The organism is Actinomadura craniellae (assembly GCF_003289645.1).
GTDB lineage: Bacteria > Actinomycetota > Actinomycetes > Streptosporangiales > Streptosporangiaceae > Actinomadura_D > Actinomadura_D craniellae.
Genome location: NZ_QLYX01000001.1, coordinates 287,561 through 342,880 on the forward strand (window position 1 = coordinate 287,561; position 55,320 = coordinate 342,880).

Below are 55,320 nucleotides of genomic sequence, written 5' to 3' on the forward strand. Positions count from 1 at the left end.
CCCTCGAGACCTGGGGCGTGAACGCCGAGCGGTACGGGGCGGTGCTCCCGGACAACAACGTCTCGCTGGTGCCCAACGTCGGCAAGCCGCGAAGCCGCGGCCGGGTCTGGATCACCTCGCCCGATCCGGAGGCGCCGCCGTCGATCGACTACCGCTACTTCACCGACCCGGACGGGCACGACGAGCGGATGCTCGTCGCCGGCGCCCGGCTGGCGCGGCGGGTCGCGGAGCAGGAGCCGTTCGCCTCGCATCTCGTCCGCGAGGTGTTCCCGGGACCCGACGTCCAGACCGACGCCGAGCTCTCGGCGGTGCTGCGGGCGACCCACCAGACCGTCTACCACGTGTCGTGCACCTGCAAGATGGGAGCCGACGACGACCCGATGGCCGTCCTGGACCCGCACCTGCGAGTTCGAGGGATCGACGGCCTGCGCGTCGTCGACGCGTCCGTGTTCCCCACCATCCCGGCGCTGAACCCGGTCGGTCTGGTCATGACCGTCGCGGAGCGGGCCGCCGATCTGATCCGCGGCGAGAACGGTGCCGGCTCCTCGCCGGCCGGTGGCTGACCAGGCGTGGAAACGATCGGCCCGCCCTATCGCCCGTCCTGCCGGTAGCGGCCGGGCGGGACGCCCTTCCAGCGGCGGAACGCGTGGATGAACGCGGCGGGTTCGGAGTAACCGAGCCGCCGGGCGATGTCCTGCGCGGGCAGGCCTTCCCCGAGCAACCGCTCGGCGAGGCCGGCCCGCACGTCGTCCAGCAGCTCGCGGTAGCCGGTGCCCTCGGCGGCGAGCCTGCGGCGCACGGTGCGCGGGCTGACCGCCAGCCGGGCGGCGACGCCGTCGAGACCGAGGGCGGGGTCGCGCACCAGCATGGCGCGGACCCGCACGGCGAAGCTCCGGCCGGCGTCGGCCCGGCCGTTACCGGCCAGCCGGGCCAGGGCCTTTTCGGACCGTCGCACGATGTGGTGGTCGGCCATCGGTAGCGGCCGGTCCAGTAACGCGGCGTCCAGCGCGATGAGGTTGCGGGCGGCCGAGAAGACGGGGTCGATCCCGAAGAACCCGCGGTAGTGGTCGGCGTGCGCCGGGGCCGGATAGGTGAAATGGAGCCGGCGCGGCGTCACGGACGTGAACATCATCTCCTGGTGCAAGGTCATCGCCATGGCCATGTCCCGCTCCAGGAAGAAGGTCCGCGTTTTCGCCGGAAGCCCGCCGGCGTCCAGCAGGATCCGGTACTCGACCTGGTCGATCTCCATCCGCGCTTCCGTCATGGCGAAGGTGTGGTCGGCATGGCGGAGCCAGAAGCCGGCCGCCTCCCGCGCGGTGGGACAGCTCATCATCCCGATCGCCCAGACGCCGTACGCGGTGAAATGCATCCGGGATCCGGCGATCAAGCCGAGTCCCGGCTCGTCGCAGGCGTCCAGCAGGTTGGCCACGGCGTCGAGTTCCTGGCCGGCGTCGATCTCATGCTCGGGGTCGGTCAGATCCTCGTCGGACAGGCCGGTGCCGGCCAGGCAGCGCTCCGCGGTCACTCCGTGCTCGGCCGCCAGCCCTACGATCACCGCCAGGCCGGCCGTGGCCCGCCGCGTGGTGCCCATGCGCGCCTCCCGGGACGGGTCGTGCCCTGACCGGAATTATCAACCCGGCTGGCCGCCGCGCGCATGGTCAGGAGCGAACAGGACGCCTACCGTCATCTCGTAGCGGGCGCTGTCCGGCTGCGCCGTTCGAGTGGAGAGCGTGATCATCATGACCTCGACCCGACCCCCGTTCGACGAGATCGACATATCCAGCGAGGAGTTCTGGGCACAGTCGCCCGACCACCGCGACAAGGCGTTCGCCGTGCTGCGCCAGGAACGGCCGGTGTCGTGGCACCGGCCGCTGGCGGGCGGCATGGTGGAGCCGACCTGCACGGGTTTCTGGGCGGTGGTGCGGCACGAGGACATCGTCACGGTGAGCCGTAACCCCCGGGTGTTCTCGTCGGCGGCCGAGAACGGCGGGGTCGGCCTGGCCGACGTCCCGCCCGACACGCTCAAGGCCATGGTGTCGATCCTGGTGATGGACGACCCCGAGCATCTCCGCCAGCGCAAGTTGATCAGCTCGGTGTTCACCCCCCGCCGGGTGGCCATGATCGAGGGGCAGATCAGGGCCCAGGCGCGGCGGATCGTGGCCGACCTGGCGAGCGACCGTACCGGCGCGGCGGACTTCGTCGATGCGGTGTCCAAACGGCTGCCGATGTGGACGATCTCCGAGATGCTCGGGGTGCCCGAGCAACTGCGCGAGGTGGTCGCGGAGAACGGCAACACCATCGCCGGCTGCGCCGACGACGAGTACCAGGACGGCCGCAGCCCGATGGAGGTGATCTTCGACGCCATTCTCGTCCAGCGCGAGCTCATGACGGAGCTGATGGCCGCCCGCCGGGCCGAGCCGCGCGACGACCTGATCACCGAGCTGGTGCACGCGGAGATCGAGGGGGAGCGGCTCACCGACGACGAGTTGCACGCCTTCCTGCTGCTGCTGTGCCTGGCCGGCAACGACACCACCCGGCACACGACCAGCCTCACGATGAAGGCGCTCACCGACTTCCCCGACCAGCGCGCGCTGCTGCTCGCGGACCTGCCCGGCCGGCTGCCCGCGGCCGTCGACGAGTTCCTGCGCTGGTCCAGCACCGTCCAGATGTTCTCCCGGACCGTGCTGGAGGACGTCGAGCTGAACGGCCGGCCGATCGCGGCGGGCGACAGGGTCGTGGTCTTCTACCCTTCGGGCAACCGGGACGAGGAGGTCTTCACCGACCCGCACCGTTTCGACGTGACCCGCACGCCCAACCCGCACATCGCGTTCGGCGGCGGGGGACCGCACTACTGTCTCGGCAGCCACCTGGCCCGGACCCAGCTGCACGCGATCTTCACCGAGTTGCTGACCCGGCTGCCGGACCTGCGGGCGGGAGAGCCGGAGTTCGTGGTCGGCAACGCCATCCGCGGGGTCAAGAGGATGCCCTGCACCTTCACCCCGACCGGCTGACGCCTCCGGGCCGCAGGGGTCAGTGCGCCGCCTCGGTTTCGACGAAGCAGCGGACGCCGGGGCGCAGCAACATGCCCGGCAGGGGGCGGACGAGGCCCTCCCGGACCGCGACCCCGGACGCCTCGGCGCGTGACCGCACGTCGATCCTGTCCAGGACGTGCCCGACATGGCTATGCACCGTCCGCGGCGACACCATGAGTTCGGCGGCGATCGCCTGGTCGGTCATGCCCATGGCGAGGCGGGTGAGCACGTCCAGCTCCCGCTCGGTGAGCCCGTACGGCGGGGCGCAGGGCCGCTCCTGCACGAGCGTTCCCAGCCCGGTCTGCCGGGCGAGGAGCAGCCGCACCCATGCGCCGCCGGCGGGCCAGAGCATCCGCAGCCGGTGGCCGGCCGAGGCGGCGAAGTCGTCGACGACCTGCCGCAGCCGGGCGTCGGCCAGCGCGGCGGGGCGCGTCCGGTCGGGGACGTCCAGGACCTGGCCGTCGCGGACCACGGCGGCCCGCGCCGGGCGAGCGTGCGGGGCGCCGGCCGACAGCGACCGGTGCGCTTCCGCGAACGGGTCGGCGATCGCGGCGAAGACGGGCAGGACCGCCTGCAGCGTCTCCTGCGCCGCATCGTCGAATCGGCGGGCACGGGAACTGGAGATGTGCACCAGGCCGACATAGCGCCCGTTGCGCCGCAGCGCCCCGGTCATACCGTCGCGGAAACCGGCGGGCGCGAGGTGGTGCTCGTAGATCCAACCGTGGCGGAAGGACTGTCCCGGCTCGGTCGAGATCGACGGGGGCAACGGTCCGGCGAGCACGGCCTCGAACCACCGGCTCCGCACGAAGTCGCCGCTCAGCACGTCGAGCACTCCGCCCGGATAGGCGTGCGAGGCCATACCGCGATGCGCGCCGCCGACCGGGTCCCGGCACACCACCGCGCACGCGTCGCCGGACAGCGCCTCGGCGAGCATCTCCACGGCCGCAGTGCCGGCGGCGGTGCGGTCGGGTTCGGCCGCCAGGGCACCGATGCGGGCGGCGAGCGCGACCTGTCGCCGAGTCGGCATGTCGACTCCGGTAATTAAGATCGTTTTGGCCCTGATGGTAGGGGTGGGGCAGCCTCAGGACAAGCGTCCGCACTGCTCAGACTGCTCGGCCGCCGCGTGGAATCGGTAAAAGTACGGATGCCGGCCGGTGACCCGTTGCCGTCTACTTGTCTCCGATTCGAACGCGAGGAAGCGGGACGCAATGACGACCGGGTACGTCTATCACGAGCTTTTCGGCTGGCACGACACGGGAACCAACGTCGGGCTTCTCCCCGCCGACCCCGCCGCCGGGCTCCAGCCGTTCGTCCACTTCGAGAACGCGGAAACCAAGCGGCGCATGCACGAACTCATCGTCGTCAGCGGGCTCATCGACCGACTGGAGCGCATCCGCCCGGTGCACGCATCGGAGGAGCAGATCCTGCGCGTGCACACCGAGGCCTACCTCGAACGCATCCGCAGCGAGAGCCGGCTGCCGAAGGGCGGCGACGGCGGCGACGGCTTCACACCGTTCGGGCAGGGCGGCTACCAGATCGCGACGCTCGCGGCCGGCGGGGTCATCGCGGCGGTCGACGCGGTCGTCTCGGGCGCGGTGGACAACGCGTACGCGCTCGTCCGGCCGCCGGGGCACCACGCGGTCGCCGACCTGGGCATGGGCTTCTGCCTGTTCAGCAACCTGGCGATCGCGGCCAGGCACGCGCAGCAGGCCCTCGGCGTCGAGCGCATCGCGGTCGTCGACTGGGACGTCCACCACGGCAACGGCACCCAGGCGGCCTTCGAGGACGACCCGTCCGTCCTCACCATCTCGCTGCACCAGGACAACGTCTTCCCGCCCAACAGCGGGTCCGTCGAGGAGCGCGGCACCGGAGCCGGGCACGGCTACGCGCTCAACGTCCCGCTGCCGCCCGGGACCGGCGACTACGGTTACCTCTACGCGATGGACCAGGTCGTGGTGCCGGCCATCCGCGCCTTCCAGCCCGACCTCGTCCTCGTCGCGTCCGGTTTCGACGCGAGCGCCATGGACCCGCTCGCCCGGCAACTGGTCACGTCCGAGGGCTACCGCATGCTCACCGAGCGGCTGATGGCGGTGGCCGAGGAGACCTGCGACGGCCGCATCGCGATGTCCCACGAGGGCGGCTACAGCCCCGTCTACGTCCCGTTCTGCGGCCTCGCGGTCATGGAGGCCCTCGCCGGCGCGCCGGCGTTCCCCGACCCGTACGCCCCGATCGTGACCGGCTTCGCCGGCCGCGACCTGCAACCGCACCAGCAGGCCACCGTCGACCGGGTGAGCCCGTTCGTCGCCGACCTCACCCGGTCGTCCGCGCCGACCTGAAGGCCCGGACCAACGCTTACGTGTGCAACGTCGGTGCCCCACAGGCGTCGTGCAGGCGGAGGGCGACCCGGGGCAGGCCGTCGGGGCCGGAGGTGACATCGGCGTCGACCCGGTAGACCTCGCGGAGCATTTCGGCCGTGACCACCTCCGGCGGGGGGCCGTCCGCGACGACGCGCCCGCCGTCCAGCACCACCAGGCGGTGGCAGGCCGCGGCGGCCAGTTGCAGGTCGTGCAGGGCGATCAGCGCGGTGACGCCCAGCCGCCCGACCAGTCGCAGCACCTCCACCTGGTGGCGCAGGTCGAGGTGGTTGGTGGGCTCGTCCAGGATCAGCAGGCGGGGCTCCTGGACGAGTGCCCGGGCGAGCTGCACGCGCTGCCGCTCGCCCCCCGACAGGGTGGTCACCGAGCGGTGCGCGAGGTGGGCGACGTCGCAGCGCCGCATCACGTCGGCGACCATCCGGTGCTCGGCGGCCGACAGCCCGCCGAGCGGGCCCTGGTGCGGGACGCGGCCGAGCGCGACGATCTGCTCGGCGGTGTTCTCCAGGTCCGCGGGGGAGTCCTGGGTGAGCACGGCCACCTGCCGGGCGACGTCCCTGGCGGGGGTGCGCCACACGTCGGCGCCGCCGACGCGCACCGTGCCGGTGTCGGGCCGCACGCTCCGGTAGACGCAGCGCAGCAGGCTGGACTTGCCGCTGCCGTTCGGTCCGAGCAGGCCGACGATCTGTCCGGGGGGCACGTGCAGCGTGACCCCCGACAGTCCCGCGGGCGCCCAGCCCAGCTCGTCGATGTGCAGGGAGACGGCGGTCATCGCCACTCCTTCCGGTCCGCGCGCCGCAGTAGGGCCAGGAAGAACGGCGCGCCGAGGACGGCGGTGATCACCCCGATCGGGATCTCGTCCGGTCGGTTGAGCACGCGGGCGCTGACATCGACCCACAGCAGCAGGATCGCGCCGGTCAGCGCGCTGAGCGGGAGGACCCGGCGGTTGTCCCCGCCGACCGCCAGGCGCACCGCGTGCGGGACCATCAGCGCGACGAACCCGATGCCGCCGCTGACGGCGACGACCGCGCCGATGACCACCGCGCAGCCGATGATCATGCGTCGCCGGAGCCGGCCGACCTCCAGGCCGAGGCTGGTGGCACCCTCCTCGCCGAGGACGAGCGCGTTCAACCGGCCGCTCTGCGCCCAGAACCAGAGGGTGCCGGCCACCACCACGGCGATCGGCACGCCGATGTCGCGCCACTGGGTGCCGCCGAGCCCGCCGAGCGTCCAGAACATGGCCGAGCGCACGTCCTTGTCCGGCGAGGTCAGCACCAGGTAGTGGGTGATCGCCTCGGTGAACGCGGCGACCGCGACACCGGCCAGGATCAGCCGGGTCGGCGCGACCGTCCCCCGGCCGCCGGCCAGCAGCATGACGAGCGCGAACGCCGCCATCGCCCCGAGGAAGGCGGCCACCGGCAGGGAGAACAGGCCGAACGGGGTGATGCCGACGATGATGACCAGGACGGCGCCGAACGAGGCGCCGGAGCTCGCGCCGATCAGGTACGGGTCGGCGAGGGGGTTGCGCAGCACCGCCTGCAGCACCGCGCCCACGGTCGCGAGCCCGGCGCCCACCGCGGTGCCGAGCAGCACCCGGGGCAGCCGGATGTCCAGCACGATCACCGCCTGCGGCCCGGCGGGAGCCGGCTCCACCAGGCCGGGCAGGTAACGGTGCCCGATCACCTGGGCGACGTCGCCGAACGGGATGGAGACCGGCCCCAGCCCCACCGCGGCGATCATCGAGAGCACCAGCACCACCGCCAGGATCCCGACCAGGGCGGGTGACGTGGCGTACGGCCCCCTCGCCGGGCGGCGCCCGGCGAGGGGGCCGGCGTCGACCCTCACCGGGCCAGTCCCTCCGTGATCGTCTTCAGGGCGCGGCCGCTGCGCACGCCCGGCTGGGTGTCGTTGACGGGAACGATGATGAACCGGTTCTCCTTGACCGCGGTGACGTCCTTGAGCGGGCCATAGGACTTCATGAAGGCGATCGCCTGGGCGGCGGGCTCGAACACCTGGTCCTCGACCAGGATGGCGTCGGGGTTGCGCTTGACGACCTCCTCCCAGCTCACCTGCTTGTACGAGGTGACCTCGGGGAAGATGTTGGTGCCGCCGGCCCGGCGGATCAGGTCGTCGACCAGGGCCGCGGAACCCGCGGTGGCGGGCTTGGCCTTGCCGCCCGCGTAGTCGAAGACCTTGGGCGCCCCCGAGGCCGGCCTGACCGCGCCGACCTCACCCTGCAGCCGGCGGACCAGTTCCTCCGCCCTGCCGGGGACGCCGAACACCTTGCCCAGGGCCCGCACGTCGGCGTACACGTCCTCGACCTTCGCCTTGCGGCCGGGGCAGTTGGCCGACAGCAGGTGGGTGTTGACGCCCTCCCGCTGCAGCGCGGCCCGGTCGCCCATCGCCTTGGGGCCGTAGTCGTCGGGGTAGCCGCTGACCACCATGTCGGGGTTGACCGAGTAGACGACTTCCTTGGACGGCGGCGGGAAGGCCTTCTCGGCGATCACCTTGACGCCCCGCAGGTCGCCGGCGTACTCGGGGACGATGTCCTTGGCGGCCACGGTGCCCGCCAGCCGGCCCTTCAGGCCGAGCGCGAGCATCACCTCGGTGGCCACGGTGCTGGAGGTGACCACCCGCTCCGGGGTCTTGGCGTACCGGTAGGACACGCCGCAGTTCTCCACCGTGACCGGCGCGGCGGACGGCCCGGCCGTGGTGGTGTCCTCCGCGCCGCCGCAGCCCGCGACCAGCACGGCGACCGCCGCGGCCGCCACAACACCAGGGATCTTCTTCATCAGGGGGTTTCCTCTTCCTCGTTCTCCCCGGCCCGTGCGGGGACCGGGGTACAGCGGGCCGCTCCGCGATCCCGGGGTCTCAGACATGGGGCATCGGCAGCCGTTCGGGGTCGGGGGGCAGCGGTTCGGCGCCGTCGCCCAGGAAGGGGAACGCGGCGGGCCCGGTGGAGCGCAGACCGGGCACGACGACGCGGGCCACCGCCAGGCCGAGCCGGGCCAGGTCCGGCGGGGTGATGTCGACGGCCACCGCCGCCAGGCCGCGGGCGGTCAGGGCGGCGTCCAGGTCGATCCGGCCGGGGCGCCACCGGCCGCCGGGGCGGCCCGTGGCCAGCCGGGCGGCGACCGCGCCGGCGACGCGGGGGTCGGCCAGCAGTTGCAGGGTGCAGACCAGGTCGGTGGCGTCGGCCAGGTCGGGCCGGTAGGAGTCGGCGTAGCGCCGGTCGTCCCGCCGTGGTTTGAGCACCGCGGACCATTCGGGGATACCGCCGATCACCGCGTCCAGGGTGTCGAGCGAGACGAGGGCCTCGGCCGCGGCCTTGGCGCCGGCGGCGGCGACCGGGTCGGCGGCGTCCGGAACGAGGGCGCAGCCCACGCCCAGCCGCTCGCCGCCGGCCCGCGCGGCGCACAGGACGACCGGGGCGCCCACCAGGTTCGGCACCCGGTGCCAGCTCAGCCGGACCCCTTCGGGGAGCGGCACCGGCAGCGGCGGCAGCGGCGGGAACGCCCGGTGCGCGTACCAGGCGGTGGCCAGCGCGTGGCGTTCGACCACCTCGGCGAGCGCGGCGGAGCGGGCGGCCGCGGGGGTCGGCCCGGCGGCGATGCCCGCGGCGATCGGCAGGTGCGGTGGCCGCCCCCGGGTTCCGGCGTGCTCGCCGTGCGCCAGCCAGACCAGCGACGCCGGGACCATGCGCCGCTCGCGGGCCGCGGTGCGCCCGGCGACCCAGAACACCGGGTCGTCGCGGCGCAGCCCGGCGAAGGGGAATCCCGGTCTGCCGTGCTGGGCGGGTGAGTAGAGCGCGAGCGCGGCGGGGTCGACCGCGCGGGACCCCAACCGCCGCCAGCCGGACCGCACCAGCCGCCGGGCCGGCACCAGGTGGCCGGCGTAGCGTTCGGCGGCCTCGCCGATGGCCCGGCGGGCGGCCTCGGCCGGGCCGGTCCACGAGGTGCCGCCGACCACGGGGTTGCCCAGGGGCAGCGCGAAGGCGCCGGTGGCGGCCAGTTCGGCGGTCGCGGTGTGCAGCACGCCATGGCTGCGGCCGGTCTCCACGGAGCGCACCGGCCCGCAGCGCGGGTCGAGCAGCCCGGCGTTCACGTGTGCGGCAGCGGGACGAGGTTGACCTCGTCCTCGCGGATCGGGGCGGACCGCAGGCCGAGCCGGACCGGGTCGGTGTACAGCCGGGTGCCGCCGAGGAAGGGGAACGCGGCGGGGGCGTTGGAGTAGGCGCCGGGCACCACCACGCGCGCCGCGCGGAATCCGGCCGCGGCGACGTCGGGCGTGGTGACGTCCACCGCGCAGGCGGACAACCCGGCGGCGGCCAGCCGGCCCAGGTACACCTCGTAGGGGTCGCCGGCCGGCCGGGGCAGCTCGTCCAGGCCGATCGGCCGGTGGTCGCCGGTGATCGGCTCCAGGTGGCGGCGCAGCCGGGGGTCCAGCCAGATCTGGCTGTGGCAGGACAGGTCGGCCACGTCGCGGAAGTCGGGCCGGTAGGAGTCGGCGTAGCGGCGGTCGGCCCGGTGCGGGTGGAAGAACTCCAGCGGGATCGTCCCCTCGCGGGCGGCGGTCCAGATATCGCCGCCGGGGTCCAGCAGGCCCATCGCGTACTGGCGCAGCGTGACGGCCTCGGCCAGCGCCTTGTGCACGGCGGCGGCGGGGTCGGTGCGGGCGGCGACACCGAAGACGGTCAGCTCGTGCTCGGGATCCTCCAGCAGGACGCCGATGACGGCGATGTCGAACACGGTGGGCAGCGCGACCACCCGGTACCGGCACGGCCCGGCCGCGCCGGCCGCCCGGGCCCAGCCGGGTCCCAGGCCGGGTGCGGGGCGCAGCACCGGGGCCAGCCGCGGGTGGTCGATCCGGACCGGGCGGGCGGGCAGCCGGTTGGCCCACCAGATGACGGTGGCGTCCCGTTCGACGACCTCTTCGAGGGCGGCGGTGCGGGCCATGCGGTCGTCGGTGCCGGCGGCGATCCCGGCGAGCATGACGAAGTTGGTGACCGGCTCGTCGAGCCGGGGCGGCTGGTGGTAGTTGACGTAGACCAGTGAGGCGGGCACCCAGACGGGTTCGCCCGCCGGCAGCGACGCCCCTTCGGCCCACAGCACCGGAAGGTCGGCGGTGAAGGGGGTGAACGGGCAGCCCGGTTCGGCGTACTGCGCCGCGGAGTACAGCGCCAGCGCCGCCGGGTCGAGGGCGTTCTCGCCGGCCGCGACCAGTTCCGCGCGGGAGGCGCGGCGCAGCCCGGCGGGGACGAAGTTGCCGCAGTACCGCTCGACCGCCTCGCCGATCGCGCTCATCCTGGCGCGGTCGGGGTCGCCGAAGGCGGTGCCGGTGGAGAACCGGTCGGCCGGCCAGGGCAGCCGCGCGGCGATGTCGGCGACGTGCGTGGCGCAGACGTCCAGGCCGCGGGGCCACCACGGCTCGGGGTCGGCGTGGACGACCTGCGTGATCACTCCGGTGCGCGGGTCGACCAGCGCGTCGGGGTTCATCCGTGCTCCTCGGCGTTCGGCTGCGGCAGCCGCAGCGGACCGAACTCGAACTCCAGGCCGACCGGCTCGGCCGGGGCGCGATGGCGGGGGACGCGCCCGGCGGTCAGTTCCACGTGCAGGCGGTCTCCGGCGGGCAGGTCGGCGGCGACGGGCGGCAGCCGCAGCCCGGCCCGGCCGGTGCCGGCCGGCAGCGGGGCGGTGGTGTCGCCGATCCGGACCCGGGCGCCGTCGGCGCGTTCGTGCACGAGCGTCGCCACCAGCTCCACCGGCCGCCGCGCGCGGACGGTCACGTCCAGGCGCGCCGCGCCGTGCCAGCGCAGCGGCCCGTCGGCGGTCAGCCGCACCGCGTCCTCGCGCCCGGCCACCGCGGCCAGGTCCGCCGAGTGCGGCAGCGACGGGAACGGGTCGGCGGGGTCGTGGCGCAGCCCCGTCCGGTCGGCCGCCGCCGGCACCGGCCGGTACCGGGGGCGGCGGGACGGGCGGGGGTCCCGGTCCTCCCATCCGCCGCCCAGCACCAGGCAGCGGTGGGGGTCGGTCCACTTCTCCCCAGCGGCGACGGTGGCCAGCCAGCTCAGCATCAGCTCGGCGGCGTCCGGCTCGGCCGGCGCCTCGATCGCGCACTCGGGGCGCAGCCGGTGGGTGAGCGGGGAAGCCCAGCCGCCCACGACCGTGGTGGGGTCGGCGGCCAGCAGCGCGTGACGCAGCGTGGTCTCCGCCGACCGGCAGTACCAGCTGCCCAGGTGCAGGGTCGGGACGGCGGCGGCCCGGATCGCCCGTACCACCCGGCGTGCCTGCGGCTTCCAGGTGCTCGGCGTCGGCGGCCACGGGCCGACGGGCACCGGCCAGCGGCGTTCCAGGCCGGGGCCGGTGGGGTCGGCGGCCAGGGCGGGATCCAGTGCGAGCGCCAGGTCGTAGAGGCCGGGCCGGACCGCCGGGCCGCCTGCCAGGTCGGTGCGCCACCACAGCTCGTCGTCGAGCGGCGGGGTGCCGGTGACCGGCCACGGCTGGCGGGACGCCACGGCCCGCACCGCCGGGTGGCCGGCGGCGCACCAGGCCGCGTACGCCTCGTAACCGGTGCCGGCCGCCAGCACCCGGCCGTCGCACCACGGCCGTGCGACGGCCCAGTCCACGGTGGCCGCGCCGTCCGGCCCCTCGTCAGCGCCGGGGACGAACTCGCCGCCGGAGCGTTGCCGCCCGCGCAGGTCCTGCACGTAGGCCGCCACCCCCGCCGCGGCCAGCGCGGCCGCCTCCGGCCATGCCCCCGCCGCCCCGTAGGGGGTGCGTACGAGCACCACCGGCGCGGGCGTGCGCTCGGGCAGGAACAGGTCGCCGACCAGCCGGACCCCGTCGCGCGCCCGTACGGCCAGGTCCACCTCGATCCGCCGTTCGTTCACCGCGCGCGGGCGGAGCCCGGTCACCGGCCCGCCCGGGCGGGGGCGGGCGCCTCGCGCATCAGGCCGGCGGGGATCGGGAGGACCGGATGGCGGGCGACCCGGCCGGTGGCCGGGTCGGCGCCCGCCTGCACGCCGCGGCCCGGAGGGTCTTCGCCGCACAGCCAGGCCCGCAGGTCGGCGGTGATCAGGGCGGCGGCCATGGCCGCGCCGATCGGGGCAGCGGGGTCGGGTTCGGGGCGGCCGCCCTCGTCCAGCCAGCGCCAGTAGGCGGTCAGTTCGTCCGGCCAGGGGCTGGCGGCCAGCCGCCGGGTCCGGGTGTCGGTGTACCCGGCGTCGGCGGGGCCGGTTCGGAACGGGCCGGTGTACCAGCGGCGCCCCTCGGCGTGGCCGCGGTGCCAGGGCAGGCCGGCGGCCAGGCAGCGGGCGTCCAGTTCGGTCCAGCGCCGGTCGGGGAGCCACGGCGCGCAGGCCACCAGGGCGGCCAGGCCGGCCGCCCGCCCGATCAGCTCGTCCTCGGTGCCGCGGAGCGCCCGGATCCCGGTCCGGGTGAGCAGGTCCGCCACCGCGTCGGCGAGCGGGCAGTCCCCGGCGACGCCCACGGTGCCGGGGCGCGGGGCGGGTCCGGCGAGCACTCCCTCGGCGGCGAGCGCCGACCGCAGCTCCGGGTCGGTCAGGTCGGTGGTGCCGCCGTCGGGTTCGATCGCGAGGAACTCCTCGGCGGGCGTGTGCACCAGCCAGCCCTCGCCCGCCGGGATCGGCGACACCCCACCGGTCCATCGCACGTCGTTCATCGGCCCTTCGCGTCTCTACTCTGGGGGAACCGGTGCGGGCGCAACTCGTCTGCGCCCGCACCGGCCGGAACTTCACTTCACCGCCTCACGTCAGCGCCATGCGATGGCGGACGACCGCGCCGTGGCGTGGTTGGAGGAGTGAACCTGGCTGCGGCTCTTGGCGACCGCCAGCTTCTTGACCTTCATGTGTGCTCACCTCCTTCCGCAGGGGGTTCCGGTCTCCGGGACGGCTTGGCCGCGAGTTGCGCCGCGGCGTCGACCACCCCTGCACGAGAGACCGGCAGGGGTTCGAATCTCCGTGCGTCCGCATTAGATCTGAGAATGAAAACGGTTGTCAATATCGCTAGGGTGGGCATCCATGGACGCATCCCCCCGAATCGAGGCGGCGCCCCCGGCGAACGGGCTGGTCGGGCTGCTCACCGGCAACCGCGACTTCCGGCGCCTGTGGCTGGGTAACCTGATCAGCGTCTGCGGCGGCTGGTTCAGCGCGGTCGCGGTGTTCGCGATGGTCTACGAGCACAGCGGCGCGGCCCTGGCCGCGGGAGCGACCCTGGCCCTGCGCTACCTGCCCGGCCTGCTGATCGGGCCCTGGGGCGGTGTCCTCGCCGACCGCGCCGACCGCCGGACGATCATGCTGGCCGGGGACGCGGTACTGGCCGTGCTGGCACTGAGCTTCCTGCTCGCCGACGGCCCCCGGACACTCTGGCTGGTCTACCCGCTGACGTTCCTGTCCGCCGGGGCGGGCTTCGTCTTCCAGGCGGCCCGCAGCGCCTGGATGCCCTCCCTGGTCCGGCCCGAGGAGTACGTGCTCTACTCGGCGGCCGTCCAGGTCAACGGGCTACTGTTCCAGGCGGTGGGCGGGCTGGCCGGTGCCGCCGTCATCGGGCTGCTGGGCTGGCGCTGGGCGTTCGTGGTCAACGCGCTGTCCTTCGCGGTGTCCTTCCTGCTCACCGCGCGGGTGAAACGGGGCGACCGACGTGGTGCCACCGGCCCGGCACCCGGCTGGGCCGCGGCCTTCCGGGAGGGGGTGCGCACCGCCCGCAGGGTCCGGATCATCGCGGCCCTGCTCTGGCTCGAGGCCGTCTTCTGTCTGGGCCTGGGCGGCACGATCACCGCGATGACCTACCTGGCCCTGCACGTCCACGACCTCGGCGACGGCGGCACCGGCTGGTTCTACGCCGTCCAGGGCACGGTCGGAGCGGTGACGCTGGTGGCGCTCGCCCCCCGGCTGCAGCGGATGCGCCCCCGGGCCAGACTGGCCGTCGTCGGCCTGTCCTGCCTCGGCGAGGGCCTGTGCACCGCGCTGCTCGGCCTGCCCGCCTCCGCCGCGGGCGCCCTGGTGCTCTGGGGGTGCGCGGCGCTGGCCGAGGTCGTCTACGGGCCCACCGCCATCGCCGCGCTGCTGGCCGCCGCGGGCAACGAGACGCGCGGCCGGGTCATGTCGCTGTGGAGCGCCGTCGCCACCACGAGCCTCGCCGTCTCGGCCTTCACCACCGGCGCCCTGCTCGGCGCCCTCGGCCACCGGACCCTGCTGCTCCTGCTCGGCACGCTGATGGCCGCGCCCGGCGCGATCTGGCTGGCGGCCCTGGCGTCCGGCCGCATCGACCTCCCCCAGCAGGAGCACTCCGGCCACCTACACGGCGAGCACCGGAAGAGCCCCTGACCACCGGCCACGGGACGGCAGGCCGAACGGTCGGTGGCCGGATTCCCCGGCGACTTCATCACCGAGGGTCGGTATTCGGCGACATGTCCGGGGCGTTCTCGCCCGCTGAGGGCATCGGGCCCCGGGGGTGGTTCTGGCAGGTCAGCTGCCGGTGGGGGGTGGTGGAGTCCAGCGGGCCGTTGCCGTCGGGACGCCGTGGGCGGCTTTGAGTTCTTCGGGGATGGCGTAGTGCATGACGCGGCCGCGTGTCAGGGACGACAGTTCCAGTGTCGTCACCAGGCGGCCGAGCCGGTCGGAGAGCTGGGCCGCCCAGGGGCCGCGGTCCTCGAATCGTTCGATCGTTCCCAGCAGCATGGGGGCGATCTTGGTGATGGTGTCCCAGCGGGAGCGGGGGACCTGAAGCCAGTCGGCGGCGGTGTCGCCGACCAGGAAGCGGATGAGGGCGGGCACGGCGGGATCCAGGAGGGTTCCGGGGACGACCTGTTCGTACATGTCGATGAGTTGTCGTGTCAGGTGCGCCCCCTCGGTGGAGGGGCCCATGTGGCGGAGCATGTACCGGTCGGAGAACTCCCGGGCCGCCTGCAGGTCGGGAGGTATGGTCGCCGGGTCGCAGCCGAGGATCGTTCCCACGACCCGCCAGGCGTAGTAGTAGGCCTCGGCGCCCTCGGGGGTGATGTGGACGCCCAGCCGGTGCAGCGCGTCCAGGACCTGGATGCTGAACATCATCAGCCCGCCGAGCATGTCCTCCTGGCAGATGGGGACGGGCTCGGGCCAGCGCCCCTCCTGCTGGAGGTGGCGCCGGATGGAGGCGTGCAGCAGCCGGACCTTCTGCGCCGCCGGCAGGAACCGCCCGCCGGCCTCGAACGCGTCCGGCTGCAGGAGGTAGACGGTGAACTGGCCGGTCTCGGCCATCCGCCGGGCGGGGTAGGCCAGCGAGTGCGTCGCCGACAGCAGCCGGGCCACATGCGGGACCACGTAACAGGCCGGCATCGCCGCGAACGACAGCGCGGTGGAGATGTGCACGTCGTTGTCGATGAAGAACTGCCGGGCCTGCTCCATGACCGCCCAGTCGACCCACTCGGGTGGAGTCGCGGTGGCCTGCAGGTAGTCGCGGGCGGCGTCCGGCAGCCCCTCCGGCAGCGCCTGCCCGGAGGTGGTGAACCAGCGCATGAGCGTGTTGAACCTGGACACCTGCCCGCTGGTGAACAGGGCTTCGACGGTCGCGTCGGCCAGCTCGTCACCTTTCAGCCGCAGCTCGTCCATGGCGGTGTCGGTGTACTCGATCATCGGCGGTCGCCTCGCAGATCAGTCGGGTCAGGGCAGGGACGGTGTCCGGCGCCAGGCGGGCCCGCTCCAGCGCCGTTCGTGCGGACTCGGCGCGTTCGTCGATCATCTGCCGCACCCGGGCAGGTGCCCCCGACCGCTGCATGATCTCTCTGATCGCGGCGGCGTCGGCGGCGGTGATCTCCCTCCCGCCGGCGAGCAGGTTCTGCAGGTGTCGCCGGTCCGGAGGGGGCGCCAGGTCCAGCGTGAGGGCGAGCAGCGCGGTCGGTGTGCGGCCGGTCAGGTCGTCCAGGCACGACTTGCCGGTCTGCGCGGGGTCGCCGAACACGTCCTGTAGGTCGTCCCGCAGCTGGAACGCCTCGCCGAGCGGACGCGCGTAGGCGGCCAGCGCCTTCAGCATCGTGGTGCCGGCACCACCCAGCACGGCGCCGATCAGCAAGGGGTGCTCGATCGTGTAGGAGCCGGTCTTGAACCTCACGATCGCCAGGGAACGGGCCACATCGGGGGTGAGCCCGGTGCGCAGGAGCTCCAGGCACTCGCCGGCCACCAGCTCGCGGGCCATCGTCGTCCACAACGGAATGGCGCGGGCCAGGAACGTTCGCGGCAGGCCCGAGGTATGGAACAGCTGTCCCGCCCACGCCATCAACAGATCGCCGATCAGGACGGCCAGGCCGTCACCGAGTTTCTCGTGCGCCGTCGCCCGGCCCCGCCGCAGCGGGCTGTGGTCGATGAGGTCGTCGTGGACGATGGCCGCCGCGTGCACCAGTTCCAACGCCGCGGCCGCACGGACTATCCCGTCGGTGTCGGGCTGTCCCGACGCTCGCCACCCCCAGTAGCAGAACGCCGGACGGATCCGCTTGCCCCCGGCGACCGAGATGCGCATCTGCTCGGCGACCGGCGCCAGCTCTCCGTCCAGCGCCAGTAGCTCGGCGATCTCGCTTTCGACGAACTCCGCCAGCATCCGATCGACCCGGAGCCGAAGGTCACCCATCGGAGTTCCGCTCGACGACCCGCCGGGCGATCACCTCCATGTGCGCGTGTGGCAGGTGCCCGGTACGCCTGAGCGCCAGCGCACCCCGCGCCCGCAGCTCCTCCCGCACCGCCTCCAGCCCGGGAAGACGCCGGACCGTGCTCCGCATCCCTCCCATCACCAGATCGGCCACCCCGGCCGCCAGATAGATCACCTCGTCCTGCGGCCTGACGCGTTCACCTGGCTTCACGGGCACTCTCCGTTCCCTGGACAACACCGTCAGCCATGACACTCCGTCGGCATTACACAGCGCGATTGATTCATTACATTTATCGCTCGGCAGTGAGGACATACTGGCCTCGAAGCGCACCCCCGCATGGGCCTGGAGCTCCTCGCCAAAACCCGCCTGCGCGTGGTCGAGGACACCACGCCCGATTCCATGATCGACCGTCGAGAACTCACCGCTTGACCTGCAACAGCAGGATTACGCGGCAGCCGGCTCATGCACCACGTCCGCTGGACGTGACCTATCTGTGAGGTGCCCTGGACCTTCCGGAAGGTCCAGGGCACCTCAGTCCTGGGAGTAGAGATCAGCGGATGGGCCGGGTCGCCCAGATCGGTGGTAGGTGGTGGGCCGGCCGGGTGGCGATGAGGTGGGCACGCAGGTGTCCGGTCATGGTGGCGGACAGGTTCAGGACTTCGGCCAGGCGGCGGAAGGTGAGGAAGTCGATTCCGCGTGCGGCGGCGTCGCGTTCGTAGGCGCGGGCCTCGTCGTCGATGTCCTTGGTGATGGCGGTGGGGCCGGCGGGCGGGGTCCTGGTGGCCTTGGCCCGTTCGTAGTCGATTTCGGAGAAGCCGCACAGGGTGCGCATGGTCTCTTCGGCCTGGTGCAGGGAGGTCGTGTGCCGCAGGGCCTGGGCCGGGGTGTTGATGGCCAGGGCTCGGGTGAGGGCGAGGCGGTGGACGTCGGAGCTGTGCTCGGTAAGGGCGACCGGTAGGCCGCCGTCCCGGATTTCGGCGGTGCCGCGGGCACCGCGCGCGGCTGCGGCCAGCAGGGCGGTCGCTTCGGAGGGGTGCCAGTCGAAGACATGGGCATGGCGCTCGGCATCGGCGCGGTGGAGGCGGGTGGCGATGCGATCGCCTGCCCGTGCCAGCACCTGGTCTTCCGGGATTTCGCCGTCGAGTCCCGGCCCGGCGATCAGGACGTCCACCGGGATCCCGATGTCCTGGCAGGCGGACAGCGCGAGCGCGTCGGCCAGGGGGCTGCGCAGCCCGGGTTCGTCGCCGTGGGCGAGGGCGTCCCCTCCGACGTCGATGATTTCGGCGCGGGGGGCGGCGAGCGAGGACGCAAGTTCACGGAGTTGGGTCCGCAGGCCCGTGGCGCCGCCGGTGGGGTCGAGGAGGACGAGGGTCGCGTCGATCTCGGCTGCGAGACGGGGCAGCGTGGACCCGGCCGGCGGGATCGGACGGGTGTCGGAGGTGATCGTGGTGACGTGCTCGCCGAGCCTGCGCAGGCCGGTGAAGTCGCTCGGGCTTCGGGGGCCGGGGAGCGGGTCGATGAGCAGGCGGTCCCAGGCGAGGGTCGCGATATGGGCGGGTTCGGTGCTGGTGGCGGTGTGGATGATGGCGGCGGCCAGGGAGTCGCCTCCGCCGCCGGCGGCCACGTAGAGCCGGGTCACGGGTTGCACTCTAGGTCCCGGGGCGTAGCCGATGGCCAGTAGGGTGGCCGGTGGCATTATCCACTTGTGAGTGAGGCAGGAGCGATGCCGGAGCTGGAGCAGGCCCTACCGAAGTACTTGCAGATCGCGGGACACATCCGTGACCGGATCCTGCGTGGTGATCTCCAGCCGGGAGACGAGGTCCCGTCCGAGCGGCAGATCGCGGCGGAGTGGAAAGTCTCGCGCCCGACCGCGACGAAGGCCCTCGAGGCGTTGCGGGTGCAAGGGCTGGTGGAATCCCGGCGCGGGTCGGGAACCTACGTGCTCAACCGGTATGACCTGCATCGGCGGGCGCGCGAACGATACCAGAAGGCGGATGAGACCGGCCGGATCTATCCGCCGAACGAGCGGGCGGAGATCGTGGCGGCCGAGATCGTCCAGGCGCCTCCGCATGTGGTCGAGGCGCTGGCACTGGACGGCGGGCAACGGGCGGTGCACCGGCACCGGATCACCTATCGCGATGATCGGCCGGTGGAGGTCTCCACGTCCTGGTACCCGGTGGCGATCGCGGACCGGGCGCCTCGGCTGACCGGGCGTGACCGGATCCGCGAGGGCACCCTCGCCTACGTGGAGAGCGCGACGGGCCGGCGGGCCCGGCACGCCTACGACCGGGTGGCCGCCCGGCTGGCTGGTGCGGAGGAACTGTCCGTGTTCGGCCTCTCCGGTCCGACGGCTGTGCTCGTCGTCCGGCATGTGGTGTTCGACATGGACGAACGGCCGCTGGAGTTCGCCGAGGCCGTGTACCCGCCCGACGCCTGGACCTACGAGCAGCAGTACACGATTCACTGAGCCCGGGCTGCCGGGTTCCTTGGAACCCCTTGCCGCTCCAAGTGGCCTATGCCACTCTACGAGAACTGGCCTATGCCACTATCCAGAAGGTCAAGTGGCCAGGTCATCCGAAGTACGGGCGGATCACCAGTGAGGTGAGATGAACGGAAGACGAGCGTCCAACGACTGTCCTCGGATCGGCTTGGCGGCCGTTGACCTGCCACGCGGCCTGGCCGGGACCCAGATCTGGCCGAACCGTCCGCCGATGGCGGTGGTGGAGCCGTGACCCCCGCTCAGGTGCGGGCGGCCGAGAGTAAGGTCCGGCATCTGTCCCTGCTGTCGAAGCTGCTCCGGAACCTGGTCGGGCTCGGCGTCCCGGACCTGCCAGGAGTGGCGGTGACCTTGCGGGACGCGGTCCCGCGCGTGCTGTTCACCGGCCCGAACCTGCTGATGGACGTCCAGGTCGGCGACGACGGGCGAGAGTTCGTCTGCCGACCGCCGATCGACACGGCCGCCCCGCTGGCGGTGACGGACGTTGCCGGGGCCGCAGAGGTCATCGCCGAAGTGCTGCGCTCGTGCGCCACGGACCAGCCCGCGGGCGAACAGCGATGACCACCGTAGCGACGGGCGAGGCCACGGCCGCTTCCGCCGTCCGGGAGTTACGGGCACGGTTTCCCGCGGCCGTAGTGTGGTTCGGCCCGTTCACCGGCCGGTGGTGGGCCATGGTCGGCACCGACCACGGCCCGCGCCTGGTGGAAGCGATCACCCCGGCCGAGTTGGGACGTGCGATCGCCTCCCCGGCGGCATGGCCCTGGCCGCGCCCCACGCCAAGGGGTGACGCAGAGCCAGAGCGGCACAGCCGCGGCGGCAGACCTGGAGGTCCCGGTGTACTGCCGAACGGGGTGTGGGCCTGGTGAGAACCCCACCATCCATCAAGCCGCATGAGTGAGCGCCCCCGCCCGGACGGCCATCCACGTGGCACCGCTTATGCCCACAGTGTGCTCGGCCGGTGAGAGAGCCGCCTCCCGGATCGGCCAGCCGAGGGTGCCTTCACCTCGTGGAGGATCCGCCGTGGCTGCGGAACCGGCGGTAGTTCCGTGCCGTCCGGGTCGGGATCGGCTCGGTCATTGTCAAGTGAGCTTGACATCGCGACGGGTGCCTTCTACCGTGTCAAGTGTACTTGACTTCGCGTTACAGGAAGGGCAGCTCGTGCAGGCACACGACGAGACCGGGGCCTATCAGGACTCGATCAAGACAACCGTTCGACTCGCACTCTGGACACTCGCCTGGGCGGCGACCCTCGCCCTGGCCAAGTTCGGTCCTGGGCTCTTGTGGGAATCGCGGCAATCGGTGGTGAGTTGGGCCGCGGTCGCCGTCAATCTCGTCGTCGGCATCGGATGGATCGTCGCCTTCGCGCGCTTTCTCCGAGCACAGGATGAGCTGCAGCGGAAGATCGTGCAGGATGCGCTGGTGGTCACCCTCGGAGTGGGGTGGGTCGGCGGGTTCGCCTACGTCGTCACGGACGCCGCCGACCTCGTCGTCCAGGACGTCAATATCGCGGTCTTCCCCGTGCTCCTGGGAGTCGTCTACTCGGTCGGCGTCCTCGTCGGCAAGATCAGGTACCGGTGAAGAACCGCATCAGGGACCTCCGGGCCGAACATGCCTGGACGCAGGCCGACCTGGCTCAGCGCGCCGGCGTGTCAAGGCAGACGATCAACGCGATCGAAACGGGGAAGTTCGACCCGAGCCTTCCGGTCGCCTTCCGCCTCGCCAAGCTGTTCGACCTGAAGATCGAAGAGGTCTTTCTCGACGACCAATGAAGCGTCCTGGATCTTCCGGGCGGATCGCGGGGATCGAGGGAAGGCCCAATGATGCGCACAGCCTATTTAGAATCATGAAATGCCTCATGAAGATCCGCCTGTACCCCCCGGCGTTAATCCCGAGATCCCATCAGCTGCCCGGATCTACGACCTTCTGCTGGGCGGCAGGGATAATTATCCCTCTGATCGCCAAGCCGTCGAAGAGATGAAGAGGGTCTACCCCGACAGCGGTGAAGGTGCCGCCAGGGGGAACCGTGCATGGTTGATCCGAGCCGTCCGCTATCTGGCGGGAGCCGGCATCGACCAGTTCCTCGATCTGGGCACCGGGTTGCCCACCCAAGAGAACGTGCACGAAGTCGCCCAGTCCATCGTCCCCGGCTCACGCGTGATGTACGTCGACAACGACCCGAGCGTCATTGCCCATGGGCGGGCGTTGCTCGCCGGCACCACCGTGATCATGCTTGAGGGTGACCTCGCCGATCCCGACTCGATCTTGCGTGCCGCCAGGGAGCACCTGGATTTCAGTCGCCCCGTCGCCGTCTTGTTCTCGGCGGTCTTTCATTTCATCAGCGATGAGCAGAGCCCGTCCCGGATCGTCGCGACCTTCGAGGACGCAGTCTGTTCTGGGAGTCACATCGCGATTTCCCATTTCACCAGTGACATCCTCGAAGAGGCGGACGATCTCGCGCGGGAGTACAGCAGTCGGGTCAGCGCCTCGTTGCACCCTCGTCCCTACGATGAGGTGACGAAGCTGTTCGCGGGTCTGGAGATGGTCGAGCCGGGCCTGGTGTACGTCAACCAGTGGCGTCCCCCAGAAGGCGTCGAGCTGGGGCACCCGACCACAGCTCCGATCTACGGGGGTGTGGGGCGTAAGCCCTGAGAACCGGGTCTGGTGTTGCCGGGCTGGGCGACACCACTTGTGCCCGTCGAACGGGGCGGCGGGGATTTGAACCGCAGTGCCCCGGAACGGTTGTCCGGCCCTCCTCGCGCCGCGGGTTCGAATTCCGCCCGGGTGGATGGACGATCGCGATGGCCTGCGCGGGCGGTGCGTCACATGGTGCGCAGGACCGAGACGACGATGCCCAGGATGGCGGCCTGATCGCCGTCGATCACCTCGTAGGCGGCGTTGCGCGGTTCGAGCAGGACGTGGCCGTCGCGCCGGCGGTAGACCTTGACCGTGGCCTCGCCGTCGATCATCGCGGCCACGATCTGCCCCGAGTGCGCTTCCTGCTGCTGGCGGACCACCACGATGTCGCCGTCGCAGATGGCCGCGTCGACCATCGAGTCGCCGCGCACCCGCAGCGCGAACACGGTGCCGCGGCCGGTGAGGTCGCGGGGCAGCCGCAGCAGGTCGTCGACGTGTTCGTCCGCCACGATCGGGGTCCCCGCGGCGATGTCGCCGACCACCGGCACGGTCACCGAGCCGGCGTCCGGCTCCGCCCGCCCGGCTCCGGGCAGGAAGTCCCGCACGTCGATCGGCCGTGCCACGGTCCTGCCGCGCCGCACGAAGCCCTGATCCTCCAGGCTCGCCAGGTGCTTCGACACCGAGGACGAGGACCGCAACCCCACCGCGGCACCGATCTGCCGGACGCTCGGCGCGTACCCGTGCGCGGCGACCCAGTCGCGGATCGCCGCCAGGATCTGCTGCTGCCGCACCGGCAGGCCCGAGACGTCCAAGTGGTCGAACCGGTCAAGCTCGTCGTAGGCGCTCACCGCCCGAATCATAGGCCCTGGCCTGGGTGATCCCACGGCGTTCCGTCCTTCCGCGCCGGAACGCGTCGGGGGCTCCCGCGGGTGGCCGGGGTCTCAGGCGGGCCGGGCGGCGAGTTCGGCCAGGCCGGGGGCGCCGGAGGGGGCGCGCAGCGCGATCTCCTCGCCGTCATGGGTGGTCAGCCCGACGCCGTACAGCCCGGCCGGGCCGTCGACGAACCGGAGCGGGAGCGCGGTGAAGGTCTCGGTGCCGATGTGCTCCTCGAGGTGGGCGGGGTCGCCGCCCACCTCGAGCCAGGAGATCTCGTGTAGCGGGCGCTCGTGGGTCAGCGGAGCGCGGCGGGCGGGGTGCTGCTCCAGGTCCGGGTGGAAGTACCAGTTCGGGAGTCCTCGGGCCCACGTCACCGCGGCGTTCCCCGGCGCCATGACCGTGGTCGTGGTCGTGCCGTCCGGCCGCCGGGCCCCGGGAGCGGTCACCACCTCGCCGCCGAAGCGCCGGGCGACGTCTTCGAGGTCCGCGCGGCTGCGGGCCCGCAGGTTCCAGGTCATCCAGTGGTCGCCGCGGCGGGTCGTCTGCTCGAACCAGGTGCGGAACGCGTCGACCCCGGGCGGCAGGTCGGCGTGGTGGTCGATGACCGACTCGACGTTGACGTACGCGTCGCCCGGCAGGGGGATGGTGCGGTGGGCGGTCGGCATGGTGTCCAGCCATCCGCCCTCGTGGCTGCGTAGCCCGGTTTCGGTGCGCAGCCGTTCGGCGCTCGCGTAGAGGTGTCGTACGCCGAGCGTGCAGTGGTCCAGGTCGTAGACAGGCACGGGGTCCTCCGCCACGCTTGAAGCGTTGCTTCCAAAATAGATTTGAAAGCAAACCTAAAGTTGGGAAGGTGCGATGTCAACCGACGGTCCGACTCTCGACGAGGGCGTGCGCGAGATGATCCTGCTGATGCCGCGGCTGGTGGCGCGGGCGAAGCGGACGCCGATCCCGGAGCGGCTCCGTGACTTCGCGCTCACGCCCCGGCACCTGTCCCTGCTGGCCCTGCTGCTCTACGACGGGCCCACCACGGTCAAGGAACTCGCCGGCCGGCTCCAGCTCGCCTCGACGACGGTCAGCCTGATGGTGGGTGACCTGAGCCGCCAGGGCATCCTGCGGCGACGCGAGGACGAGCAGGACCGCCGCCGGACCATCGTGAGCATCACCGACGCCCACCGCTCCGCGATCGAGGGCTGGCTGGGCACGGCGGCGGCGGCCTGGCGTACCGCGCTCCAGCCGCTGTCACCGGCCGAACGGGAGACGGTGATCGACACCCTGCTCACCTACGAGCGGGAGACGGCGGAACCGACCCGACAGCCCGACTGACCGCGCACCGCCCGCGCCCGTGTTCTCAGGCGGGGGACACCCCCGGGACCCGGTCCTGGACGGTGAACGAGGCCGCGGTGAAGACGGGGTCGTCGTGGACGCTGACCTTGTCCACGGCGCGGAAGTCGACGCGGAGTTCGTGGGCGTTCAGGTCGCAGAGCGCGTACCCGCAGTGCAGGTCGGCCCACTTGAGCGAGGGGTTGACGGTGCGGCGGATCTGGCGCGCCTCGTTGGCCGCGGGGTTGAAGTCCTGCGCGGAGCTGATGGACAGGGAGGTGAACTCGGCGCCGATGACCTTGGAGCCGGGGTCCAGGGTGTCGGCGTGGATGTCGGAGACGTACCCGCAGTGGACGTCCCCGGACAGCACGACGAAGTTGCGCACCGTCCTGCGGTCGAGCGACCTGGAGACGGTGTCGAAGAGGCGCTGCTGCGAGGCCTGGTAGCCGTCCCACGTTCCGGCGGAGAAGACGGCGGGCGCCTCGGGGTCGGCGGCGGTGTTCAAGCGTGCCATGAGGATCTGCTGGGGGACGATGTTCCAGCGTGCCGGTGTCCGGCCGAGGCCCGCGCGGAACCAGGACTCCTGCTCGTCACCGAGCATGACCAGCGAGGGGTCGCGCCGCGGCCCGGCGTCGACCACGGTGCCGGACACCATGGGGTCGCGGTACTGGCGGGTGTCCAGGACGTCGAACTGGGCGAGCGCGCCATGCCGGAACCGCCGGTAGAGGCGGGCGTCGGCACCCCGCGGCGGCCGGGGCCAGCGGATCGGCATGAACTCCCAGTAGGCGCGGTAGGCGGCCGCCCGCCGGTCGAGGTCGGGGGTGGCCCAGGACTCGTAGTCGTTGGAGATCTCGTGGTCGTCCCAGGTGAGGATCCAGGGGATCTCGCGGTGCGCGGCCAGCAGGTCCGGGTCGGTCTTGTAGAGGGCGTACCGCAGCCGGTACTGGTCGAGGGTGGTCGTGGTGGGGATGACCTCGGCGGGCAGGTCGGCGGGGATGGGGCGGCCGACGGCGAGCTGCTGGACGGGGTACTCGTAGATGTAGTCGCCGACGAAGAGCATCAGCTCGGCGTTCTGCTCGACGACGTCCCGCATCGTCTGGAAGTACCCGGCCCGGTAGTTCTGGCAGGACGCGACGGCGAACTTCAGCGGGCGCATGGAGTGGGCCGGGGGCATGGTGGTGGTGCTGCCGGTCTCGCTGAGGTGTCCCGCGGCGCGGAACCGGTACCAGTAGCGCCTGCCGGGCCGCAGGCCGCGCACGTCGACGTGGACGGTGTGCGAGGTGTCGGGGCTGGTGACGACATGCCCTCCCCGGACCGGCCGGCGGAACCGCGGGTCCTCGGCGATCTGCCATTCGACCTTCACCCGCGCGCCGTGGGGCAGCCCGCCGTTGGGCTGCAGGGGGTCGGGCGCGATCCGCGTCCACAGGACGACGGCGTCCTCGAGAGGGTCACCGGAGGCGACGCCCTGCGTGAACGGGTACCCGAGGGCGCGCGGGGTGGCGGCGGACGCCGGCGTGGGCAGGCCCAGGCTGAAGGCCAGCCCGGCCGCGCCACCCCCCGCGGCCCGCAGGAACGTGCGGCGCTCGAGGGGGTTGGACCGGGAGAAGGAGGGGCTGTCAGGCATGATCGGCAACGTAAGGCGCGATCATGACCTCACTCCATACGCCGAGTGACGTTCACGCGATCAAGATCTGGACAACAGGCGCAGAAGATGCTTAATCGGGCTAATGGTGTCAGGGCTTATCCAGCAAGTGGAGGTGTCCGATACCCGCCGATTGGACGGCGTGGGCTGCTTTCGCCATGATTTGCCGATGTGGTGCAAGCTGATCGAAGAGCACACCTCCCGGGCCGGGTTCGCCTCTCCGGCCACGGAACGGGAACTGCACCGGGTCGAGGAGTCGCTGGGGCATCTGCTGCCCGAAGAACTGGCCGAACTGCTCGGTGAGACCAACGGCGTGATCGACGCCAACGGCTACAACCTGGTCTTCTCCGCCGAACAGCTCCTCCAGGGCAATCTGGAAATGCGCACCTACCCCGCCTTGAAGCGGCTCTACATGTCCTTCGACCAGTTGCTGTTCTTCTCCGACGCCCCCGGCGACGGCAGCCTGTTCGCCTACGCCCTCGTCCCCGAGGGCAGGCCGGACATCTTCGTCTGGGACCACCGCACCGACAACCGCCGTTGCGTCGCGCCGTCCCTGGAACACTTCATCCAGGCATGGCTCACCGGCCGCATCCAGCTGTGACCCGCCCGGAGCGCGAGTGGCCTCCGCACCCAGTGGCCTGCTGGTCACTTCAGGCCGACCGTGCCGTGGGGGGAACCTTGGTGGCCTGCGCGATGCGGGTGCCTCTGGCCATGATCGACAACACGGCGGCGACGGCGCATATCGCCGCTCCGCCCCACCAGGCGTGGGTGTAGGTGCCGAAGGTGTCCCGGGCGACGCCGGCGCCGAACGCGGCGGCGGCGGCGCCGATCTGGTGGGAGGCGAACACCCAGCCGAAGACGATCGTGCCGCGCTCGCCGAAGATCTCACGGCACAGCGCCGCGGTGGGGGGAACGGTGGCCACCCAGTCCAGGCCGTAGATGACGACGAACAGGATCATGCTCGGGTGCACCTGGTCCGACAGCAGCCAGGGCAGCAGGAGCAGGCCCACTCCCCGGAAGGCGTAGTAGGCGGCCAGGAGCTTGCGCGGGTCGAACTTGTCGGTCAGCCAGCCCGAGGCGATCGTGCCGGCGATGTCGAAGATCCCCACGAGGGCCAGCAGGCCCGCCGCCGTGGTGGTGGGCATCCCGTGGTCGTGGGCCGAGGGGATGAAGTGGATGCCGACGAGCCCGTTGGTGGTCGCCCCGCAGATCGCGAACGCGATCGCCAACGCCCAGAACGCCCGGTGCCGGACCGCGAAGGCCAGACCTTCGAGGGCGCGCCGGACCGCGCCGCCCACGGCACGCGGTGGGGCGAGGTAGCCCGCCGGGTCGGCGCCGTAGGGCAGGACGCCACGATCTTCGGGGTGGTCGCGGATGACCAGCCACACCAGCGGCACGGCGACCAGCGCCGCCGCGGCGATGACCAGGGAAGCCGGTCGCCACCCGATGTTCTCGGCCAGGGCGGCCACGGGCGGCAGGATCACCAGCTGTCCGGTCGCCGATCCGGCGGTCAGCACGCCCATGACGAGGCCGCGGCGTTCGACGAACCACCGGTTGGCGATGGTCGCGGCGAACACCAGTGCCATCGCCCCGGTGCCCGTGCCGATCAGCAGACCCCAGAAGACCAGCAGGTGCCAGGAGGCCGTCATGAGGACGCTGCCGGCGGCGCCGAGCGCCACCAGGGACAGGGCGGCCGAGACGACCTGGCGCATGCCGAAGCGGTCCATCAGCGCGGCGGCGAAGGGCGCGACGAGGCCGTAGAGCACCAGGTTGATGCTCACGGCCAGCGAGATCGCGCTCATCGACCAGCCGAACTCGTGGTGCAGCGGCACCATCAGCGCACCGGGAGCGGCGCGGAAGCCCGCGGCCCCCAGCAGTGCCAGGAACGCGACGGCCGCGACCCACCATGCCGGGTGGACACGGGGTGCGCGGGCGCGTACGGGGGATTTCGGCGACATACCAGCTGACTTTCTTAAAAGAAGCTATATCCTGGCGGTCACCCTACTCGGGACGTGAGGTGACGGGGAAGGCGATGCCCCTGCGATCCGATTGGTCCGACGAGCTGTGCCCGATCCGCCGCGCACTCGACGTGCTCGGCGACGGATGGGTGCTGCTGATCATCCGCGACGTGCTCCACGGCCGCGGCCGGTTCGACTCGCTGCGCGACAATCTCGGCATCTCCGAGGCGGTGCTCAGCCGCCGGCTGCACGCCATGGTCGATGCCGGCCTGCTGGTGCGCGTCGAATACGACAGCGGTGGACGCACCCGTCAGGGGTACGCGGCGACCGAAGCCGCGGCGGAACTGCTGCCGGTGCTGCAACAGCTCGCGCTGTGGGGCGAGCGGCACACCGCCATGCCCGCGGGCGGCGGGCACATGGCCATGATCCATCGGACCTGCGGCAACGAGACCACGCAGGGGCAGGTGTGCAGCGCCTGCGGCGAGGTCCTCGTCCCCGAGCACATGACCTGGGTCAAACCCTGGAAGAACGCGCGTGACGCGCTGGTCCCCGCGGGCGTCCTGGGCGAACCCTGACGGGCGGCTGAGTCCCTAGTGTCAGGGCGGGAGTGAACCCGGGGTTTTGGTAGAAAAGTGCTAGCCGTGCGGCTAGGAATTGTCTAGCCGGGCGGCTAGACGCTGTCGGTTGCAGGTCGTTAACCTCGGGCCACCATTCAGCAGGAACCGCTTCCTGGGCGCAGGGCCGTCCGGGCCACCCACCCCACCGTCCTGCGAGTCGCGGGACCAGATCGCCCGAGAACAGTTCCTTTCCGGTCGTGCCGGGTCGAGGCCGCACGCCGCGTCCTGCCCCACCCAACGTTTGGAGCGTCATGTCCACGATCAGTCGTCGCTCGCTGCTCACCGGCGCCACGGCCGCTGCCGGGCTGTCGGTCGTGGGAGCGCAGAGCGCCCGGGCCTCGTCGCGCAGGCGGGTTCCGGTGACGCGCGAGGAGCAGCGCCTCGTGATCATCGGTTCGGGTTTCGGGGGCGGCGTGGCGGCCCTGCGGTTCGCGCAGGCCGGAGTGCCGTCCCTGGTCCTGGAACGCGGCCTGTGGTGGCGTACCGGCCCGAACGCCGCGACCTTCCCGCGCGCCTCCGGCATCGACAAGCGCGCGTTCTGGATGGGCATGTCCTTTGAGATCTTCGGGATCCGGACACCGCAGCTGGACCCCTACCTCGGGCTCCTGGAGGCGGTGGAGGGCGAGAACATGAACATCGTCTGTGCCGCGGGCGTCGGTGGCGGCTCGCTGGTCTACCAGGGCATGACCCTCCAGCCCTCGCGGGAGATCTTCAACGCCACCATGCCCGAGCAGATCGACTACTCCGTGATGGACAGCGTCTACTACCCGCGGGTCGCGCGCATGCTGAAGATCCAGACCGCCCCCGACGAGCTGATCAACAGCCAGACCTACCTGCCGTCGCGCATCTTCGGCCGCAACGTCGAGCGCGCGGGCTACTCGCTGTCGAAGATCCCGATGCCGATCGACTGGAACTTCGCGCTGCGCGAGCTCAAGGGCGAGATGAAGCCGTCCTACACCAACGGTGACTGCGCGCTGGGCGTGAACAACGGCGGCAAGCACTCGGTGGACGTCACCTACATCGCCGCCGCGCAGGCCACCGGCCTGGTGACCGTCGCGACCCAGCACAACGTCACCGACGTGGAGATGGCCAAGGACGGCCGCTGGGTGGTGCATGTCGACCGCCTCAGCACCGAGGGCGAGGTGCTGGAAAAGAAGATCATCACCACGAAGTCCCTTGTCATGTCCGCCGGCCAGGTCAACACCACCAAGCTGCTGATGCGCGCGGCCGCCAAGCGGAAGATCCCGGACATGCCCGACGGTCTGGGCACCAACTGGGGCTCGAACGGCGACCGCATCTACGTCTGGACCAACCTCGCCGACGACTTCGGCGTCCCGCAGGGCGGCCCGGTCGTCTACGGCAGCAAGGACTGGGGTTCCCCCGCCACCGCCAACACGGTCATCCAGGCGTCCCTCCCGCCGCTGCCGGTCAACCTGCGCTCCACCATGATGGTCGGCTTCGGCGTCAGCCAGGGCCGTGGCCGCTTCACCTACAACCCCTTCAGGGACGACGTCGTCCTGCGCTGGCCCAAGGACGGCGACAAGGCGGTGCACGCGAAGATCCACGAGCGTGCCACGAAGATCGCCGGACCGGCCTCCCTGCTCATCGACACCAACGCGGTCGTCCCCTCCACCTGGCACCCGCTGGGCGGCGCCTCCATGGGCGTCGTCTGCGACCTCGCCGGCCGCGTGCAGGGCCACCGCGGCCTCTACGTCCTCGACGGCGCCCTGATGCCCGGCACCACCGCGGCCTGCAACCCCTCCATGACCATCGCCGCCCTGGCCGAGCGCGCCGCCGACGAGCTCGTCGCCAGCGACGTGGGCACGATCATCTGAGGTGGTGTTCAGGTGGCTCGTGGGGCCTTCCGCAGGCGGAAGGGCCGGCTCGGGAGTCCCCACGCCCACCTCACCGCGGAACCACACCGCCGGCGTCCGCGGGCCCGGCGGCGGCCGTTCACCGTTCGGCAGCCTTGACGTCACCATCTGGTCATCTTTCATGAAGGGGAATGTCGGCGTTCGGACGCCTTTATCGTCAGTGGTCGCGCGTAGGTTGAGGGCGTCTGCCGGAAGTGAGCACAAGGAGTTGCGGTGACGGCTGACCTCCCGCGCGTCGTCGTCGAGGAACCCTCGCTCAGCATCGCCCGCCCGCCCCGTTTCTGGGGCCCGCGCTTCGGCTGGCCGTTCGCGGTCACCGCCTGCGTCGCGCTGGTCGGCGCGGTGGCGCTGCTCGTCAACGCGCTCACACCGGTCGAGCAGGTCGTCACGGTCCGCGGCATCATGGCCTCCAAGCAGGACTTCTTCAACGACAGGGAAGTCCAGCGCTTATTGCTGGAGCACAACCTCCGCGTCGAAGTCACCGCCCGCGGCTCGGGCGAAGTCGCCTACGAGGTGCTCACCCAGAAGACCGAGCACTACGACTTCGCCTTCCCCTCCGGGCAGCCGGCGGCCGACCTGATCAGGAGCGAGCGCCGGAGGCGGGGCCTGCACACCCAGACGACGCGCCTGTTCACCAGCCCGATCGTGCTCGCCAGCTACCGGGAGTACGCCGAGACCCTGGTCGGGAACGGCGCCGCGAGCCGGCACTCGGGCGGGCCCGGCGGGGCGCTCTACTACACGCTGGACACGGCGAAGTTCGTCGAGCTGGGCAAGCAGGGCAGGACGTGGAACGACATCGGGATCGGTGACCACCCGAACCCGGACGGCACGAGCATCACGAACGGCAACCGCGTGCTCGCCCACAACTCCGGGGTGTGCCGGTCCAACTCCGGCGCCACGTACCTCGCCCTCGTCGCCTTCGTGGAGAACGGTGACGAGCCGGTACAGAGCGAGGCCGAGGTGGACCGGGTCGCCCGGGACGTCCAGCCGCTCATCACCGCGCTCGGCATGCCGGAGTCGGGCCTGTGGCAGTTCTACGTCACCCCGGAGGGCAAGAGCCGGGGGCCGATCGTCGTGGTGTACGAGCACCAGTTCTTCGCCTACCAGCAGGAGCACCGGCGCCGTACCGGGCGCACGGACACCGAGCGGGTGCTGCTCTACCCCAAGCAGGAGTTCCAGACCGATCCGGAGTACATCTCGCTCCGCCCGGGCGCCGGTGAGCGGCTCGGCCGGCTGCTGCTCACCGACCCGGCGCTGCGCCGGCGCATGATGGAGCTCGGCTTCCGGGTCATCGACGACACCGACGCCACCGGGACCGCACGGCTCTTCCAGCTGCTGGTCAGCCGCGGCGTGCCGAAGCCCGACGGGCGCACCGACTACACCCGCGCGGAGCTGCCGGAGCCGAACCTGCTGCAACGGCTGGTCGACACGGTCGGCAGGTGCCCCTGATGCGGCGCCCGCCGCGCACGTTCGCCGGCCTCGTGGCCGGCGCGATGCTCGTGCTGGGCGCCGCGTGCACCTCGGCCGAGCCGGACACGACGCTGCGGGTACTGGCCAGCGACGAACTCGCCGACCTGCGCCCGCTGCTCGGCGAGCTCCGGCGGGACACCGGGATCGAGCTCGTGCTCGACTACCGGGGCACCGTGGACGCCTCTACCGCGCTCGCGAAGGGCGGTGACGACCACGATCTCGCCTGGCTGTCCAACGACCGCTACCTGCAGCTCGAACTCCAGGAGCCGGGCGGGCGGCGGCTGCGGCCCCTGTCCACCCAGATCATGATGTCGCCGGTGGTCTTCGGCGCCCGGGCGGGGACCGCGGAGCGGCTGCGCCGCAACGCCCGGAACCCGAAGCTGTCCTGGGCGGACATCGCCGACGGCGCGGCCGAGGGGCTGGTGCGCTTCGGCATGGCCGACCCGCGCCATGCCGACAGCGGGCTCGCCGCCCTGGTGGGCGTGGCCACCGCGGCCGCCGGCACCGGCGGCGCGCTGCGGCCGCAGGACATCACCTGTGACCGGCTGCGCGGGCTGTTCTCCGGCCAGACGCTCACCGCGGCGTCGTCGAGCAAGCTCATCGATGCGTTCGTAGCGGATCAGGGCGAAGCCGACGCGCTGATCGGGTACGAGTCGACGCTCCTGTCCCTCAACGCGAGCGGGAGGCTGCGCGAGCCGCTGGAGATCGTCTACCCCGAGGACGGCATCGTGCTGTCCGAGTACCCGCTGCTGCTGCTCGACCCGTCGCGCCGTGCCGCGTACGACAAGGTCGTGGCCTGGCTGACCCGCACGGACACCCAGCGGAAGATCATGCAGCGGACGCTGCGCCGCCCCGTGAACCCCGGTGTGCCCCGCGACCCGCGGCTGCGCACGGAGATCGGCAACGCGCTGTACTTCCCGGACCGGCCCGAAGTCGTCGATCGGCTGCTGGCCGACTACGACCCGCGCGCGAGGCCACCGGGCCAGGTGATCTTCGTGCTCGACTACTCCGGGTCCATGCGGGGCGCGCGGGTCGAGGCGCTGCGGTCCACGTTCGAGGGGCTCGGCGGTGCGGACGGCTCGTCCACCGGCAGGTTCGTGCGGTTCTACCGGGGCGAGCGGCTCATCCTGATCCGCTTCGGCGGGGGTGTCCGGGCGGAGCGCGGCTTCACCATCGCCGGCCCCGGCGACGCCGAGGCCGTGCGCGGCTTCCTCGCGACCGAGGAGTTCGACCGGAGCACCGCCGTGTGGTCCGCGCTCGACCACGCGTACGGGCTCGCCGGCGAGCTGAAGCGCGCCGCCCCGGGCCGGCCGGTGACCATCGTGCTGATGACCGACGGCCTGAACAACGCCGGCATCGGGCTGGCGGAGTTCCTCCGCCGGTACCGGGCCCTGGCGCCGGCGGCCAGGGCCGTGCACACCTACACCATCCGCTTCGGCGAAGCCGACCCGGCCGAACTGGATCGGGCGGCGAAGGCGACCGGTGGCCGCATGGTGGACGCCAACGCGTCCTCGCTGGCCCGGGCCTTCAAAGAGATCCGTGGTTGTCGCTGACCCCAGGAGGTACGGATGCTGTGGCTGGGACTGATGACCGGCGGGGCCGCCGTTGTCGCGGGAGCGCTCTGCTACGCGTACATGATCACCGTGCGCCGGCACAGGTCGGCCTGGGCGGGCCGGCAGAAGCCGGGGATCTGCTTCTACCTCGACGAGGACAACGTCATGGACCTCTACCTGCAGGAGGAGTACCCGGACCTGCAACGCGAGGTCGAGGAGACGATCAGCCGCAGCACCGGTGCGGAGCTGCAGGTCCGGCCCGCTCCGGTGCGGGCGGGTGTGACGGCCGCGGCGGGCAGGGAGCAGGTCATCAGGTACATCAAGGACGAGGGGCCGATCACGGTCATCGGGCGCATCATCCGCGCCCTCGATGACGCGAACGACATCGTGTACGTCAACCTCTACAACCGCACGATCGGGCCGAACATCGGCCTGGACCGGGCGCTGGCGTGGACCCACGGCCCCGGGGCCGGGCGGGTGCGCGCGGCCCGGCTGCGGGAGCTCGACCCGTCGGCCTTCGTCTCGGTCACGGGACGGTTCAGGGTCACGGACAGGTCCGAGACGACGACCACGTTCTCCGCCCCGTACGGCGATCCCACGGAGTTCTCCGGCGACCTGCCGAAGGTCAGCGTCACCTGCGTCACCGCCCAGCTGCGCCGCGACGACGTGGCCGACGGCCCGTTCCCCGCGCGCTGCCTCGGCAAGATCAAGCACTGGGACCCCGACACCCGGCAACTGGTGATCTCTCCGGTCCTCGCCATCTTCCAATGACGTCCCGGCGCCGTCCGTGCTCCGGGGGAAGCCAGACCGGACGGGCGGCGGAGACCAGCCCGGACCACGCCCTCGACGGGACGCTCGAACCCCTTGATACCGGGCCGGACCGGCATGGCAGGATGTCCGGTGACATGGCCCCCTCGATGCCCCCCTCGCCCCCGCTCCGTCTGGTGCGCGCCGCGGTCTTCTCGGCCGTGTGCGTGATCCTGACGTCCCTGGGGCACCTGGTGGCCTCCGGGCAGCCGATGGCGCCGTGGGCGATCGGGCTGGGGTTCGCCGGGGTGCTGGGCTTCGCGCTGGTCCTGGCCGGGCACGAGCGGTCGCTCGCGACGATCACGGGCGGGTTGCTGCTGGGGCAGTTCGCGCTGCACGCGCTGTTCGTCGCCGGGCACGCCCATCACGCCGGTCATCAGGCGGTCGTCCAGGACGGCGGTACCGGCCCGGAGATGATGGCCGTGCACCTGCTGGCCGCGGTGGCGTCCGCGTGGTGGCTGCGCCGCGGGGAACGCCGCGCCTGGTGGCTGGCCCGGCTGGCGGCCCACCTGCTGGCCGTCCCGTTCTCGCTGGTCTTCAGCGTGCTCGGCCCCCCGGTGCGGGGGGTCGCCGCGGCACCGCCGGCCCCGCCGATCGCGCCGCCGGTCAGCAACGTGCTGCGGTACGTCCTGGTGCTGAGGGGTCCGCCGGTTCGCTCTCCGGCGCTCGGCTGCGGCTGAGCGCTCACCTCGCAGGCGGCCCGTCCGGGCCGCCTTCCTCCGCCCCGCGCCGCGCGGGGCGGCCGAGAGCGTTCGCAGAATCCGGAGTACCCCATGTCATCACGTGCCGTTTTCTCCCGCACCGCCCAGTTCGTTGCCGCCGTGGCCCTCGGGGCGGCGGCCCTCACCGGGTGCGGAAACGACAGCGACGGCGGGACCGCCGCCCCGGCGAGCACCCCCGCGAGCACCCCCGCCGCACCACTGACGATCACCGACCCGTGGGTCAAGACCGCGGACGAGGGCATGACCGCCGCGTTCGGCACCCTGACCAACACCACCGGCGCGGAGCTCACCATCGTGTCCGGCGCCACCCCGGCCTCCCCGAAGGTCGAGCTGCACGAGGTCGCCGGCACCGGCGGCGAGATGAAGATGCGGCCCAGGGAGGGCGGGTTCACCATCCCCGCCGGCGGCAGGCTCGAACTCAAGCCCGGCGGTTTCCACATCATGCTCATGGGCGTCACCAAGCCGATCAAGCCGGGTGACCAGGTCGCGTTCACCCTCACCCTCAAGGACGGGACCACCTTCCCCTTCACCGCCCTCGGCAAGGCGTTCAAGGGCGGGAACGAGAAGTACGTCCCGGGCCACTGATGGCCGAGCGCAAAGTGAGCCGGCGCGGGCTGCTCACCGGCGGCGCGGCCGCCGCCGGTGGGCTCGCCGCCGGCGGCTACGCCATCCGGCGATCCACCGAGCCGGCCGGGCCGTCCGGGCCGCCGGCGCTGCGCGCCGGCGGCCCGGCGCCGGCCGTCGAGCCGTTCCACGGCGTGCACCAGGCGGGCATCGCGACACCGCCCCAGACCTACGCGGCGTTCGTCGGCCTCGACCTGCGGCCCGGCACCTCCCGCGAGGCGCTGGGCCGGCTGATGCGGTTGCTGACCGACGACGCCCGCCGTCTCACGGCGGGCCGGGCCGGCCTCGCGGACGCCCAACCCGAACTGGCCGATCTCCCGGCCAGGCTGACCGTCACCTTCGGTTTTGGGCCGGGCCTGTTCGAGGCCGCGAAGCTGGAGCGGTCGCGGCCCGGCACCGAGCTGCCCCGGTTCCGCATCGACCGGCTGGAGGACCGGTGGAGCGGCGGCGACCTCCTCGTCCAGCTGTGCGCCGACGACGGCGTCACGCTCGCCCACGCGCTGCGGCTGATCGTCAAGGACGCCCGCGACTTCGGGACCGTACGGTGGACGCAGCGCGGTTTCCGCCGCGCGGCCCAGCCGCAGGGCCAGACGCAGCGCAACCTGATGGGCCAGCTCGACGGCACCGTCCAGCCCCCCGACCTCGACAGGTCCGTGTGGATCCGGGACGGCCCCGGCTGGCTGCGCGGCGGCACCCTCATGGTGCTGCGCCGGATCAGTATGGACCTGGAGAAGTGGGACGAGGCCGACGAGGGCGCCAAGGAGTTCGCGATGGGCCGCCGGATCAAGGACGGCTCTCCCCTCACCGGACGCGCCGAACACGACGACCCCGACCTGACGGCGGTCGACCGGCTGGGGTTCCCGGTCATCTCCGAGGTCGCCCACGTCCGGCTGTCGCGGGCCGCCGACCCGTCCCTGCGGATCCTCCGCCGCGGCTACAACTACGACGAGGCCATCGACGTCGACGGCGTCAGCGACTCCGGGCTGCTGTTCGTCTCCTACCAGGCCGACCTCGCCCGGCAGTTCGTCCCGATCCAGCGGCGCCTCGCCGAGACCGACCAGCTCAACCTGTGGACGACCCCCATCGGCTCGGCCGTCTTCGTCCTCCCGCCGGGCTGCGGCCCGGGCGGCTGGATCGGAGAGACCCTCCTCGGCTGAGCCCCGATACCCGCGCCCATCGGGCATCACCTCGTGGTGTCCGATGCGGCGTGTGGAGCTTGGTGGTGCGCCGGGGGATCTCGCTGGCGCCACTGAACCCGGCGCACCACCAAGACTGACCTCGGGCCATGCCCGGCGGAGCTGTGTACGAGCCGGTCGCCGTGTGATCCTGGTCCTCGGGTCAAGAGGTGATCGCAGGCCGGCCGGTACCGGGCTCGCCACCATTAACGCCCGCAGGCGGCTTCACCCGCGGCTCGAAGGCGGCCTGGGGACGAGGACCGGATCCGGCGTCACCTCGCGCCCGCGGGACCGGGCGGGAAGGCGGCCGCCCGGTGGGTTGCGAAGTCGGAGAGGACCTGTTCGCGGGTGCGGGCGTTCAGGTGGTCGACGTAGAGGCGGCCGTCGAGGTGGTCGGTCTCGTGTTGCAGGCAGCGGGCGAGCAGGCCTGTCCCGGTGACGGTGACCGGGGCGCCGGTGAGGTCGAAGCCGTGGCAGCGGGCGCGGTCGGGGCGGGGGACGGCGGCGCGGGCGCCGGGAACGGACAGGCAGCCCTCCTCGCTGTCGTCGAGTTCGCGGTCGGGGCCGGCGGGGAGTTCGAGGGTGGGGTTGACGATGACGCCCTTGACGTAGGTGTCGCCGGCGTCGGGGCAGTCGTAGACGAACACCCGCAGGTCGACCCCGATCTGGTTGGCGGCCAGGCCGACGCCCTGCGCGGCGTACATGCTGGCGAACATGTCCTCGGTGAGCCGGGCGAGGTCGGCGTCGAAACGTTCGACCGGCCGGCAGGGCCGGTGCAGCACCGGTGTGCCGACGAGGGTGATGGGGCGGGCGACGCCGGTCATGCCTGTACCTCTCCTGCGGGGTGAAGCGCTGCGTGGGTGAGCGGGCCGGTGGCGGAGGCCCGGAAAGCCGGCCCGGACATCGCGCAGGACGGCCCGCCAAGTTACTGCAACTAAGTTGCAACTACATATAGCATGCGATTAGTCGCCAGAGGGTGCGCGCGGACACGGGAGCCCCCCATGGATCGTTCACCAGGCCTCGAACTCCGTTCCTGGCACGGGCACGCCGTGCTGGAGGTGGCGGACACCCTCACCGGGCTGTACCGGGCGGCGTTCTGCGCGCCACCGTGGAACGAGCCTCCGGTCAGGGCGGTGATGTTCCGCGGCCGGCTGGTCACCGATGCCGAACGTCCCGGGTTCGTCGCCGTGACCGCGTGCCGGGAAGGCGTCCCCGTCGGATTCGGGACCGCGTGGACGACGCGGTCCCCGTTCCCCACCGATCGCCGCTACCCGGACATCACCGCGCGGCTGGGCGCCGAACGGGTGACGACCTGGCTGATCGGGAGCCAGGAGATCGACGAACTGGCCGTCAGCCCCGGCGCCCAGGGCCTCGGGGTGGGGACGGCGCTGCTGGAGACGTTGACCGCGTTCGCCGGCCGGGCCGGGAGCTGGCTGCTGACGTCCACCGCCTCGCCGCACACCGTGCCCTTCTACCGGGCCTGCGGCTGGCACCAGATCACCCGGATCACCGCGCACCCGTCCCTCGCGGTGTTCCTGTCTCCCGCGCACCCCGCCGGGCCGGCGCGGACGGGAGGCACGCGATGACGGCCGGCGAGGTGCCGGTCCCCGCCGGCCTGCACGCCCCGTACGGCAGGTTGGTCCGGGACGAGCAGTCCGATCTGGTGCTGTGCCATCTGTGCGGGCGCTGGTTCCGGGCGCTGGGCTCCCACGTGAAGGCCCACGGGCTCAGCGCCGACGAGTACCGGGCCGCCTTCGGTCTCTACCAGACCAGGGCGCTGGCCTCGGGGGAGGTGTCCAGGGCACGGGCCGAGATCCAGCGGGCCCGCTACCGCGACTCCGCGGACACCCGCCGGAACATGGCGGCCGGTCAGGTCATGGCCGGGTCGGGGCGGCTGACCCTGCTGGCCGCGGACGCGCGCCGCACCCGCCGCCCGGCCGCGCAGAACACCGACGAGCAGCGGTCCCGGCTCGCCGCGGGCCGCCGGACCATGGCGGAGTCGCGGGAGCGGCAGCTCGACGAGACGGTCGCCCGGCTGGGGTTCGCCGACCTGGAATCCTGCCTGCGCGGGCTGTACCAGCAACGGCAACTGGACCTCGACACCGTCCGCGCCGAACTGGGCATCGGCCGCGAACGGCTGCGTTCACTGCTCGCGGCCCACGGCATCGAGCCGCGCCGGCAGGGCGCCAACACCCGGGCCGGGCGCACGTCGCGCGCCCGGCTCAACGACGCCGAAGCCGCCGCGCGGGTGGGCGCCGCCGACCTGCACCGGTGGCTGGTCGAGCGGCGCCGGGAGGGGTGGACGCTGGCCCGGCTCGCCGACGCCGTCGGGCACAGCGTCCCGTGGGTCAGCGCGCGGCTTCGCCGGCCGGACTGATGCCGTCCCGGGACCACACCGAGGGGTTCCGGAGGCGACATGAGCCGAGGGCGCCTGACCGCCCGGCACGAGGATCGCGGCGGCCGGCCTTCCGATGCGGTTCCGCCACGTGGCCGTCGCGCCCTTCCTGGGCATGGACTGCCGTGGGGGACCGGCCGGGTGGTCGTGACCAGTCGTTGCAGGGGAGGCCGCACCATGGACCGCTTTCGCCCTTCCGCCGCGGCGTCCGCGACCACCGGTGGAGACGACATCGTGCTGCCGGAGAACTTCCTCTTCGGCACCAGCACGGCGGCGTACCAGATCGAGGGGGCGGCGGCCGAGGACGGCAAGGGCCCCAGCATCTGGGACACCTTCACCGCCGAGCCCGGCCGGATCGTGGACGGCGCCAGCGGTGCCGTCGCGTGCGACCACTACCACCGGTGGGCCGAGGACATCGAGCTGATGCGGCGGCTCGGCGCGGACGGCTACCGCTTCTCGATCGCCTGGCCGCGGATCCAGCCCACCGGCGGCGGCGCGGCCAACCCGGCCGGACTCGGGTTCTACGACCGTCTCGTCGACGCCCTGCTCGACGCGGGCATCCGGCCGATGGTCACGCTCTACCACTGGGACCTGCCGCAGGCGCTGGAGGACGGCGGCGGGTGGCTCGACCGCGAGACCGCCCTCCGCTTCGGGGAGTACGCCGCGATCATGGGTGATCTCCTCGGCGACCGGGTGACCCACTGGTGCCCGGTCAACGAGCCGAACGTGGTGACCCTGTACGGCTACGGGGAGGGCGTCTTCGCCCCGGGGAAGGCGCTGCTGCTCGACGCGCTCCCGGCGGCCCACCACCTGCTGCTGGCCCACGGGACGGCCGTCCAGGCGCTGCGGGCGTCAGGGGCCGGTGATGTCGGCACCGCGACCAGCCACTACCCGGCCTGGCCGCGCACCGGCAGCGACGCCGACCGGGCGGCCGCCGGATGCTTCGACACGTTGTGGAACCGGCTGTTCGCCGACCCGATCCTGCTGGGCCGCTACCCCGGGGGGTTGGGCGAGGCGATGCCGGGGCCGGTGGGGGAGGACCTCGCGCTGATCGCGCAGCCGCTCGACTTCTACGGCCTGAACTACTACCACCCGATGGGCGTCCGGGCGGCGTCCGAGGGCTCGCGGCTCCCGTTCGAGCGCGCGGACGTGCCGGGTTACCCGACCACCGACTTCGGCTGGCCGATCGTGCCGGAGGCGTTCACGGACCTGCTCGTCGAGATGGCGGAACGCTACCCCGGCCTACCGCCGATCATCGTCACCGAGAACGGCTGCTCCTACGCGACGGGGCCCGACGAGTCCGGCGTGGTCGACGACCGGCCGCGGATCGACTACCTCGACGCGCACCTGCGCGCCGTCGCGGCCGCGATCGGCCGCGGCGCCGACGTGCGCGGCTACTACTGCTGGTCGCTGCTGGACAACTTCGAGTGGGCGCACGGGTTCACCCAGCGGTTCGGGCTGGTCCACGTCGACTACGACACGCTGGTGCGGACGCCGAAGCGCTCCTTCGACTGGTACGCCGACCTGATCCGCGCCCACCACGGAACGACCGATTGAACACCCCGGCCGGGCCCCTCGGCCGCGCGCTGGCCGAGCCGACCGCGCCGGTCTCGAAGCTCTGGGTCCTGTGGCTGGTCCTGGCCGTCGTCGGTCTGTGGTCGAGCTTCTTCGGCCCGATCCAGGTGCTGCTGGCCCAGCAGGCCGAGGCGGTCGCACCGGACCACAAGGAGGCGGTGCTCTCCCTGGTGACCGGTGTCGGCGCCGCGGTGTCGATGGTGTGCACCCCGCTCTGGGGCGCGTTCTCCGACCGCACCACGTCGCGCCTGGGGCGCCGGCTTCCCTGGGTCGCCGGCGGTGTGGTCGGTGGCGTGATCGCGCTGGCGCTGCTCTCCCGGGCCGACTCGGTGTGGTCCATGGTGCTGGCGTGGGCGCTGGCGCAGGGATCGCTCAACGCGATGTTCGCGGCGATCGTCGCCACCGTCCCGGACCAGGTGCCCGCCCGGGAGCGCGGTGCGGTCGGCGGGGTCGTCTCCATCGCCCAGACCCTCGGGGTCATCGGCGGGACCGGCATCGCCGCCGCCACCGGCGGCGTCGCGGCCGGTTACCTCACCCTCGCCGGCGCGCTCGTCCTGACGACGCTGCCGTACGTCCTGGACTCGCGCGACATCCGGCTGCCGCGGGAACTGCGCCCGGAGCTGCGGTGGGGGCCGTTCCTGCGCGGCTTCTGGATCTCGCCGCGCGAGCACCCCGACTTCGCCTGGGCCTGGATCACCCGCTTCCTGATGATCTTCGGTAACGCGCTGCTGATTCTCTACCTGCTCTACTACCTCAAGGACGCGGTCGGCCTGGCCGCCGACCGGGCCGAGGACGGGGTCTTCCTGCTCACCGCCGTGTACGGCGCCTGCACGGTGGTCACGGCGTTCCTCGGCGGCCTGTGGTCCGACCGGACCGGGAAACGCAAGGCCTTCGTGACCGGGGCGGGCCTGATCGCCGCCGGAGCGCTGCTGCTGTTCGCCTTCGTCCCCACCTGGCCGGCGGCCTTCGCCGGGGCGATCGTCCTCGGGATCGGGTTCGGCGCCTACACCGCGGTCGACTTCGCCCTGATCACCCAGGTGCTGCCCGGGGCCGGCGCCCGGGGGAAGGACCTCGGAGTCATCAACATCGCCAACACGCTGCCGCAGGTGCTCGCCCCGGTCCTCGCCGCCGGCGTGATCGCGTTGGGCCTCGGCTACACCGTCCTCTACAGCCTGGCGGCCGTGGTGAGCGTCCTGGGCTCGATCCTGGTCGGGCGGATCAAATCCGTCGCCTGACCGGCGGCGCTCACGGGCCCGGCGCCGGGCGTTCGCCGGTAGCGGCCTCTCCGCTCATTGCTATCGACACAGTTCCGATATATCGTTGAGTCATCGGCAAATAGTCGAGACTCTTCAGTGATAGTCGAACGAGAGGAAGCGATCATGCATCGCGATCACGAACACCACCGCGGGCCCCGCCCGGAGGACGGGCGCCGCCGGCGCGGAGACTTCGACCCGTGGGGCCCCGGCGGCCGCCGGGGCGGCCGGCGCGGCGGGCGGACCCGCCGCGGCAACGTCAAGGCGGCCCTGCTGGCCCTGCTCGCCGAGCGGCCCATGCACGGCTACGAAATGATCAACGAGCTGGAGGAACGCACCAACGGTGTCTGGCGGCCCAGCCCCGGCTCGGTCTACCCGACCCTCCAGCTGATGGAGGACGAAGGGCTCGTCACCAGCCAGGAGCAGAACGGCAAGCGCCTGTTCACCCCCACCGAGAAGGGGACGTCCACCGCCGCCCTGGAACCCGAGCCCTGGCGCGAGGTCGCCGGCGGGGCGGGCGACGGCCGGCTGCGCGCCCGCGAGGCCGTCGGCCAGCTGGGCATGGCGCTCAAGCAGGTCATGGCCGCGGGCACCGAGGAGCAGCAGACCCGGGCCCTGGACGTCGTCGACGAGGCCCGGCGCAAGCTGTACGGCATCCTCGCCGAGGACTAGTGCGGCGATAATCAAGCACGTGGAGACAGCCGTCCAGTGGGTCCGCACGTCGTGGACCAAGCGGTCACGCGGTGGCGCCACCGACATTCGTGTCTTCCTCGGCGACCCCACCCACCACGTCAGCGAGCTCGGCTCGCTCCGCTGACGGTTTCGCGGGCCGGGGCTGGAGCGGCTTGCCCGGAGAATCCGCCCATGGGAGGGAGCGCGGATAGTCCGGCGGGAGTAGCGGCACCTGCGCCGAGCGTGGGACGACGGCGCGGGAGGGCGTGCCGAGGATGGCTGCCATGGCCGTCAAGGTTGTGGCAGGAGTCATGGACATGGTCAGTACCGCCGAGGTCCCGACGGAGGAGCGGTTCGCCTTCTGGCGCGAGGTGACCTCGAAGGTCTGGTTGCCGCTCGACGCACGCTGCGAAGCGCCCGGGGAAACCGGATTCCGGGCCCAGGTCGGTGTCGGCGGGCTCGGCCCCGTGCAGACGACGGTGCTGACCGCGACACCGCACTCGGTCCACCGCACGCCCGCACTGATCCGCCGGACCGATCCCGAGGCGTTCTTACTGACCTGCGCCGTGCACGGTCGCGGCATGCTGGGGGAGCAGGACGGCCGGTACGCGGACTACCACCTCGGGGACCTGGGGCTGTACGACAGCTCGCGCCCCTTCCTGGCCGGGCACGTGCCGGGGGTTCCGGCGAGCCAGCACCTGGGGCTGCAGTTCCCGCGCTCGTTGCTGCCGTTGCCGGAACGGGACCTGCGGCGGCTGACCGCGGTGCGCATCCCCGGCGACCGGGGCGTCGGAGCGCTGGCCTCGCAGTTCCTGCTGCAACTCGCCCGGCGCATGGACGAACTCAGCCCGTCCGACACCGCCCGGCTGTCCACCCTGGCCCTGGACGTGCTGACCGCGGCGCTGGCCCACGAACTGGACGCCCCCGGCGCGGTGCCCCCGCACGCCAGGCGGCGCGCGCTGATGGCCCGGATCCACGCCTTCATCCGGACGAACCTCGGCGACGCGCACCTGACCCCCGGCGCGATCGCCGCGGCACACCACATCTCCGTGCGCTACCTGCACAAACTGTTCCACCAGGACGGCCACACCGTCGCCGGCTGGATCCGCGGCCGCCGCCTGGAGCAGTGCCGCCGCGACCTGGCCGACCCCCGGCTGGCCGCCCGGCCGATCGGCGCGATCGCCGCCCGGTGGGGGTTCACCAGCCCCGCGCACTTCAGCCAGATCTTCCGCACCGCCTACGGCCTGTCCCCGAGCCAGTTCCGCGACCAGTGCGCGACAGTGCGCAGGACCTAAAGCCGTGTGCGCCCACCCGTAAGGACATGCCAGGCCACGGCCAGCACCCTCGAGTGAGGAAGACAAACCGGAACGAGAAAGCGAACGCCCACCGGTACCCGCCGGACACGGCACGGCCCCGAACCGGGCGACCCGCCCGTCTCGTTCCCCTGGCCCGCCCGGCCGGGCAGGCCCGGCAACCGAACGGAGAAAGCGACATGTCCGACCACACCCCCCACCCCGTGGACGCTCTGCCGCGCACACCCGACCGCGAGCGCCCCCGCACGCAAGCCAGGACCGTCCTGCTCGCCGCGCTCGGGCTCCTCACCGCGCTCGCCTTCGCGGTGGCCCCGGGAACCGCGCAGGCGGCCGAGGCCGCGACCGGCGCCCGGCCCGGCGCCGCCGCCACCGGCGCCGAGGCGCTGGTGACCTGCAACTACCGGGCCACGGTACGCGTCAACGTCCACGCCACCAGGAACCGGGAGTCCAGCATCCTCAGCAGCTGGCCGGCGGGCACGGTGTTCTACGGCGCACCGTGCACCAACGTCGCGGGCGGCAACTACGGCTCCTGCGGCACGGGCAACCTCTGGAAGGCCATCGGCACCGGCTGGGTCGCCACGAAGTGCCTCGTCCGCGTCTGAACGACCCGGCACCCGCCCGGGCCCCGACCTGACGAGGTTCTTCCGGGCGGCCACTCACCCCCGCCGCCGCCTCACGGCAGCATCCGGCGCAACCCCGACCCACCAACCACGAATCGTCGAAATCAACCAAGGCGGACTACTCCGGAGCTGAGAAACCCGGGAACGCCCCGCCTGCAACACAGAGATTGATCTTGCCGGTCACCAGCTCTCGACCGGCAAGATCAATCTCGGCGTTAACGGCTTCCACCGGGAAGCCGTTCCCATCGTGATCCCTCCAGGGATGATCGGCGACCCCTATGCCCGAGGAGGCATCATGGCCATCACCAAGCTGCGATCCCTCCAGGGATGATCGGTGACACGAGAGTATGAAGTCGCGGTTCACGCGGCTGTTCCTCGTGTCGAGGAGACTGATCTTTGCAGCAATTCGGCGATTATGCATCATCACAGATCAGAGCATTATGACTGGACAGTCAAAAATGGTCGTTCTGGGTTTGTAGTAGCCCTTTCTTGTAGGAATCGGGACTGCTTGCCCTATACCACCCGAGCCCGGATGGCAGGTGGGTTGCTGTGAAGTGACCGCAGATGGTCGCCCTGGGTGTTACCTGCAGGTACCGCCCGCGAGGCCAAATCGGCCGATGCTACGAATTGTCTCCAGGTAATTACTGATCGTTCTCCCTGGAAGGTGTCGTGAGGGTGCGCGTCGATGTCGGGGCGGAGGCGTCCCATGTTCCCTGGCCTGAGGTGCATGGGGCCGCTCGGGGGGTCATGTACGGGCTGCTCGGGGAGCAGGACGCCGGCCTGGCGACGGAGCTGCACGACGTCGGCTGGCAGGGGCACACGCTCAGGCCGCTGGGGATCTCACCGCCGGTGTTCCAGGTGGCCAAGCGCCCCAAGGGCGTCTACCCGGCGTCCGGCACGGGTTCGCTGTGGCTGGGGTCCCCGGTGCCGCGGATCGCCGGCTGCCTGCTCGCCGCGCTCGCCGGCCGCCAGGTGATCCGCTGGGGCTCCGTCCATCTGAAGGTGCGGGGGATGCAACTGGAGCCGGCCCCGGATCACGCGAAGGGGGAAGCGGTGTTCGACACCGTGTCGCCGGTGGTCGTCCGGCATGAGAGCCGCTACCTGCTCCCGGGGGACGCCGCGTACGTGGAGCGCCTGACGCACAACCTGCGGCACAAGGCCGACGTCCTGGGGCTGCCCTCGGCGGAGATCGGCGTCGAGGTGCTGGGCGCCGGGGGGCGACGGCGGTTCGAGGTGAACGACGCCGTCCGGATCGGGGCCCGCGCGCGCCTGCGGGTGAGCGCCGACCCGGCCCTGCTGGACGCCCTCTACGACTGGGGTCTGGGGCTCAACACCAACCAGGGCTTCGGGTGGGTCAGGTGAGCGCGGCCCTGCGGTCATCCGCGCATCCCCGCAGCGCGGCGAGGTAGGGGCGGTGACCCTTGCGAACGCGCCCCAACCCTGTCCGGGCTGGGGCGCGCAGAGCAGGGGTCACACGCAGATCATGTCCACGCTGGCGGTGTAGGAGACATCGCCCACCGCCCAGGTGCCGGGCGGCCAGACGATGGGCTCCGCAATGAGTTCGCAGTTGAAGAGTCCTTCTGAGCTGGCCGAGTTCTCGGCGTCGTCGATCGCCCTCTCGATGGCACGCTCGGCCGTCATGCCGCGTCCGAAGCCGTTGAACACCGGGACTTCGTCGGCCGTGGCAGGGGTGCCTACAGCCACGAGTGCGGAGGCCGTCACGGCCACCAGGAACGCGCTCACGGCCTTCCGTCGGGATGCTCGTAATCTCATCGTCGGGGTACCGCCCTTCTCTTGGTCGTGCCCCCTCCGAGGGGGCAACGGTGTATCCGGCAGACCATTCGCTACATACACGGACTTGTCTGGGTTCTGGTTCACTCCGGCTTCGAACAGGGGCCGCGTCGGGGCGGGTCCGGCCGCTGCGGCGGCCACGATCGGCCACGGGAGGGTGTAACGCTCTGAAAGCGGCCATTTCCTCTGCTTCCTCCGCCCGGCTTTGGTTGGGTGGTTCCGGGGCCAGGAACAGGGGGGTGCATGGCGAAGTTCATCAACCCGTACACGTTCGTTTCGCTGCCGGAGACCATCGACCGGGCGCGGCCGGCAGGGCATCACCGGGCCGTGCCGGGCCATCTCTGCGGGAGCATGACCGTCACCTGGACGTTGCGCACCCCGCTCCTGCTGCCGCAGGCCGAAGGGCCGGTCTCGGACGGCGGGGTGACGATCCCGGGCTCGTCGGTGAAGGGCGCCGTCCGGTCGTTGCACGAGACCCTGATGGGCGGTTGCCTGCGGGTCCTGGACGAGACGTTCGTGCCGGTGTACCGGCGGCCCGCGGTGGGGATGGGGGAGGGCTGGTACCTCGGCCGGGTCGAGACCGCCACCGAGACGGGGCGCGCGGTGACGGTGAACGTCACCGAGGAGACGGTCTGGGTCCCGATCGAGGGGATCCGGCACGCGCTCCAGGGCGTCCCGCGGACCGGGGACACCGTCGACCTGGCCGAGTGGGCGATCTCGGAGACGAGCCTGGGGCGGCGGGAGGCCGACCAGGCGGGTGTGCGCGGCGGCGACGGGTGGGTGATCCTCGTCGGTGACGGCGGCACCCGGCGCAGATCGAAGAGGTTCTTCTGCGCCGCGGGCCGGCTGCCGGCTGAAGGCGACCTTCTCGACGTCACCCTCGACGCCTGGCAGGAGTACCAGCGGCTCTGCGACGGCACCGACGACATGCGCCGCTACCGCCAGAACCCCCGGCACCCCGAGGTCAAGGAGTGGGCGAGCGGCCCCGTCACCGCCCCGGTCACCTGGCAGGACCGGCGGACGATCGGCCTGCGCCGCCGCGCCACCGGGCGCCTGTGGCGGGGCGACGTCGTCTGGGTCCACGTTGACGCGGCGACCGGGACGATCGACCACCTGTCGATGGCCGCGATCTGGCGGGTGCCCGGCAGCGGGTCCCTGGGGGAGCGGGTCCCCGCCGACGCGCACCCCTGCACCGACCCCGGGCACCTGTGCGTGTCCTGCCGGATGTTCGGCGCGGCCGACACCTCCGGCGGTGACCGCGAGGCCGAGGCGGACCAGCGCTCCTACGCGGGGCATGTGCGGTTCGGCTCCGCCACGGCGGAGAACGTGACCACGACGACGGTGCGGCTGGCCCCGCTGGGCGCCCCGAGACCGGGAGCCGGCCAGTTCTACCTGGAACACGGGAGGGACGACCCGGCCTCGGCGGAGGAGAACCTCCCGGCTGCGTACTGGGGTTCCGAGCACGACGCGGACGGGCTCCGGGCCGTCCGGGGCCGCAAGTTCTACTGGCACGGGGACCCGGAACGGCAGGACCCGCCCCGGCACGTCGCCCGGCCCGAGCAGCGCAACGAGCACATGTCCCAGGACCGGCGGCTGGTCCCCAAGGGCACGGTCTTCACCCAGCGGATCCGGTTCGACAACCTCTCCCGCGCCGAGCTCGGCTCGCTGCTCGTCACGCTCCAGCCCGGCGTGCTGCTCCCGCGCTGCGAGGGGTTGCAGAGCGCGGACTACGCCCTGCACCTGGGCGGCGGTAAACCCCTCGGCCTGGGCAGTTGCGAGGTCACGGTCACCGGCCTGGAGTGCTGGGACGCCGCCGCACGGTACGCCGGCGCGGAACCGTCCGCCCCCGACCCCTGGACTTACACCGACGCGCTCCTCTCGGACGTCGCGCGGCTCGCCGCCCCCGCCGCCCGGCGCCGGTGGCCGGCCCTCAGCCGCGTCCTGCGGGTGGACGGCGTCGCCCCCGAGGCGCTGTGGTACCCGCTCGGCGGGCCCGCCCCGCGGGACAGGGACCGCTCGTTCGCCTACTTCTCCCGCACCAACGGCCGGTTCCTGAGGAACAGAAGGGAACCGATCGTCCCGCTGCCCGACCCGGCCGACCGGGACGACGACCAGACGCAGGAGGCCAGGTAAAGGGATGCCCACCTACCTCGACGTCGCGGCGGTGCGGATCCAGCCCTACATCGCCCGCACCCCGGCGCTGCGGCTGCGCCGCGGCGCGTCGTGGCTGCTCAGCACCGCCACGGCCGCCGGCGACCTGGAACGGCTGCTCACCGGCCAGGGCCTGACCGCTACCCGCAACCGGGACGCGGGCGACGCCGACGGCGTCGTCCCGCTGGTGGTCGGGCAGGGCACCGAACGGCGGGTCGCCGAGCGGGTCATGCTGCGGCTGCGCGAGCAGCTGCCGGCCGTGGAACTCCAGGCCGTCTGGGCCACCGCCGGCAGCTACCTGGAGGCGTACCCGGCGCTGGCCGCGCAGCGCACCCGCCCGCTGGTGGCGGTCCCCGCACCGGTGGACTTCCCGCTCGGCACCACCTGCGAGTGGTGCCGGGTCGACCTGCGCACCGCCGGCGGGACGATGTGCGCGGACTGCTCGGCCCGGGACCGCGCCGCCGGCCGCCGCGCCTCCGCCACCGGCCCGGCGGCGGAGGGAGAGGACGCCTCGGCCACCGAACGGGCCGTCCTGGACGGCGTCAACACCGCCCTGTCCACCGGGCTGACCCCGGTGCGGCACCTCACCGACCTGGCCCGGCTGGGCGCGGCCGGGGGCAACCGCAACCACGTCGCGACCGTGGCGCTGGACGGCAACGGGATGGGCGCCTTCTTCGCCGCGCTGGCGGGCTCCGGCGACGCCGACCTCAAACGCCGCATCTCCCCGGCGATCTCCGCGGCGACCCGGGCCGCGCTGGTCACCGCCACCGCCGGGATCGTCCGCCCCGGCGACCGGAGGCTACCGGTGATCGCCCACGTGGTGGGCGGCGACGACGTGGTGGTCTCGCTGGTGGCCGACCGCGCCTGGAACTTCGTGGCCGCCTTCCAGCGGGCCTTCACCGCGGAACTCGCGCGGGTGACGCTGCCCGGCGGGATCCGCGACCGGGCGCCGTCCATGTCGGCCGGAGTGGTCTTCGCCCACCACAAGTTCCCCTACGCCCGGGCCGTGCTCCTGGCCGACGACATGCTCAGGAAGGCCAAACGCGACACCCGGGGCGCCGAACCCGCCGTCTGCTGGCTGGACGTCACCGAGGACGGCGAGACCGCCCCGCCCTGGCGCCGGGCGTTCACCTCGGGCGAGCTGGCCGACCACGCGAAGGCGATCGAGAGCATCGCCGCGCTCGGCAACACCGGCCGCCAGGTCCTGCAACGGCTGCTGGCCACCGGCACCCGGGAGGAGGCCACCGCCGCCGTGCTCGGCTGGGCGCGCCGCGGCGGGCACGCCGAGCTCCGGCGGCTGACCGGCCACCTCGACATCGACGAGCTGCGCGGCCTGGCCGCCTACACCCGGTGGTGGCGCCCGTGAGGTTCCAGATCCACTTCCACGGCCCGTTCCGGGTCGCGACGGGCTCCGCGGCGGACGGCCTGAACGCGTCCTACGACGAGGAGAACCCGCTCCCCGCCTCCAGCCTCAAGGGCCTGATGCGCGCCCACGCCGTGCGGCCCCTGCGCCTGCCCGAACCGCTGGTGGGGGAGGTGTTCGGGGACCGGTGGAACCGTACCCCCTGGTCCTGGACCGACGCCGAGATCACCGGTGGTGTCGGCCGGATCCGCACCCAGTCCAGGATCGACCCGCGCACCCACACCGTGGCCGACGGCGCGATGTTCACCTCGGGCGAGCTGTGGCCGGCCGGGGCGAGCTTCGCCATCGTCCAGCGGGACGCCGTCGACCCCGACCGGATCGAACTGCACCAGGCCGTACTGATCGCCGCCGCCCGCGCCATCACCGCCCTGGGGTCCGACCGGCGCCGCGGGCTCGGCTGGGTCAGCGTCGTCCCCGACCGGCCCTGGGACGACCACCTGCACGCGCTGCTGACCACCCACCGGAGCCCCCGATGAGCGACACCCCGGCCCACGGCATCCAGGCCGAGGCCCACCAGGGGCTGGCGATCGGCGGCCCCGCCGAGGTCGGCTTCGACAAGCGCAGCCTCGACCACGTCCCCGGCAGCACCCTGCGCGGCGCGCTCGCCTCGGTGTGGGTCCGCGACCATGGCCCACCCACCGCCGGCAACCCGCGGCGCGACGAGTTCATCGACATCTTCGAGCGGACGGTCAGGTTCGGCCCGCTGTTCCAGGACGGCACCGCGCTGGTGCCGCTGTCGGCGGTCTTCTGCAAGTACCCGCGCACCGCCGGGTGCCGCTCCTGGAGCATCGACGCCGCGGTGGACCCCGGCGCGCACCTGTGCCCGCACTGCGGCCAGGGCGTGGAGACCGGCAAGGGGCAGCTCACCGGGGTCCGCACCCAGCGCACGCTCCGCGCCGGCCTCGACGAGCGGGGCGTCCCCAAGGACGGGTACCTGTTCGCCCGGCACGAGCTCAGCCGCGGGACGACCTACCGGGGGCGGCTGGTCGGCCACCACCCCTGGCTGGCGGAGGAACGCACGATCTGGCTGGGCGGGAAGACCTCCACCAACGGGATGGCGACCGTCCGGATCGACACCGAACCCGCCCCGGTGCCGGTCCCCGACTCGCCCCGCGAGGACGGGCGCTGGTCGTCCGGTGCACCGGCCCCGCCGTGATCGTCGACGCCGCCGGCCGTCCCGCGCTCGACCCGGTCGAGGAGATCCTGCGGGTGCTCGGGCTCGGCCCGGACACCGTCGAGGAGAGCCGCGCCTGGATCCGCCCGGGCCGCGCCGGCGGCTGGCACATCGCCTCCGGGCTGCCCAAACCCGACGAGATCGTCGTCGAGCGGGGGTCGGTCGTCGTCCTGCACCTGAAGGAGCGGCCGGAGCGGGCCGCCCTGCGCCGGCTGGCCACCGAGGGGATCGGCCTGCGCCGGATCGAGGGCTTCGGGACGGTCGAGGTCAACCCGGCGCCCTGGCGGCAGGACGTGCCCGCACCGGCGGCGCCCGCCCGGCAGCCGTCCGTGCTGGCCGCGCTGCGGGAACGCGAGCTGCTCGGCACCGAGGAAACCGTCCGGTGGCTGCTGGACCGGGGCCGCCGGGTGGCCGTCGAACGCGCCCGCAACCCCCGCTTCGGCATCGGCGAGTTCTTCGAGGAACGGATCTCCCTGCTCTTCGACGACCGCCAGGCCGCGGCCGTCCGGGAACTGTTCGAATCGGACCGGCTGGCCGCCGCGCTCCCCCTGCTGGAACGGGAACTGGACCTGCTCACCACCGACCGGGGAGACCCATCGTGATCACCACCGTGATCCTGGCGGCCATCGACGTCGACGCCGGCTGGTCCGTCGGCGCCCCCGAGACCGGATCGGCGGCCGTGGACCGCGACCTGCTGGTCGACCGGAACGGGAACCCCTGGGTCCCGCCCTCCGCCCTGGCCGGCTCGCTGCGCGCGCACCTGGCCGAGCACTCCGCCGACGAGACCCTGATGGGCAGCCGTCCGCCCGAGACCGCCGACGACCAGCGGCTCGAACCGTCCGCGCTGTGGCTGCTGGGCACCCGCACCAGGGTCCGCGACGGCGACGCCGCCCCCCGCACCGAAGTCGTCGCCGCCACCGCCATCGACCCGCGCCGCCGGGCCGCCCGCCCCCGGTCACTACGGCACACCCGGCAGGTCGCCCGCGACTGCCGGATCGAGCTGTACCTCCAGCACGACGGCCCGCTGACGGACACCGAACTGGAACTGCTGGCGGCCTGGCGCCCCGCCGTGGGACGCGACCGCACCCGCGGCGGCGGGACCGCCCGCCTCGCCCGCCTGGCCTACCGCCGCTACGACCTGGACGACCCCGACCAGCTCCGGGCCTGGCTCGACACCACCGGCCCCGGCCGGTTCACCGGGCTGACCGACGTCACGATCCCCGAACCGCCCGACACCACCGTGCTGTCGGCGTCCTTCGAGATCACCGACCCGCTGCACCTGGGCACCGGCTCGTACCGCACCAAGGAGAAGGGCGGCCCCCGGCAGGCCACCAGCCGCACCCGCGGCGGCCGGCCCCTGATCCCCGGCAGCACCTGGAAGGGCGTGTTCCGGGCCCGCGCCGGATACATCCTCCGCACCCGCTTCGGCGAGCCCGCCGCCTGCACCGAGCAGACCGGCTGCGGCCGGTGCCCGCTGTGCGACCTGTTCGGCTCGTCCGGCCGCCGCGGCCGGCTGGCCTTCCAGGACAGCGCGATCACCGGGGCGCGGACCGCCGCGCGCACCCAGGTGGCGATCGACCGGGTCGGCGGCGGCGCCCGCGACAAGCTCCTGTTCACCCGCCAGGCCGTCGAATCCGGCCGGTTCACCCTGCTCGTCCAAGCCCTCGACCGGGTCGCGGACTGGGAACGCAACCTGCTGCTGCACGTCGTCCGCGACCTCGACGACGGCCTGATCGGCGTCGGCGGCGGCACCCAGCAGGGCTACGGCACGATCCGGCTCACCGACCGCACCCCCCTGGACGACCTCCGCCCCGCCACCATGGAGGCAGCACCATGACCGGCCTCGACGCCCGGCTCGTCGCCCGGGGGCGGCTCCCCTGGGAACGGGCGCTGACCCACCTGGACGGCGGCACCTGCCTGTGGGCCGACCTCGACGGCCTGCACACCGGCCCGCCCCCCACCGAACCGCCCATCGCCACGCACCTGTGGGCCTGGGACACCGACCGGCTGCTGCGCGCCCGCGTTGACGGCGCCGAATGCGTCCTCGCCGAACTGCACCTGGCCACCACCGCCGCGGGCGAACCCGTCCGGGTCACCCGCCGCCAGGTCCCCACCTGGCCGCTCGGCGAGGGCCGGGTCTCGGTGCCCGACGAGTGGCGCGCCCGCTCCGCCACCCTCTACGAGGTGGCCGGGCTCATGCCCCTCACCTTCGCCCGGCTCGACCCCTGAACGGGGATGACGGCCGGTGGGAACGCCATCGGTCCGGCGTCACTGCCCGGTGGCGCGTCGTTTGAGGACGGTGAAGCGCCCGCAGTCCTGGACGTGTCCGCGCATGACCAGGTGCCTTTCCCGGACGGGCTTGGCGTCGAGCCCGACCATGCGGAAACCGGTGGCCCGTTTCTTCCAGGAGACGGGCCGGAGCGTGAGGGTGCCGTCGGTGTAGCGGCCCTGCTGGCGGGAGATCCCCAGCGGTTGGCCGGAGAGATACTGGCCCCGGTAGAAGGCGAAGTCGGCGGTCACCCGGGTGCTTCCGCCGGCCCCGCGGCGGACGGTCAGTGTCATGGCGCGCTGGACGCCCTGGCAGAGGTAGTCGCCCTGCCAGACGCCGGGCAGCTCTTCCATCGTGATGGCGACGTCCGCGCGGATCGGCTGGCCGGTCAGGAAGTTCTTCGCCGCGGTGCCGATCGCGCCGAGCAGCGCGACGGCCGCCGCGATGCTGAGGAGTATGCAGCCGCAACCGCCGCTGCTGCGCTGCGGGGGAGTCTGGTCGGCGATCCAGGGGCATTGCGGGTCGTGGCTGGAAGTAGTTCCGGTGCACGCGTTGCAGGGGCTGGGGCCAAGGATCAAGGCGAAATCTCCGGGGTTGGCAGGGCGCTGGTCAACCACTCTGCCATTTCGGAATTATCGCCGCATTCCATGTGGAAATGCGGACGATCTCAAATTATCGCTGTCGGCTTCCGTTTTGTGGTGAGAGGAGCGCTGATCGCGGGAGATTCGCACCTGACTCACTTTTCCCCGGTCGACGCGCCACCCGCCACCCGCCACCGGTGCCCGCCCTGACCACAGGCCGGACGGCCTGCCGCGGTCTGGTCGCTCTCCAGGGGCCTGTCTCGAAGTGGGGTCAAAGTTCCCTGCGGTACCGCTGACGCCGACCTTGCCAGCATGATCGTTGAGGGTGGGTGGTGCCATGACCCCACCCACCCTCAACGATCACCTGCGCCTGCACCTGGTGGGGTGCTGTCCTTCGGGGCTGGTCTCGTGGGTGTGCCTGGTGGCGCTGTGGGCCGGTTTGTCGCGGGTGAGGTCGTTGAGCCTCTAGGTTCGTGTTCATGGCTTTTTCGGCCGCGCGGCGGCGTCGGGTACGGCAACTGGTGGGGACGGTGCTGGTCTCGTTGGGGACCGCTGTTTTCGCGGGGGCCGTGGGGCTCGCCATTGACGCGTTCGTGAAGGGCGGTTCACCGCGGTGGGCGTACCTGGCCGGGTTCCTGGCCGGCGGGGCCGTCCTGTCGGGGTGCGGGGGATGGCTGCTGGCGACCGTCCGGGTCGGGGTGGGGCTGGCGCTGTCGGCCACCGACGGGGCGGGGGACGCCGACCGGTACCTGGACGAGGCCGAGTCGTTCGGCCGGTTCGGCGCGGGGGTGTTCGCCGTGCAGAGCACCGTGCAACTGCCGGTCGAGAGCGCCGAGGACCTGCCGAACCTGCGCAAGCTGCTGCGGTCCGGGATGCGCACCCTGTCCCAGGTCGAGCCGCAGGCCGCGTCGGTCGGGCTGCTGTTCCAGGGGCGGCAGCACGTGGGATTCCACGTCGGCCGGTGGCTGAACGTCGCGGGCCGGGGCGTGGACCTGTACACCGACATCCGCGACGGCGGGGGAGCGTCCCACCTGCGGGCGGTCCGGCTCGGGCCCTCGCCGCACGGCCGGCCGCGCGACCTGGACCTGGCCCTGTACCGACGGGAGGAGGACGGCGACCTCACCGGCCCCGAGACCATGTCCGTCGAGGTGTTCGGCACCGAACTCGACTCGCCCGCCGAGGGCCCGGTGTGCCTGGCGGTCAACCTCAACGCCCCGGTCGACGACGCCAGCTTCATCGGCCCCGTCCTGGCCTCGGCCCGCACCGAGAACGCCACCGCCGTCGTGGTCGCCG

Annotated in this window: 58 protein-coding genes (2 of these 58 only partly in view); 37 read left to right on the plus strand and 21 right to left on the minus strand. The window is 72.5% G+C overall.

The window, feature by feature from the left end; translation table 11 throughout:
- Nucleotides 1–563 carry the 3' end of a GMC family oxidoreductase gene (locus DPM19_RS01150; RefSeq protein WP_199484763.1) on the plus strand. 1,000 nt of this gene lie to the left of the window's left edge, so only the last 563 of its 1,563 coding nucleotides appear in the window; its start codon lies off the left edge, out of view; the stop codon is at nt 561–563.
- A gap of 26 nt (nt 564–589) precedes the next feature.
- Here DPM19_RS01150 and DPM19_RS01155 read toward each other — a convergent pair whose 3' ends face one another.
- Nucleotides 590–1,591 carry an AraC family transcriptional regulator gene (locus DPM19_RS01155; RefSeq protein ID WP_111862857.1) on the minus strand — a complete coding sequence of 334 codons (1,002 nt, stop codon included), beginning with the start codon at nt 1,589–1,591 and terminating at the stop codon, nt 590–592.
- 148 nt (nt 1,592–1,739) lie between these two features.
- Here DPM19_RS01155 and DPM19_RS01160 point away from each other — a divergent pair, with 148 nt between their 5' ends.
- On the plus strand, nt 1,740–3,011 hold the full coding sequence (locus DPM19_RS01160) for a cytochrome P450 (protein ID WP_111863329.1): 1,272 nt from the start codon (nt 1,740–1,742) through the stop codon (nt 3,009–3,011).
- Between the two features lie 19 nt (nt 3,012–3,030).
- Here DPM19_RS01160 and DPM19_RS01165 read toward each other — a convergent pair whose 3' ends face one another.
- A complete protein-coding gene (locus DPM19_RS01165) occupies nt 3,031–4,059 on the minus strand; it encodes a helix-turn-helix transcriptional regulator (RefSeq protein ID WP_111862858.1) in 1,029 nt (342 codons plus the stop codon).
- A 181-nt stretch (nt 4,060–4,240) separates the two neighbouring features.
- Between DPM19_RS01165 and DPM19_RS01170 the strand changes: the two genes are divergently transcribed.
- Nucleotides 4,241–5,368 carry a class II histone deacetylase gene (locus tag DPM19_RS01170; protein WP_111862859.1) on the plus strand — a complete coding sequence of 376 codons (1,128 nt, stop codon included), beginning with the start codon at nt 4,241–4,243 and terminating at the stop codon, nt 5,366–5,368.
- Between the two features lie 16 nt (nt 5,369–5,384).
- On the opposite strand, the gene DPM19_RS01175 is transcribed toward DPM19_RS01170, so the two are convergent.
- The 7 genes from DPM19_RS01175 to DPM19_RS01205 form a co-directional block, all read right to left on the minus strand.
- Nucleotides 5,385–6,176, minus strand: coding sequence for an ABC transporter ATP-binding protein (locus DPM19_RS01175; protein WP_111862860.1), 792 nt, complete (start codon nt 6,174–6,176; stop codon nt 5,385–5,387).
- Entirely contained in the window at nt 6,173–7,249 is a 1,077-nt protein-coding gene (locus tag DPM19_RS01180) for a FecCD family ABC transporter permease (RefSeq protein WP_199484764.1), read from the minus strand. The genes DPM19_RS01175 and DPM19_RS01180 overlap by 4 nt, the downstream gene beginning before the upstream one ends.
- Complete coding sequence (locus tag DPM19_RS01185) at nt 7,246–8,196, minus strand: ABC transporter substrate-binding protein (protein ID WP_111862861.1); 951 nt, start codon at nt 8,194–8,196, stop codon at nt 7,246–7,248. Before DPM19_RS01185 ends, DPM19_RS01180 begins: the two co-directional genes overlap by 4 nt.
- Before the next feature lie 79 nt (nt 8,197–8,275).
- Nucleotides 8,276–9,508, minus strand: a complete 1,233-nt coding sequence (locus DPM19_RS01190) for a YcaO-like family protein (protein WP_111862862.1) — start codon at nt 9,506–9,508, stop codon at nt 8,276–8,278.
- Nucleotides 9,505–10,899, minus strand: coding sequence for a YcaO-like family protein (locus DPM19_RS01195; protein ID WP_111862863.1), 1,395 nt, complete (start codon nt 10,897–10,899; stop codon nt 9,505–9,507). The genes DPM19_RS01190 and DPM19_RS01195 overlap by 4 nt, the downstream gene beginning before the upstream one ends.
- Entirely contained in the window at nt 10,896–12,317 is a 1,422-nt protein-coding gene (locus DPM19_RS01200; RefSeq protein ID WP_111862864.1) for a CocE/NonD family hydrolase, read from the minus strand. The genes DPM19_RS01195 and DPM19_RS01200 overlap by 4 nt, the downstream gene beginning before the upstream one ends.
- Complete coding sequence (locus tag DPM19_RS01205) at nt 12,314–13,084, minus strand: hypothetical protein (RefSeq protein WP_111862865.1); 771 nt, start codon at nt 13,082–13,084, stop codon at nt 12,314–12,316. The genes DPM19_RS01200 and DPM19_RS01205 overlap by 4 nt, the downstream gene beginning before the upstream one ends.
- A gap of 358 nt (nt 13,085–13,442) precedes the next feature.
- On the opposite strand from DPM19_RS01205, the gene DPM19_RS01210 reads away from it, so the two are divergent.
- Nucleotides 13,443–14,747, plus strand: a complete 1,305-nt coding sequence (locus DPM19_RS01210; protein WP_111862866.1) for an MFS transporter — start codon at nt 13,443–13,445, stop codon at nt 14,745–14,747.
- A gap of 141 nt (nt 14,748–14,888) precedes the next feature.
- Here DPM19_RS01210 and DPM19_RS01215 read toward each other — a convergent pair whose 3' ends face one another.
- From DPM19_RS01215 to DPM19_RS01230, 4 genes are all read right to left on the minus strand, one after another.
- Nucleotides 14,889–16,034, minus strand: coding sequence for an oxygenase MpaB family protein (locus DPM19_RS01215; protein WP_233509738.1), 1,146 nt, complete (start codon nt 16,032–16,034; stop codon nt 14,889–14,891).
- On the minus strand, nt 15,985–17,022 hold the full coding sequence (locus DPM19_RS01220) for a polyprenyl synthetase family protein (RefSeq protein ID WP_111862867.1): 1,038 nt from the start codon (nt 17,020–17,022) through the stop codon (nt 15,985–15,987). Before DPM19_RS01220 ends, DPM19_RS01215 begins: the two co-directional genes overlap by 50 nt.
- Complete coding sequence (locus DPM19_RS01225; protein ID WP_199484765.1) at nt 17,015–17,251, minus strand: hypothetical protein; 237 nt, start codon at nt 17,249–17,251, stop codon at nt 17,015–17,017. Before DPM19_RS01225 ends, DPM19_RS01220 begins: the two co-directional genes overlap by 8 nt.
- A 340-nt stretch (nt 17,252–17,591) precedes the next feature.
- Nucleotides 17,592–18,680, minus strand: coding sequence for a DUF1152 domain-containing protein (locus DPM19_RS01230; protein WP_199484766.1), 1,089 nt, complete (start codon nt 18,678–18,680; stop codon nt 17,592–17,594).
- 66 nt (nt 18,681–18,746) lie between these two features.
- Here DPM19_RS01230 and DPM19_RS01235 point away from each other — a divergent pair, with 66 nt between their 5' ends.
- The 5 genes from DPM19_RS01235 to DPM19_RS01260 all read left to right on the plus strand — a co-directional run bounded on the left by DPM19_RS01235 (nt 18,747) and on the right by DPM19_RS01260 (nt 22,187).
- Nucleotides 18,747–19,508, plus strand: a complete 762-nt coding sequence (locus DPM19_RS01235; RefSeq protein WP_199484767.1) for a GntR family transcriptional regulator — start codon at nt 18,747–18,749, stop codon at nt 19,506–19,508.
- 261 nt (nt 19,509–19,769) lie between these two features.
- Nucleotides 19,770–20,099 (plus strand): hypothetical protein, encoded by a 330-nt coding sequence (locus DPM19_RS01240; RefSeq protein WP_146778712.1) that lies wholly within the window; start codon nt 19,770–19,772, stop codon nt 20,097–20,099.
- A 597-nt stretch (nt 20,100–20,696) separates the two neighbouring features.
- Nucleotides 20,697–21,116, plus strand: coding sequence for a hypothetical protein (locus DPM19_RS01250; RefSeq protein WP_111862873.1), 420 nt, complete (start codon nt 20,697–20,699; stop codon nt 21,114–21,116).
- Nucleotides 21,113–21,307 (plus strand): helix-turn-helix transcriptional regulator, encoded by a 195-nt coding sequence (locus tag DPM19_RS01255; RefSeq protein WP_111862874.1) that lies wholly within the window; start codon nt 21,113–21,115, stop codon nt 21,305–21,307. Before DPM19_RS01250 ends, DPM19_RS01255 begins: the two co-directional genes overlap by 4 nt.
- 79 nt (nt 21,308–21,386) lie before the next feature.
- On the plus strand, nt 21,387–22,187 hold the full coding sequence (locus tag DPM19_RS01260; protein WP_111862875.1) for an SAM-dependent methyltransferase: 801 nt from the start codon (nt 21,387–21,389) through the stop codon (nt 22,185–22,187).
- A 170-nt stretch (nt 22,188–22,357) separates the two neighbouring features.
- Here the strand turns inward: DPM19_RS01260 and lexA are convergent, their stop codons facing one another.
- Both lexA and DPM19_RS01270 read right to left on the minus strand, forming a co-directional pair.
- Nucleotides 22,358–23,029, minus strand: coding sequence for a transcriptional repressor LexA (gene lexA / locus DPM19_RS01265; protein ID WP_233509823.1), 672 nt, complete (start codon nt 23,027–23,029; stop codon nt 22,358–22,360).
- Nucleotides 23,030–23,113: 84 nt separating this feature from the next.
- A complete protein-coding gene (locus DPM19_RS01270; RefSeq protein WP_158566669.1) occupies nt 23,114–23,830 on the minus strand; it encodes a VOC family protein in 717 nt (238 codons plus the stop codon).
- Between the two features lie 73 nt (nt 23,831–23,903).
- On the opposite strand from DPM19_RS01270, the gene DPM19_RS01275 reads away from it, so the two are divergent.
- Nucleotides 23,904–24,371 carry a MarR family winged helix-turn-helix transcriptional regulator gene (locus tag DPM19_RS01275; protein ID WP_111862877.1) on the plus strand — a complete coding sequence of 156 codons (468 nt, stop codon included), beginning with the start codon at nt 23,904–23,906 and terminating at the stop codon, nt 24,369–24,371.
- Between the two features lie 25 nt (nt 24,372–24,396).
- On the opposite strand, the gene DPM19_RS01280 is transcribed toward DPM19_RS01275, so the two are convergent.
- The gene (locus DPM19_RS01280) at nt 24,397–25,992 is read right to left on the minus strand and encodes an alkaline phosphatase D family protein (protein ID WP_146778713.1); all 1,596 of its coding nucleotides are present in this window, start codon (nt 25,990–25,992) and stop codon (nt 24,397–24,399) included.
- 187 nt (nt 25,993–26,179) lie between these two features.
- Here DPM19_RS01280 and DPM19_RS01285 point away from each other — a divergent pair, with 187 nt between their 5' ends.
- Complete coding sequence (locus tag DPM19_RS01285) at nt 26,180–26,611, plus strand: SMI1/KNR4 family protein (RefSeq protein ID WP_158566670.1); 432 nt, start codon at nt 26,180–26,182, stop codon at nt 26,609–26,611.
- A 49-nt stretch (nt 26,612–26,660) separates the two neighbouring features.
- On the opposite strand, the gene DPM19_RS01290 is transcribed toward DPM19_RS01285, so the two are convergent.
- On the minus strand, nt 26,661–27,968 hold the full coding sequence (locus tag DPM19_RS01290) for an MFS transporter (protein ID WP_111862880.1): 1,308 nt from the start codon (nt 27,966–27,968) through the stop codon (nt 26,661–26,663).
- Between the two features lie 74 nt (nt 27,969–28,042).
- Between DPM19_RS01290 and DPM19_RS01295 the strand changes: the two genes are divergently transcribed.
- The 8 genes from DPM19_RS01295 (at nt 28,043) to DPM19_RS01330 (ending at nt 36,792) form a co-directional block, all read left to right on the plus strand.
- On the plus strand, nt 28,043–28,543 hold the full coding sequence (locus tag DPM19_RS01295) for a winged helix-turn-helix transcriptional regulator (protein WP_111862881.1): 501 nt from the start codon (nt 28,043–28,045) through the stop codon (nt 28,541–28,543).
- Nucleotides 28,544–28,836: 293 nt separating this feature from the next.
- Nucleotides 28,837–30,420: a GMC oxidoreductase gene (locus DPM19_RS01300; RefSeq protein WP_111862882.1), complete on the plus strand. Its 1,584-nt coding sequence runs from the start codon at nt 28,837–28,839 to the stop codon at nt 30,418–30,420.
- A 252-nt stretch (nt 30,421–30,672) separates the two neighbouring features.
- Nucleotides 30,673–31,908, plus strand: coding sequence for a hypothetical protein (locus tag DPM19_RS01305; protein ID WP_199484768.1), 1,236 nt, complete (start codon nt 30,673–30,675; stop codon nt 31,906–31,908).
- Nucleotides 31,908–33,482, plus strand: a complete 1,575-nt coding sequence (locus tag DPM19_RS01310; RefSeq protein WP_111863334.1) for a substrate-binding domain-containing protein — start codon at nt 31,908–31,910, stop codon at nt 33,480–33,482. The genes DPM19_RS01305 and DPM19_RS01310 overlap by 1 nt, the downstream gene beginning before the upstream one ends.
- Before the next feature lie 15 nt (nt 33,483–33,497).
- The gene (locus DPM19_RS01315; protein WP_111862883.1) at nt 33,498–34,253 is read left to right on the plus strand and encodes a hypothetical protein; all 756 of its coding nucleotides are present in this window, start codon (nt 33,498–33,500) and stop codon (nt 34,251–34,253) included.
- A 134-nt stretch (nt 34,254–34,387) separates the two neighbouring features.
- Nucleotides 34,388–34,969 (plus strand): MFS transporter, encoded by a 582-nt coding sequence (locus DPM19_RS01320; protein ID WP_111862884.1) that lies wholly within the window; start codon nt 34,388–34,390, stop codon nt 34,967–34,969.
- A gap of 93 nt (nt 34,970–35,062) precedes the next feature.
- Entirely contained in the window at nt 35,063–35,596 is a 534-nt protein-coding gene (locus DPM19_RS01325) for a copper chaperone PCu(A)C (RefSeq protein ID WP_111862885.1), read from the plus strand.
- A complete protein-coding gene (locus tag DPM19_RS01330) occupies nt 35,596–36,792 on the plus strand; it encodes a Dyp-type peroxidase (protein WP_111862886.1) in 1,197 nt (398 codons plus the stop codon). Before DPM19_RS01325 ends, DPM19_RS01330 begins: the two co-directional genes overlap by 1 nt.
- 290 nt (nt 36,793–37,082) lie before the next feature.
- Here the strand turns inward: DPM19_RS01330 and def are convergent, their stop codons facing one another.
- Entirely contained in the window at nt 37,083–37,634 is a 552-nt protein-coding gene (gene def / locus DPM19_RS01335; RefSeq protein ID WP_111862887.1) for a peptide deformylase, read from the minus strand.
- A gap of 177 nt (nt 37,635–37,811) precedes the next feature.
- Here def and DPM19_RS01340 point away from each other — a divergent pair, with 177 nt between their 5' ends.
- The 8 genes from DPM19_RS01340 (at nt 37,812) to DPM19_RS01370 (ending at nt 44,620) form a co-directional block, all read left to right on the plus strand.
- The gene (locus tag DPM19_RS01340; protein ID WP_111862888.1) at nt 37,812–38,396 is read left to right on the plus strand and encodes a GNAT family N-acetyltransferase; all 585 of its coding nucleotides are present in this window, start codon (nt 37,812–37,814) and stop codon (nt 38,394–38,396) included.
- Complete coding sequence (locus tag DPM19_RS01345) at nt 38,393–39,187, plus strand: MucR family transcriptional regulator (protein WP_111862889.1); 795 nt, start codon at nt 38,393–38,395, stop codon at nt 39,185–39,187. Before DPM19_RS01340 ends, DPM19_RS01345 begins: the two co-directional genes overlap by 4 nt.
- A gap of 195 nt (nt 39,188–39,382) precedes the next feature.
- On the plus strand, nt 39,383–40,762 hold the full coding sequence (locus DPM19_RS01350; protein WP_111862890.1) for a GH1 family beta-glucosidase: 1,380 nt from the start codon (nt 39,383–39,385) through the stop codon (nt 40,760–40,762).
- The gene (locus DPM19_RS01355) at nt 40,759–42,015 is read left to right on the plus strand and encodes an MFS transporter (RefSeq protein ID WP_111862891.1); all 1,257 of its coding nucleotides are present in this window, start codon (nt 40,759–40,761) and stop codon (nt 42,013–42,015) included. Before DPM19_RS01350 ends, DPM19_RS01355 begins: the two co-directional genes overlap by 4 nt.
- 144 nt (nt 42,016–42,159) lie before the next feature.
- Nucleotides 42,160–42,705 (plus strand): PadR family transcriptional regulator, encoded by a 546-nt coding sequence (locus tag DPM19_RS01360; RefSeq protein WP_111862892.1) that lies wholly within the window; start codon nt 42,160–42,162, stop codon nt 42,703–42,705.
- Between the two features lie 19 nt (nt 42,706–42,724).
- Nucleotides 42,725–42,850, plus strand: coding sequence for a hypothetical protein (locus DPM19_RS36705; protein WP_267900858.1), 126 nt, complete (start codon nt 42,725–42,727; stop codon nt 42,848–42,850).
- A gap of 139 nt (nt 42,851–42,989) precedes the next feature.
- Nucleotides 42,990–44,000 carry a helix-turn-helix domain-containing protein gene (locus DPM19_RS01365; RefSeq protein ID WP_199484770.1) on the plus strand — a complete coding sequence of 337 codons (1,011 nt, stop codon included), beginning with the start codon at nt 42,990–42,992 and terminating at the stop codon, nt 43,998–44,000.
- A 197-nt stretch (nt 44,001–44,197) separates the two neighbouring features.
- Entirely contained in the window at nt 44,198–44,620 is a 423-nt protein-coding gene (locus DPM19_RS01370; RefSeq protein WP_111862894.1) for a hypothetical protein, read from the plus strand.
- A gap of 136 nt (nt 44,621–44,756) precedes the next feature.
- Here the strand turns inward: DPM19_RS01370 and DPM19_RS34715 are convergent, their stop codons facing one another.
- Nucleotides 44,757–45,002 carry a hypothetical protein gene (locus DPM19_RS34715; RefSeq protein WP_146778714.1) on the minus strand — a complete coding sequence of 82 codons (246 nt, stop codon included), beginning with the start codon at nt 45,000–45,002 and terminating at the stop codon, nt 44,757–44,759.
- 311 nt (nt 45,003–45,313) lie between these two features.
- Between DPM19_RS34715 and cas6 the strand changes: the two genes are divergently transcribed.
- Nucleotides 45,314–46,000 carry a CRISPR-associated endoribonuclease Cas6 gene (gene cas6 / locus DPM19_RS01375; RefSeq protein ID WP_233509739.1) on the plus strand — a complete coding sequence of 229 codons (687 nt, stop codon included), beginning with the start codon at nt 45,314–45,316 and terminating at the stop codon, nt 45,998–46,000.
- Between the two features lie 108 nt (nt 46,001–46,108).
- Here the strand turns inward: cas6 and DPM19_RS01380 are convergent, their stop codons facing one another.
- Nucleotides 46,109–46,381, minus strand: coding sequence for a hypothetical protein (locus DPM19_RS01380; RefSeq protein WP_111862896.1), 273 nt, complete (start codon nt 46,379–46,381; stop codon nt 46,109–46,111).
- A gap of 291 nt (nt 46,382–46,672) precedes the next feature.
- Between DPM19_RS01380 and DPM19_RS01385 the strand changes: the two genes are divergently transcribed.
- The 7 genes from DPM19_RS01385 to DPM19_RS01415 are packed head-to-tail and all read left to right on the plus strand — an operon-like array spanning nt 46,673 to nt 53,406.
- Complete coding sequence (locus DPM19_RS01385) at nt 46,673–48,562, plus strand: TIGR03986 family type III CRISPR-associated RAMP protein (RefSeq protein WP_111862897.1); 1,890 nt, start codon at nt 46,673–46,675, stop codon at nt 48,560–48,562.
- A 4-nt stretch (nt 48,563–48,566) separates the two neighbouring features.
- Nucleotides 48,567–49,946: a Cas10/Cmr2 second palm domain-containing protein gene (locus tag DPM19_RS01390; protein ID WP_111862898.1), complete on the plus strand. Its 1,380-nt coding sequence runs from the start codon at nt 48,567–48,569 to the stop codon at nt 49,944–49,946.
- Entirely contained in the window at nt 49,943–50,479 is a 537-nt protein-coding gene (locus DPM19_RS01395; RefSeq protein ID WP_146778715.1) for an RAMP superfamily CRISPR-associated protein, read from the plus strand. Before DPM19_RS01390 ends, DPM19_RS01395 begins: the two co-directional genes overlap by 4 nt.
- Nucleotides 50,476–51,159 (plus strand): hypothetical protein, encoded by a 684-nt coding sequence (locus DPM19_RS01400; protein WP_111862900.1) that lies wholly within the window; start codon nt 50,476–50,478, stop codon nt 51,157–51,159. Before DPM19_RS01395 ends, DPM19_RS01400 begins: the two co-directional genes overlap by 4 nt.
- Nucleotides 51,156–51,779, plus strand: a complete 624-nt coding sequence (locus tag DPM19_RS01405; protein ID WP_111862901.1) for a hypothetical protein — start codon at nt 51,156–51,158, stop codon at nt 51,777–51,779. Before DPM19_RS01400 ends, DPM19_RS01405 begins: the two co-directional genes overlap by 4 nt.
- Nucleotides 51,776–53,014, plus strand: a complete 1,239-nt coding sequence (locus tag DPM19_RS01410) for an RAMP superfamily CRISPR-associated protein (protein ID WP_146778716.1) — start codon at nt 51,776–51,778, stop codon at nt 53,012–53,014. The genes DPM19_RS01405 and DPM19_RS01410 overlap by 4 nt, the downstream gene beginning before the upstream one ends.
- Nucleotides 53,011–53,406, plus strand: a complete 396-nt coding sequence (locus DPM19_RS01415; protein WP_111862902.1) for a hypothetical protein — start codon at nt 53,011–53,013, stop codon at nt 53,404–53,406. Before DPM19_RS01410 ends, DPM19_RS01415 begins: the two co-directional genes overlap by 4 nt.
- 39 nt (nt 53,407–53,445) lie before the next feature.
- Here DPM19_RS01415 and DPM19_RS01420 read toward each other — a convergent pair whose 3' ends face one another.
- Nucleotides 53,446–54,024 (minus strand): hypothetical protein, encoded by a 579-nt coding sequence (locus DPM19_RS01420; RefSeq protein ID WP_111862903.1) that lies wholly within the window; start codon nt 54,022–54,024, stop codon nt 53,446–53,448.
- A gap of 340 nt (nt 54,025–54,364) precedes the next feature.
- Between DPM19_RS01420 and DPM19_RS36710 the strand changes: the two genes are divergently transcribed.
- Together DPM19_RS36710 and DPM19_RS01425 are read left to right on the plus strand one after the other, a co-directional pair.
- The gene (locus DPM19_RS36710; RefSeq protein ID WP_267900859.1) at nt 54,365–54,496 is read left to right on the plus strand and encodes a hypothetical protein; all 132 of its coding nucleotides are present in this window, start codon (nt 54,365–54,367) and stop codon (nt 54,494–54,496) included.
- A 10-nt stretch (nt 54,497–54,506) separates the two neighbouring features.
- Nucleotides 54,507–55,320 carry the 5' portion of a hypothetical protein gene (locus DPM19_RS01425; RefSeq protein WP_146778717.1) on the plus strand. 248 nt of this gene lie beyond the right edge of the window, so 814 of the gene's 1,062 nt are visible here — the first part of the coding sequence; the start codon lies at nt 54,507–54,509; its stop codon lies beyond the right edge, outside the window.

Excerpts from the sequence above, each read along its gene's own strand:
- DPM19_RS01155 (WP_111862857.1), bottom strand. The coding sequence starts at position 1,591 with ATGGGCACCACGCGGCGGGCCACGGCCGGCCTGGCGGTGATCGTAGGG.
- DPM19_RS01160 (WP_111863329.1), top strand. The coding sequence starts at position 1,740 with ATGACCTCGACCCGACCCCCGTTCGACGAGATCGACATATCCAGCGAG.
- DPM19_RS01165 (WP_111862858.1), bottom strand. The coding sequence starts at position 4,059 with ATGCCGACTCGGCGACAGGTCGCGCTCGCCGCCCGCATCGGTGCCCTG.
- DPM19_RS01170 (WP_111862859.1), top strand. The coding sequence starts at position 4,241 with ATGACGACCGGGTACGTCTATCACGAGCTTTTCGGCTGGCACGACACG.
- DPM19_RS01175 (WP_111862860.1), bottom strand. The coding sequence starts at position 6,176 with ATGACCGCCGTCTCCCTGCACATCGACGAGCTGGGCTGGGCGCCCGCG.
- DPM19_RS01185 (WP_111862861.1), bottom strand. The coding sequence starts at position 8,196 with ATGAAGAAGATCCCTGGTGTTGTGGCGGCCGCGGCGGTCGCCGTGCTG.
- DPM19_RS01195 (WP_111862863.1), bottom strand. The coding sequence starts at position 10,899 with ATGAACCCCGACGCGCTGGTCGACCCGCGCACCGGAGTGATCACGCAG.
- DPM19_RS01205 (WP_111862865.1), bottom strand. The coding sequence starts at position 13,084 with ATGAACGACGTGCGATGGACCGGTGGGGTGTCGCCGATCCCGGCGGGC.
- DPM19_RS01210 (WP_111862866.1), top strand. The coding sequence starts at position 13,443 with ATGGACGCATCCCCCCGAATCGAGGCGGCGCCCCCGGCGAACGGGCTG.
- DPM19_RS01215 (WP_233509738.1), bottom strand. The coding sequence starts at position 16,034 with ATGATCGAGTACACCGACACCGCCATGGACGAGCTGCGGCTGAAAGGT.
- DPM19_RS01220 (WP_111862867.1), bottom strand. The coding sequence starts at position 17,022 with ATGGGTGACCTTCGGCTCCGGGTCGATCGGATGCTGGCGGAGTTCGTC.
- DPM19_RS01260 (WP_111862875.1), top strand. The coding sequence starts at position 21,387 with ATGCCTCATGAAGATCCGCCTGTACCCCCCGGCGTTAATCCCGAGATC.
- DPM19_RS01275 (WP_111862877.1), top strand. The coding sequence starts at position 23,904 with ATGTCAACCGACGGTCCGACTCTCGACGAGGGCGTGCGCGAGATGATC.
- DPM19_RS01280 (WP_146778713.1), bottom strand. The coding sequence starts at position 25,992 with ATGCCTGACAGCCCCTCCTTCTCCCGGTCCAACCCCCTCGAGCGCCGC.
- DPM19_RS01285 (WP_158566670.1), top strand. The coding sequence starts at position 26,180 with ATGTGGTGCAAGCTGATCGAAGAGCACACCTCCCGGGCCGGGTTCGCC.
- DPM19_RS01290 (WP_111862880.1), bottom strand. The coding sequence starts at position 27,968 with ATGTCGCCGAAATCCCCCGTACGCGCCCGCGCACCCCGTGTCCACCCG.
- DPM19_RS01295 (WP_111862881.1), top strand. The coding sequence starts at position 28,043 with ATGCCCCTGCGATCCGATTGGTCCGACGAGCTGTGCCCGATCCGCCGC.
- DPM19_RS01300 (WP_111862882.1), top strand. The coding sequence starts at position 28,837 with ATGTCCACGATCAGTCGTCGCTCGCTGCTCACCGGCGCCACGGCCGCT.
- DPM19_RS01310 (WP_111863334.1), top strand. The coding sequence starts at position 31,908 with ATGCGGCGCCCGCCGCGCACGTTCGCCGGCCTCGTGGCCGGCGCGATG.
- DPM19_RS01315 (WP_111862883.1), top strand. The coding sequence starts at position 33,498 with ATGCTGTGGCTGGGACTGATGACCGGCGGGGCCGCCGTTGTCGCGGGA.
- DPM19_RS01320 (WP_111862884.1), top strand. The coding sequence starts at position 34,388 with ATGGCCCCCTCGATGCCCCCCTCGCCCCCGCTCCGTCTGGTGCGCGCC.
- DPM19_RS01325 (WP_111862885.1), top strand. The coding sequence starts at position 35,063 with ATGTCATCACGTGCCGTTTTCTCCCGCACCGCCCAGTTCGTTGCCGCC.
- DPM19_RS01330 (WP_111862886.1), top strand. The coding sequence starts at position 35,596 with ATGGCCGAGCGCAAAGTGAGCCGGCGCGGGCTGCTCACCGGCGGCGCG.
- def (WP_111862887.1), bottom strand. The coding sequence starts at position 37,634 with ATGACCGGCGTCGCCCGCCCCATCACCCTCGTCGGCACACCGGTGCTG.
- DPM19_RS01340 (WP_111862888.1), top strand. The coding sequence starts at position 37,812 with ATGGATCGTTCACCAGGCCTCGAACTCCGTTCCTGGCACGGGCACGCC.
- DPM19_RS01345 (WP_111862889.1), top strand. The coding sequence starts at position 38,393 with ATGACGGCCGGCGAGGTGCCGGTCCCCGCCGGCCTGCACGCCCCGTAC.
- DPM19_RS01350 (WP_111862890.1), top strand. The coding sequence starts at position 39,383 with ATGGACCGCTTTCGCCCTTCCGCCGCGGCGTCCGCGACCACCGGTGGA.
- DPM19_RS01360 (WP_111862892.1), top strand. The coding sequence starts at position 42,160 with ATGCATCGCGATCACGAACACCACCGCGGGCCCCGCCCGGAGGACGGG.
- DPM19_RS01365 (WP_199484770.1), top strand. The coding sequence starts at position 42,990 with ATGGCCGTCAAGGTTGTGGCAGGAGTCATGGACATGGTCAGTACCGCC.
- DPM19_RS01370 (WP_111862894.1), top strand. The coding sequence starts at position 44,198 with ATGTCCGACCACACCCCCCACCCCGTGGACGCTCTGCCGCGCACACCC.
- DPM19_RS01385 (WP_111862897.1), top strand. The coding sequence starts at position 46,673 with ATGGCGAAGTTCATCAACCCGTACACGTTCGTTTCGCTGCCGGAGACC.
- DPM19_RS01390 (WP_111862898.1), top strand. The coding sequence starts at position 48,567 with ATGCCCACCTACCTCGACGTCGCGGCGGTGCGGATCCAGCCCTACATC.
- DPM19_RS01400 (WP_111862900.1), top strand. The coding sequence starts at position 50,476 with ATGAGCGACACCCCGGCCCACGGCATCCAGGCCGAGGCCCACCAGGGG.
- DPM19_RS01415 (WP_111862902.1), top strand. The coding sequence starts at position 53,011 with ATGACCGGCCTCGACGCCCGGCTCGTCGCCCGGGGGCGGCTCCCCTGG.
- DPM19_RS36710 (WP_267900859.1), top strand. The coding sequence starts at position 54,365 with ATGACCCCACCCACCCTCAACGATCACCTGCGCCTGCACCTGGTGGGG.